Source organism: Xanthomonas indica, assembly GCF_040529045.1.
GTDB classification, from domain to species: Bacteria; Pseudomonadota; Gammaproteobacteria; order Xanthomonadales; family Xanthomonadaceae; genus Xanthomonas_A; species Xanthomonas_A indica.
This window is the reverse complement of record NZ_CP131914.1, coordinates 4305570-4362253: the sequence shown is the minus strand read 5'-3', so window position 1 is coordinate 4362253 and position 56684 is coordinate 4305570. Positions and strand designations below refer to the sequence as shown.

General features: G+C 69.4%; 50 protein-coding genes and 1 other RNA gene (2 of these 51 cut by a window edge). 26 read left to right on the top strand and 25 right to left on the bottom strand.

Annotated elements, in window-relative coordinates:
• Positions 1-376 carry the 5' end (the start) of a glutamate-1-semialdehyde 2,1-aminomutase gene (hemL, locus tag Q7W82_RS18755; RefSeq protein ID WP_242160553.1) on the bottom strand. Its footprint begins 917 nt before the window's first position, so the window shows 376 of its 1293 coding nt (coding positions 1-376); it begins with the start codon at positions 374-376; the stop codon falls past the left edge of the window.
• A 308-nt stretch (positions 377-684) separates the two neighbouring features.
• On the opposite strand from hemL, the gene Q7W82_RS18750 reads away from it, so the two are divergent.
• A complete protein-coding gene (locus Q7W82_RS18750) occupies positions 685-3849 on the top strand; it encodes a TonB-dependent receptor plug domain-containing protein (RefSeq protein ID WP_242160554.1) in 3165 nt (1054 codons plus the stop codon).
• Positions 3850-4093: 244 nt separating this feature from the next.
• Here Q7W82_RS18750 and thiE read toward each other — a convergent pair whose 3' ends face one another.
• Entirely contained in the window at positions 4094-4717 is a 624-nt protein-coding gene (thiE, locus tag Q7W82_RS18745) for a thiamine phosphate synthase (protein ID WP_242160555.1), read from the bottom strand.
• A gap of 72 nt (positions 4718-4789) precedes the next feature.
• Here thiE and Q7W82_RS18740 point away from each other — a divergent pair, with 72 nt between their 5' ends.
• Positions 4790-4981, top strand: coding sequence for a rubredoxin (locus tag Q7W82_RS18740; RefSeq protein WP_019798180.1), 192 nt, complete (start codon positions 4790-4792; stop codon positions 4979-4981).
• A gap of 181 nt (positions 4982-5162) precedes the next feature.
• On the opposite strand, the gene Q7W82_RS18735 is transcribed toward Q7W82_RS18740, so the two are convergent.
• From Q7W82_RS18735 to Q7W82_RS18690, 10 genes are all read right to left on the bottom strand, one after another.
• Positions 5163-6008 (bottom strand): SirB1 family protein, encoded by an 846-nt coding sequence (locus Q7W82_RS18735; protein ID WP_242160556.1) that lies wholly within the window; start codon positions 6006-6008, stop codon positions 5163-5165.
• A 118-nt stretch (positions 6009-6126) separates the two neighbouring features.
• Entirely contained in the window at positions 6127-6576 is a 450-nt protein-coding gene (locus Q7W82_RS18730) for a DUF192 domain-containing protein (RefSeq protein WP_242160557.1), read from the bottom strand.
• A 169-nt stretch (positions 6577-6745) separates the two neighbouring features.
• On the bottom strand, positions 6746-7393 hold the full coding sequence (rpiA, locus tag Q7W82_RS18725; protein ID WP_242160558.1) for a ribose-5-phosphate isomerase RpiA: 648 nt from the start codon (positions 7391-7393) through the stop codon (positions 6746-6748).
• Between the two features lie 100 nt (positions 7394-7493).
• The gene (locus tag Q7W82_RS18720; protein WP_017915860.1) at positions 7494-7964 is read right to left on the bottom strand and encodes an EVE domain-containing protein; all 471 of its coding nucleotides are present in this window, start codon (positions 7962-7964) and stop codon (positions 7494-7496) included.
• Entirely contained in the window at positions 7961-8554 is a 594-nt protein-coding gene (locus Q7W82_RS18715; RefSeq protein WP_242160559.1) for a 5-formyltetrahydrofolate cyclo-ligase, read from the bottom strand. The genes Q7W82_RS18720 and Q7W82_RS18715 overlap by 4 nt, the downstream gene beginning before the upstream one ends.
• An 81-nt stretch (positions 8555-8635) precedes the next feature.
• Positions 8636-9415, bottom strand: coding sequence for a thioesterase family protein (locus Q7W82_RS18710; RefSeq protein ID WP_242160560.1), 780 nt, complete (start codon positions 9413-9415; stop codon positions 8636-8638).
• A gap of 157 nt (positions 9416-9572) precedes the next feature.
• Positions 9573-9757: non-coding RNA, 6S RNA (ssrS, locus tag Q7W82_RS18705), on the bottom strand.
• 98 nt (positions 9758-9855) lie between these two features.
• Entirely contained in the window at positions 9856-10149 is a 294-nt protein-coding gene (locus Q7W82_RS18700; protein WP_242080491.1) for a cell division protein ZapA, read from the bottom strand.
• Positions 10146-10367, bottom strand: a complete 222-nt coding sequence (locus Q7W82_RS18695) for a TIGR02449 family protein (protein WP_017910437.1) — start codon at positions 10365-10367, stop codon at positions 10146-10148. Before Q7W82_RS18695 ends, Q7W82_RS18700 begins: the two co-directional genes overlap by 4 nt.
• Before the next feature lie 67 nt (positions 10368-10434).
• Positions 10435-12618, bottom strand: a complete 2184-nt coding sequence (locus tag Q7W82_RS18690; protein ID WP_242160561.1) for a GGDEF and EAL domain-containing protein — start codon at positions 12616-12618, stop codon at positions 10435-10437.
• A gap of 210 nt (positions 12619-12828) precedes the next feature.
• On the opposite strand from Q7W82_RS18690, the gene Q7W82_RS18685 reads away from it, so the two are divergent.
• A complete protein-coding gene (locus tag Q7W82_RS18685) occupies positions 12829-13374 on the top strand; it encodes a YecA family protein (RefSeq protein ID WP_242080493.1) in 546 nt (181 codons plus the stop codon).
• Positions 13374-14705: an aminopeptidase P N-terminal domain-containing protein gene (locus Q7W82_RS18680; RefSeq protein WP_242160562.1), complete on the top strand. Its 1332-nt coding sequence runs from the start codon at positions 13374-13376 to the stop codon at positions 14703-14705. The genes Q7W82_RS18685 and Q7W82_RS18680 overlap by 1 nt, the downstream gene beginning before the upstream one ends.
• Positions 14706-14817: 112 nt before the next feature.
• Here Q7W82_RS18680 and pepQ read toward each other — a convergent pair whose 3' ends face one another.
• The 7 genes from pepQ to rph all read right to left on the bottom strand — a co-directional run bounded on the left by pepQ (position 14818) and on the right by rph (position 22318).
• On the bottom strand, positions 14818-16140 hold the full coding sequence (gene pepQ / locus Q7W82_RS18675; RefSeq protein WP_242160563.1) for a Xaa-Pro dipeptidase: 1323 nt from the start codon (positions 16138-16140) through the stop codon (positions 14818-14820).
• A gap of 267 nt (positions 16141-16407) precedes the next feature.
• Positions 16408-16749 (bottom strand): PilZ domain-containing protein, encoded by a 342-nt coding sequence (locus tag Q7W82_RS18670; RefSeq protein ID WP_242160564.1) that lies wholly within the window; start codon positions 16747-16749, stop codon positions 16408-16410.
• A complete protein-coding gene (locus Q7W82_RS18665; protein ID WP_242160621.1) occupies positions 16746-19112 on the bottom strand; it encodes a DUF1631 domain-containing protein in 2367 nt (788 codons plus the stop codon). The genes Q7W82_RS18670 and Q7W82_RS18665 overlap by 4 nt, the downstream gene beginning before the upstream one ends.
• A gap of 105 nt (positions 19113-19217) precedes the next feature.
• Positions 19218-20447: a radical SAM family heme chaperone HemW gene (gene hemW, locus Q7W82_RS18660; RefSeq protein WP_242160565.1), complete on the bottom strand. Its 1230-nt coding sequence runs from the start codon at positions 20445-20447 to the stop codon at positions 19218-19220.
• Between the two features lie 151 nt (positions 20448-20598).
• Entirely contained in the window at positions 20599-21210 is a 612-nt protein-coding gene (gene rdgB, locus Q7W82_RS18655; protein ID WP_242160566.1) for an RdgB/HAM1 family non-canonical purine NTP pyrophosphatase, read from the bottom strand.
• Complete coding sequence (locus Q7W82_RS18650; RefSeq protein WP_242160567.1) at positions 21207-21596, bottom strand: VOC family protein; 390 nt, start codon at positions 21594-21596, stop codon at positions 21207-21209. The genes rdgB and Q7W82_RS18650 overlap by 4 nt, the downstream gene beginning before the upstream one ends.
• On the bottom strand, positions 21593-22318 hold the full coding sequence (rph, locus tag Q7W82_RS18645) for a ribonuclease PH (RefSeq protein ID WP_242160568.1): 726 nt from the start codon (positions 22316-22318) through the stop codon (positions 21593-21595). Before rph ends, Q7W82_RS18650 begins: the two co-directional genes overlap by 4 nt.
• Positions 22319-22425: 107 nt before the next feature.
• Between rph and Q7W82_RS18640 the strand changes: the two genes are divergently transcribed.
• From Q7W82_RS18640 to Q7W82_RS18600, 9 genes are all read left to right on the top strand, one after another.
• On the top strand, positions 22426-23286 hold the full coding sequence (locus Q7W82_RS18640; protein ID WP_242080501.1) for a YicC/YloC family endoribonuclease: 861 nt from the start codon (positions 22426-22428) through the stop codon (positions 23284-23286).
• A gap of 110 nt (positions 23287-23396) precedes the next feature.
• On the top strand, positions 23397-24023 hold the full coding sequence (gene gmk, locus Q7W82_RS18635; protein WP_242160569.1) for a guanylate kinase: 627 nt from the start codon (positions 23397-23399) through the stop codon (positions 24021-24023).
• Between the two features lie 112 nt (positions 24024-24135).
• Positions 24136-24435: a DNA-directed RNA polymerase subunit omega gene (gene rpoZ / locus Q7W82_RS18630; protein WP_010343101.1), complete on the top strand. Its 300-nt coding sequence runs from the start codon at positions 24136-24138 to the stop codon at positions 24433-24435.
• Between the two features lie 101 nt (positions 24436-24536).
• Positions 24537-26708: a bifunctional (p)ppGpp synthetase/guanosine-3',5'-bis(diphosphate) 3'-pyrophosphohydrolase gene (locus Q7W82_RS18625; protein WP_019797021.1), complete on the top strand. Its 2172-nt coding sequence runs from the start codon at positions 24537-24539 to the stop codon at positions 26706-26708.
• Positions 26709-26980: 272 nt separating this feature from the next.
• Entirely contained in the window at positions 26981-27364 is a 384-nt protein-coding gene (locus tag Q7W82_RS18620) for a RidA family protein (protein ID WP_010341827.1), read from the top strand.
• A gap of 9 nt (positions 27365-27373) precedes the next feature.
• On the top strand, positions 27374-29521 hold the full coding sequence (recG, locus tag Q7W82_RS18615; RefSeq protein WP_242160570.1) for an ATP-dependent DNA helicase RecG: 2148 nt from the start codon (positions 27374-27376) through the stop codon (positions 29519-29521).
• A 275-nt stretch (positions 29522-29796) separates the two neighbouring features.
• Positions 29797-30735, top strand: coding sequence for a nucleoside hydrolase (locus Q7W82_RS18610; protein WP_242160571.1), 939 nt, complete (start codon positions 29797-29799; stop codon positions 30733-30735).
• 154 nt (positions 30736-30889) lie between these two features.
• Positions 30890-31132: a type B 50S ribosomal protein L31 gene (locus Q7W82_RS18605; protein WP_010341537.1), complete on the top strand. Its 243-nt coding sequence runs from the start codon at positions 30890-30892 to the stop codon at positions 31130-31132.
• A 290-nt stretch (positions 31133-31422) separates the two neighbouring features.
• Positions 31423-32712 carry a citrate synthase gene (locus Q7W82_RS18600; protein ID WP_026143410.1) on the top strand — a complete coding sequence of 430 codons (1290 nt, stop codon included), beginning with the start codon at positions 31423-31425 and terminating at the stop codon, positions 32710-32712.
• A gap of 113 nt (positions 32713-32825) precedes the next feature.
• Here Q7W82_RS18600 and Q7W82_RS18595 read toward each other — a convergent pair whose 3' ends face one another.
• Together Q7W82_RS18595 and Q7W82_RS18590 are read right to left on the bottom strand one after the other, a co-directional pair.
• Positions 32826-33470: a hypothetical protein gene (locus tag Q7W82_RS18595; RefSeq protein ID WP_010341535.1), complete on the bottom strand. Its 645-nt coding sequence runs from the start codon at positions 33468-33470 to the stop codon at positions 32826-32828.
• Positions 33471-33622: 152 nt separating this feature from the next.
• Positions 33623-36055 (bottom strand): penicillin-binding protein 1A, encoded by a 2433-nt coding sequence (locus Q7W82_RS18590; RefSeq protein WP_242160572.1) that lies wholly within the window; start codon positions 36053-36055, stop codon positions 33623-33625.
• A gap of 218 nt (positions 36056-36273) precedes the next feature.
• On the opposite strand from Q7W82_RS18590, the gene Q7W82_RS18585 reads away from it, so the two are divergent.
• The 11 genes from Q7W82_RS18585 to Q7W82_RS18535 all read left to right on the top strand — a co-directional run bounded on the left by Q7W82_RS18585 (position 36274) and on the right by Q7W82_RS18535 (position 48580).
• Positions 36274-37332 carry a pilus assembly protein PilM gene (locus Q7W82_RS18585; protein ID WP_343242790.1) on the top strand — a complete coding sequence of 353 codons (1059 nt, stop codon included), beginning with the start codon at positions 36274-36276 and terminating at the stop codon, positions 37330-37332.
• Complete coding sequence (locus Q7W82_RS18580) at positions 37332-38123, top strand: PilN domain-containing protein (RefSeq protein ID WP_242160574.1); 792 nt, start codon at positions 37332-37334, stop codon at positions 38121-38123. The genes Q7W82_RS18585 and Q7W82_RS18580 overlap by 1 nt, the downstream gene beginning before the upstream one ends.
• Positions 38120-38785 (top strand): type 4a pilus biogenesis protein PilO, encoded by a 666-nt coding sequence (locus tag Q7W82_RS18575; protein WP_242160575.1) that lies wholly within the window; start codon positions 38120-38122, stop codon positions 38783-38785. The genes Q7W82_RS18580 and Q7W82_RS18575 overlap by 4 nt, the downstream gene beginning before the upstream one ends.
• Entirely contained in the window at positions 38782-39318 is a 537-nt protein-coding gene (locus tag Q7W82_RS18570; RefSeq protein WP_242160576.1) for a pilus assembly protein PilP, read from the top strand. The genes Q7W82_RS18575 and Q7W82_RS18570 overlap by 4 nt, the downstream gene beginning before the upstream one ends.
• A gap of 20 nt (positions 39319-39338) precedes the next feature.
• Positions 39339-41246: a type IV pilus secretin PilQ family protein gene (locus Q7W82_RS18565; RefSeq protein WP_242160577.1), complete on the top strand. Its 1908-nt coding sequence runs from the start codon at positions 39339-39341 to the stop codon at positions 41244-41246.
• 152 nt (positions 41247-41398) lie between these two features.
• A complete protein-coding gene (locus tag Q7W82_RS18560; protein ID WP_242160578.1) occupies positions 41399-42418 on the top strand; it encodes a MoxR family ATPase in 1020 nt (339 codons plus the stop codon).
• A 67-nt stretch (positions 42419-42485) separates the two neighbouring features.
• Complete coding sequence (locus tag Q7W82_RS18555; protein ID WP_242160579.1) at positions 42486-43424, top strand: DUF58 domain-containing protein; 939 nt, start codon at positions 42486-42488, stop codon at positions 43422-43424.
• Entirely contained in the window at positions 43421-43888 is a 468-nt protein-coding gene (locus Q7W82_RS18550; protein WP_242160580.1) for a DUF4381 family protein, read from the top strand. Before Q7W82_RS18555 ends, Q7W82_RS18550 begins: the two co-directional genes overlap by 4 nt.
• The gene (locus Q7W82_RS18545) at positions 43885-44907 is read left to right on the top strand and encodes a VWA domain-containing protein (protein WP_242160581.1); all 1023 of its coding nucleotides are present in this window, start codon (positions 43885-43887) and stop codon (positions 44905-44907) included. Before Q7W82_RS18550 ends, Q7W82_RS18545 begins: the two co-directional genes overlap by 4 nt.
• Positions 44904-46826 carry a tetratricopeptide repeat protein gene (locus Q7W82_RS18540; RefSeq protein ID WP_242160582.1) on the top strand — a complete coding sequence of 641 codons (1923 nt, stop codon included), beginning with the start codon at positions 44904-44906 and terminating at the stop codon, positions 46824-46826. The genes Q7W82_RS18545 and Q7W82_RS18540 overlap by 4 nt, the downstream gene beginning before the upstream one ends.
• A complete protein-coding gene (locus Q7W82_RS18535) occupies positions 46823-48580 on the top strand; it encodes a BatD family protein (RefSeq protein WP_242160583.1) in 1758 nt (585 codons plus the stop codon). The genes Q7W82_RS18540 and Q7W82_RS18535 overlap by 4 nt, the downstream gene beginning before the upstream one ends.
• Before the next feature lie 362 nt (positions 48581-48942).
• On the opposite strand, the gene Q7W82_RS18530 is transcribed toward Q7W82_RS18535, so the two are convergent.
• On the bottom strand, positions 48943-49932 hold the full coding sequence (locus Q7W82_RS18530; protein ID WP_242160584.1) for a hypothetical protein: 990 nt from the start codon (positions 49930-49932) through the stop codon (positions 48943-48945).
• 528 nt (positions 49933-50460) lie between these two features.
• On the opposite strand from Q7W82_RS18530, the gene Q7W82_RS18525 reads away from it, so the two are divergent.
• Both Q7W82_RS18525 and tkt read left to right on the top strand, forming a co-directional pair.
• A complete protein-coding gene (locus tag Q7W82_RS18525) occupies positions 50461-51750 on the top strand; it encodes a dicarboxylate/amino acid:cation symporter (protein ID WP_242160585.1) in 1290 nt (429 codons plus the stop codon).
• Positions 51751-51996: 246 nt separating this feature from the next.
• Positions 51997-53997: a transketolase gene (gene tkt, locus Q7W82_RS18520; RefSeq protein ID WP_242160586.1), complete on the top strand. Its 2001-nt coding sequence runs from the start codon at positions 51997-51999 to the stop codon at positions 53995-53997.
• Positions 53998-54179: 182 nt separating this feature from the next.
• Here tkt and Q7W82_RS18515 read toward each other — a convergent pair whose 3' ends face one another.
• The 3 genes in view from Q7W82_RS18515 to Q7W82_RS18505 are tightly spaced (each overlapping or abutting the next) and all read right to left on the bottom strand, a layout consistent with a single transcriptional unit that may run on beyond the window.
• Positions 54180-54953 carry a DUF2894 domain-containing protein gene (locus Q7W82_RS18515; protein WP_242160587.1) on the bottom strand — a complete coding sequence of 258 codons (774 nt, stop codon included), beginning with the start codon at positions 54951-54953 and terminating at the stop codon, positions 54180-54182.
• Positions 54943-55593, bottom strand: coding sequence for an OmpA family protein (locus Q7W82_RS18510; protein ID WP_242160588.1), 651 nt, complete (start codon positions 55591-55593; stop codon positions 54943-54945). Before Q7W82_RS18510 ends, Q7W82_RS18515 begins: the two co-directional genes overlap by 11 nt.
• Positions 55590-56684 carry the 3' end of a DUF802 domain-containing protein gene (locus Q7W82_RS18505; protein ID WP_242160589.1) on the bottom strand. The gene runs 1362 nt beyond the window's last position, so 1095 of the gene's 2457 nt are visible here — the last part of the coding sequence; the start codon falls outside the window, past its right edge; its stop codon occupies positions 55590-55592. Before Q7W82_RS18505 ends, Q7W82_RS18510 begins: the two co-directional genes overlap by 4 nt.

The following is a 56684-nucleotide window of genomic DNA, read 5'->3' as shown; positions in this document are numbered from 1 at the left end:
GCACCGCCGACAGCGTGGCTTCGGTGCCGGAATTGACCATGCGCACCATCTCGCAGGACGGCACCAGCCGGGTGATGGTCTGCGCCATCGTCACCTCGGCCGGACACGGCGCGCCGAAGGACAGCCCGTCGCCGATCGCGCGCTGCACCGCCTCGCGCACCGCTGGATGGTTGTGGCCGGCGATCATCGGCCCCCACGAGCCCACGTAGTCGATGTAGCGGTTGCCGTCGACGTCGTACAGATAAGGGCCATCGGCGCGTTGCACGAAGAACGGCTCGCCGCCCACCGACTTGAAGGCGCGCACCGGCGAATTGACGCCGCCGGGAATCAGCGACTGCGCTTGGCTGAACAGGGCGTGCGAGCGGGAATGGTTCATGAGCGGAAATCCTTGACGATGCTGGCCGGGCCGATCGGCCGGGCACGGAGCGAGGCCGTCTATTGTCGCGGCTGCCGCCGATGCGCGCCATGTCGCCTACCCGGTCCTGCGCCACCTACCCGTCGCCGCCGGCGCCGCGCCGCGATTCGCTGCCTAGGATCGGAACGTCCAGGGGCGCATGACCCGATTGCCGATGGGAATCGGGCATGCGATGGGCGGAGTGTCCACCGCGGGCGCGGGGATCGCCATCCGGCGTTGCGCCTGCACGTTCGTTGGCGTGCCAACGATGTTCGTCTTCGGGAGAGAGCATGCATCGTAAGATCCGCAGGAGCGCCCTGGCGCTCGCGCTGGCGCTTGCCGCCGGCAATGGCTATGCGCAGTCCACCACCGGCAGCATCGTCGGCAGCGTGCCGCCAGGCGCCGGCGAGAGCAGCGTGCTGATCACCAACACCAGCAGCGGCTTCAGCCGCGAGGTGAAGGTGGACGAACGCGGCCGCTACGCGCAGGGCAACCTGCCGCTGGGCACCTACACGGTCTCGCTCAAGCGCGACGGCAAGGTGGTGGAGACGCGCGAGAACATCAGCCTGGTGGTCGGTGCCGGGACCGAGGTCGGCTTCGGCGGCCCCGCGCAGACGCTGGATGCGGTCAATGTCGTGGCCGGCAACGTGGCGCGGATCGACGTCGCCAGCGTCGACAGCCGCACCGTGATCACCGCCGAGCAGTTGGCGGTGCTGCCGCTGGGCCGCAGCGCCGAGGCCATCGCCTTGCTCGCGCCCGGCGTGGTCAACAACAGCGGCGGCTACGACAACGGCCCGCTCGGCGGCTCGCTGGCCAGTTTCGGCGGCTCGGCGGCCAGCGAGAACGCCTATCACCTCAACGGCTTCAATACCACCGATCCCGCCAGCAGCCTGGGCGGACTGACCTTGCCCTACGGCGCGATCGACCAGCAGGAAATCTTCACCGGCGGCTATGGCGCGCAGTACGGCCGCTCCAACGGCGGCGTGATCAGCCAGGTCGGCAAGCGCGGCAGCAACGACTGGCACTTCGGCGCGGCGGTGATCTGGCAACCGGACAGCCTCAGCGCCAGGCAGCGCGACCTGTATTTCCGCAGGGACAGCGTGTACTGGAATCCCGCCAACGCCAAGTACACCGCCGGCAACTACCAGCCGCTGAGCGAGACCAGCGCCGACCAGACCACCTACAGCGCCTATGTCGGCGGCCCGCTGCTCCGCGACCGCCTGTTCTTCTTCCTGGCCCTGGAGCAGGTCGATTCCAGCGGCACCCGCGTCGCCGATGCCCGCGTCACCTCGGGCGGCATTTCCGGCTCGCCGTGGACCCGCTACGACTACAAGCAGACCCGCGCCTATGCCAAGATCGACTGGCAGATCAGCGACAACCACCTGCTGGAGTTCACCGGCGCGCAGGACGAGGCGCGCACCAACGGCAGCATCTACCGCTACGACTACGTCAACCGCGACGTGGGCAGCTACAAGGGGCGCGAAGCCAAGAACACCTTCGGCCCGACCCTGTTCCTGGGCAAGTACACCGGGTACTTCGGCGACAACGTCACCCTGACCGCGTTGTACGGCAAGGAACGACTGCCCAACAAGCTCACCGCGATCGGCTACGACGCCGGCAACGGCCCGTTCCTCAACAGCGTCGCCAACCAGAACCCGGCCTACACCGGCGGCACCCCGATCGGCAACGCGCAGACGGTCAGCTCGATCACCGATCCGGACCGCGAATACAAGAAGGACAACCTGCGCCTGAACCTCAACTGGCGCCTCGGCGAGCACAGCGTCGACGTCGGCATCGACAACCAGAAGAGCGAGGCGATCAATATCGGTTCGTACAGTTCCGGCCCCGGTTATGCCTGGACCTATGGCTACACCCCGGATCCCTTCGGCCGCAACAGCGGCGGCCTGGTCAGCGGCTCCGTCGCCGAGGACGGCAGCATCGGCGTGCCAAGCCCCGGCCTGGCCGATCCCACCTACGGCAGCACCGGTTACTACGTCACCAAGGACATCGCCACCAACCTGTATTCCTACGATGCCAAGCAGACCGCCTACTACATCGAGGACCACTGGCAGGCCACCGACACATTGCTGCTCTCGCTGGGCGTGCGCAACGACAGCTTCACCAACTACACCCCGTTCGGCCAGGCCTATATCGCGCTGAAGAACCAGTGGGCGCCGCGGCTGGGCTTCAGCTGGGACGTCAACGGCGATTCCAGCCTCAAGGTGTACGGCAACCTCGGCCGCTACTACCTCGGCCTGCCGCTGTCGCCCGCTGGCCTGTTTACCCCGGCCGTGTCCACCAGCACCTACTACACCTACAGCGGCATCAACGCCGACGGCACGCCGATCCTGGCCCGGCAACTCGCGCCGCCGGTCTCGGCCAACTCGCGTTTCGGCCGCCTCGCCGACGTGCGCACCGCGGTCGTGGAGGACATCAAGGGCGAGAACCAGGACGAGCTCATCCTCGGTTTCAGCAAGCTGCTGCCCAACGACTGGGTGCTCGGCGTGCGTGGCGTGCATCGCCGGCTCAACGACGGCATCGACGACACCAACCTCGACAACTCCAATGCCGGCCTGCTGGCCGCAGCCGCGGCGGCGGGCGTGGATATCGACTGGACCAAGAACGCCAGCGCCGCGCTGGTCAATCCGGGCAAGACCAACACCTACCGGGTGATCGGCACGGATGGCCAGATCCATGCCCTGACCGTGACCCGCGAGCAGGGCGGCTACCCCGAATTCAAGCGTCGCTATTCGGCGGTGGAATTCAACCTGGAACGGCCGTTCGACGGCCGCTGGTACACCAAGATGAGCTACGTGTGGTCGCACAGCTACGGCACCACCGAGGGCCAGCTGCGCTCGGACCTGTGGCGGACCGGCGGTGCGCTGGGCAGCTATCAGGGCCAGGCAGCGACCTCGACCACGCAGAGCTGGGACCATGCGGCGCTGATGGAGCACTTCAACGGCAACCAGTCCAACGACCGTCGTCACCAGTTCAAGGCCTACGGGTTCTACCAGCTGACGGAGGAGTGGGGCACCTCGGCCAACCTGAGCCTGATCTCCGGCGCGCCGCGGCCCTGCCTGGGCTACTACTACGGCGACAACTACGATCCCGGCGATCGCGATCCGGCCGGCTATGCCAATCCCAGCGTCACCGGCGGCCCCTACCACTTCTGCTTCAACCCCAGCACCGGCACCGGCGAGCCGTCGCCGCCGGGGTCGCACGGCACCCTGGGCTGGGTGGCGCAACTGGACCTGGGCGTGAGCTACAAGCCGAAGTTCGCCGACGGCAAGCTGGCGCTGAGCCTGGACGTGTTCAACGTCACCAACCGGCAGACGGCGGTCAACGTCTATCCGTTCTCCGAGTTGAACCCGGGCGAGGTCAACCCGCTGTGGAACCAGGCGGTGGCCTACCAGGCGCCGCGCTCGGCACGGGTGACGCTGAGCTACGACTTCTGAGCGGGCAGCGGGCTAGCCCTTCTCCCATCGGGATCGGGTTTGGGGGGAGGGGTCGGCGCGCAGCGTCTCGTGGTGTTTGGGGGCACGAGGCTGCGCCCGTACCCTCATCCGCCCCTGCGGGACACCTTCCCCCGAAAAGGGGGCCATGGTCCCGGAGGGAGAAGGGACCGCCTAGCCCCTCTCCCCTCGGGAGAGGGGTTGGGGTGAGGGTTCGGCGCGTAGCGACTCGTGACGCCTCCGCCCCTCAGTCGAAACAGGCGCGGTACGCGGCCAGCGCCGCGCGCGGATCGGGCGCATCGAACACGCCGCTGATCACCGCCAGCAGGTCGGCGCCGGCCGCGACCAGTGGGCGCGCGTTGTCCGGGGTGAGGCCGCCGATCGCCACGCGCGGCACGCCCAGTGCCGCTGCATCGCGCAACAGGTCGGGCGTGGCGCGGCGCGTGGTGACCTTGCTGCGGGTGGGGAAGAACGCGCCGAAGGCGACGTAGCTGGCGCCGGCTGCCACGGCGCTGCGGGCCAGCGCCGGGGCGTCGTAGCAGGACGCGCCGATCAGCGCCTGCGGCCCGAGCGCGGCGCGCGCGGCGGCCAGGTCGCCGTCGTCCTCGCCCAGGTGCACGCCGGCCGCGCCCACCGCCTGCGCCAGGGCGACGTCGTCGTTGATGATCAGCGGCACCCCGGCCTGCGCGCACAGTGCCTGCAGCGCTGCGGCCTGCTGCTGCCGTTGCGCGGCATCGGCGCGTTTGTTGCGGTACTGCAGCCAGGTCACGCCCTGGTCCAGCAGCGGTGCCACCCGCGCCAGCAGGCGCGCGCCGTCGGCTTCGTCGGGAGTGATCAGGTACACGCCGCGCGGCGCCGGGGATGCGTTCATGGCCAAGCCTTCCGATGCGTCGACGGCGATGGGACAATGCCGTTCCGTCCGACTGTGACCTGCGATTATCCAATGAGCGACGCCACCGCCACCACCTATCGCACCTGGATGTGCGTCGTCTGCGGGTTCATCTACAACGAGGCCGACGGCCTGCCGGAAGAAGGCATCGCCCCCGGCACCCGCTGGGAAGACGTGCCCGACACTTGGACCTGCCCGGACTGCGGCGTGACCAAGGACGATTTCGAGATGGTGGAGATGGAGTGAGGGCTGGGATTGGGGAGTCGGGATTGGGGATTCGCAAGAGCGGCGATCCGCAATCTGCAAGCCATCCTGAGCGCCTTCAGCCCGGAAGCCCTCAAGAAAAAGTGGCGTTGCTCAGCGACGCGTCAGATCACGCCGCAGCCGCCCTTGCGAATCCCCAATCCCGAATCCCCAATCCCCGCCGTCAATGCATCCGCTGCGCACGCGCGCTCAGTTCCACCAGGCGCTCGCGGATCGGCAGCGCGTCGGCGGCCTCGGGGTTCAGTTGCAGGTAGCGGCCCAGGTCGCGGCGCGCGCCGGGCACGTAGTCCATCTGCAGGTAGGCCATGCCGCGGTCGCGCAGGGCTTCGGGCTGGTCCGGCATCAGCTTGAGCACGCGGTCTGCGCTGCGCGCGGCGCGGTCCCACTCGTCGCGTTCGGCATAGACGCCGTGCAGGTTGCGCAGCACCCGGGTCAGGATCGCGCGGTGCGGTGCCGGGTCCAGGATCTGCAGCAGGGCGCGGTCGTCGGGGCTTTCGCCGCCCATGTGCGGCCGCGCGCGCTCGCGCAGTTCCTCCACCGCCAGCGGGCGCCCGCCGTTGAACGGGTCCATCACCAGCAGGCCGTCGTCCACCGGCAGGCGCACCAGGAAATGCCCCGGGAAGGACACGCCGTCGAGCGGGATGTCCAGGCGCCGCGCCACTTCCATCTGCACCAGCGCCAGCGAGATCGGGTTGCCCAGGCGCCGCTCGAACACCTGGTTCATGTAGCTGTTGCGCGGGTCGTAATACTCGTCGTGGTTGCCGGTATAGCCCAGCTCTTCGAACAGGTGGCGATTGATCGCCGCCATCTTCAGCGGCCACTGCTCGATCGTCGCCACCTCGTGCCGCAGGTGGTCGGCGTGGCTCTGCGCCAGGGTGTCGTAATGGGCGGCATCCAGCTCCGGATACTCGTCGCGGGCGATCAGCAGTGCGGTCGCCAGCAGCGGCAGGGCATCGTCATCCAGAGCGGCCAGGGTATTCCAGCTCGGCAATGTCAATGGGGCGGCCATGGCCCAAGACTGGCGGCAAAGCCGGGCCCGATCAAGTCCGGCCGTTCCCGACAGCGGTGTCGGGTTCAGCGCCGTGGTCGCGGGGCCTTTTCCCGACGCCGCCGGCACCGTTGACGGGTCAGTGGCCCTGTGGAATTCCCGGGCCGAAGCGCAGTTCGGTGCCGTCCTGCAGCTTCAATTGCTCGGCCTGGCCGGCGTTGAGTTCGAGCACGTAGCGCGCCGGCGCGTTGCTCGGGTAGGGCGGGCAGGCGTCGCCGGCCGAGCACGGCGGCACGTCGCGCTGTTGCGCCACCAGCTTGCGCTGGTTGTCGAAGTACAGGATGTCCAGCGGGATCTTGGTGTTCTTCATCCAGTAGGCCTGCGGTTCCTCGCGGTCGTGGATGAACAGCATGCCGTGGTCGGCGTCCATCTGGTCGCGGAACATCAGTCCGCGCGCGCGCGTCGCATCGTTCTGCGCCAGTTCCACTTCGTAGCGGTGTCCGCCCAGTTCCACCCAATGGTCGCCGGCGCTGGCGCAGCCACTGAGAGCGAGCAGAAGAAGGACGCCGAGCGCGCGGAAGAGGGACATGGGCAGGGCCAGGGCAAGAGGAAGACAGCGCGCACCTTGTTGCATGGTGCGCGTGGCGTCAAGAGCTGGGATTGGTGATTGGAGATTGGGGATTCGTAAAAGCCGGGATCCACGCTTTTACGAATCCCCAATCCCGACTCCCCAATCCCACGCGCGCGACAGCGCGCGTCTACAGGACGCGCGGCGGCTCGCCACCGACGATCACCACGTCGGCCGGGCGGCGTGCGAACAGGCCGACGCAGACCACGCCGGGGATCTGGTTCAGTTCGCGCTCCAGCGCCACCGGGTCGGTGATCGACAGGTGATGCACGTCCAGTACCACGTTGCCGTTGTCGGTGATGACGCCGTCGCGCCACACCGGCTGGCCGCCGGTGCGCTCCAGGATCTCGCGGGCGACCAGGCTGCGCGCCATCGGGATCACCTCGATCGGCAGCGGGAACGCGCCCAGGGTCTGCACCTGCTTGCTCGGGTCGACGATGCAGATGAAGCGCTCGCTGGCCTCGGCGATGATCTTCTCGCGGGTCAGCGCGGCGCCGCCGCCCTTGATCAGGCACTTGTTCGGATCGCACTCGTCGGCGCCGTCCACGTACAGCGACAGGTTGCCGGTGTGGTTCAGCTCCAGCACCTCGATGCCGTGCTGGCGCAGGCGCGCGGTGCTCTGCTCGGAACTGGACACCGCGCCCTTGATGCGGTGGCCGATGCGGCCGAGCGCGTCGATGAAATAGGCGACGGTGGAGCCGGTGCCGACGCCGACGATCATGCCGTCCTGGACGTAGTCGATGGCTTTCTCGGCGGCAAGGCGTTTGGCGTCTGACATTGGAAGAGCTCGGGAGTGGGGATTCGGGATTGGGGATTCGTTGAAGCGGCAGGCGGGTGGGCTGGGAGGCAAATCCCCAATCCCCGATCCCGAATCCCGGCTATTCGAGCGAAAGCAGCAGCTTCCACTGCGCGGCGCTGACCGGGAACACCGACAGGCGGTTGCCGCGGGCGACCAGGGGGAAGCCCTCGCCCAGCGCGTCGGCGTGCTGCTTGATCTCGTCCAGCGCGATGGTGCGCGCCAGCTTGCGCTCGAACGCCACGTCCACCAGGTACCAGCGCGGCTGCTCCGGGGTGGCCTTGGGGTCGTGGTAGTCGGAGGACGGATCGAACTGGGTGGCGTCGGGGTAGGCCTGGCTGGCCACGCGCGCCACGCCGACGATGCCCGGCACCTTGCAGTTGGAGTGGTAGAACAGGATGCCGTCGCCGACCTTCATGCCGTCGCGCATGAAGTTGCGCGCCTGGTAGTTGCGCACGCCGTTCCACGGTTCGGTGCCGACCCGCTGCAGGTCGTCGATCGAGAAGGCGTCCGGTTCGGACTTCATCAGCCAATAGCGGGTGCGTGCGGTCATGCGGGGAAATCGTGCGCGGTCGACAGGGTGAGGGATTCGGTGCAGACCGCGTCCAGCGCCACGTCCCAGGCGGCGAGCGGCAAGGCCGCGACCTGTTGCGCGTCGAAGGCGGCCCCGACCAGCCAGGGCGGCGGGGCCTGCCGCTGGCGGAAAGCGAAGCTGCGATCATACCAGCCGCCCCCCATGCCCAGGCGGCCGCCGGCGGTGTCGAAGCCGACCAGCGGCGCCACCACCAGCGCCATCTGCGCCGGGCCCAGGGTCGTGGCCGGGTCGACGTCGGGCTCGGGGATGCCGTAGCGGTTGGCGCGCAGCGGCTGCCCGGGACGCCACGGCGCGAAGCGCAGGGTGTCGCCGCTGAGTACCGGCAGGCAGTACTGCACCGCGTCCGGCAGCGACAGTTGCCAGCGGTGCAGCGCGATCTCGCCGTCCATGGCCCAGTAGCCGCCGACATGGCCGTGCTGCGGCGCGAACGGCAAGTCCAGCAACCGCTGCGCCAGCGCATCGGCGGCGGCCAGGCGCACGGGCGCGGTGAGCGCGCGGCGGCGCGCACGCAGGTCCTGGCGCAGGGAATCGCGGTCGTCGGCAGTCATCGGGCAGGCGTGGCGAGGATTGGCGCTATTGTCGGCGCCGGCGCACGCACTGACCAGCAGGCGCGGTCGCCGCCGCGGCGATCACGCGTAGAGCGCCACCGTCTGCCGGCCCCACAGCACCAGCCGCCCGGCCGTGTCCCAGATCTGCATGTCCTGCAGCGAGTAGCCGTCCTCGGCATGCAGGCTGGCCGAGCGCAGCAGGAACCAGTCGCTGGCGCTGGCCGGCTGCGGGAAGTCCAGGGTCCAGGTCATCGAGCTGACCGGCGCCGGTGCGCTGAAGCAGGTCATCGCGGCCGGCGGCAGGCAGTCGCCCAGCGCGACCAGGGCCACGCTCGGGTCCACGCCGTCGGCGTCGCGATGGCGCGCCCAGACCAGCAACTCCGGGTCGGCCGCGGCGGACAGCGGCAGCGCGCCGCCGGCCAGGCGCATGTCGAAGTTGGCGACGAAGGCCGGCGTCGCGGCGCTGTCGGCGATCGGCGTCGCCGCCTCGGGGCCGACCACCGCCGGCCGTGCCGGCAGGAAGTCGTGGGCGATGCGGCTGGGGCGCGGCTGCGCGAACAGCAATGCGGCACGCAGGGCGACCTGTCCGTCGGCCAGGCAATCGACCGCGACCGAGGTGGCGGACTTGCCCTGGCGCAACACCTGCGTATCGAAGCGCAGGGTGCCGTCGGCCGGGCCGATGAACCCGATATGCGCCGACTTCAGTGGCGGCAACGCGGACGGCGCCGTGCGCAGCGCCGCCTGCAGCGCCAGCGCCGCGGACAGTCCGCCGAAGGCGGTGCGGCCTTGTCGCCAGCTGGCGGGGACATCGAATCCCGCTGCGGGGTCGAAGCGGTCGAGGATCTGGGCGAGCGTCGGCAATCCGGGATCTCCGTGGTGGGGACACCAGTATCCCGGGTTTCGGCCGGCGCGAGAACGCGTCGCGCATGCGCTGCGCCGGCAACGATGTGGTGGACACGCAGGTTGCGGACGCACAAAAAGGAAACGGCGCCTTGCGGCGCCGCTTCCTGGAAGAATTGCATTCTCCGCCGTGACGATGCGTGCGAAACGACCTTGAACCCGGGGTTCAAGTGGGATGGCTGGAGAATCATCGGGCTTCCCGCTACGAGGCGGACTTGCACTCCCGATTCCGTCGCCACCCCGTGGTCGTCATTAAGGGACAAGGCGAATGTTTGCACACGCTGTCGTTCACAGCAGAGAACGCAAGTGGAGTATAGCGCCGTCGTCGCGCTTGGCTAGTCCGTTCGTCGGTGCTTCGGTGCGTTGCAATTCACGTTGATGATCGCCGCGCCACGAGCGGATCAGCGCGTCGTATCGACCACGCTGTCCAGGCGCCGATTGAGATCGGCGAGTGTGCGCGCCATCTCGCGGTCGCGCTGCGCGTGCTCGTCGCGCAGTTGCTGCAGCTCGTGCGCCAGATTCAGCGCCGCGAGAACGGCGACGCGATCCACCGCGGCCATGCGGTTGCTGCCGCGCACCTCGCGCATCTTCGCGTCGAGCAGGCGCGCGGCGGCGAGCAGGCCGTCGCGCTCCTCGGCCTCGACGCCGACGGTGTACTCGCGGTCGAGGATGCGGACGCTGACCGGCTCGCTCACGTGTGCTGCTCCAGGGACTTCAATCGGGCGATCATCGCTTCCACGCGCGAACGCGCCTGTTCGTTCTTGGTCAGCAACTGCGAGCGCTCGCCGATCAGGTGTTCCTGCTGCTGGCGCAAACTGCGGTTCTCGTCGGACAGGCGCTGGCAGCGCTCGACCAGCGTTTCCACGCGTGCGGCAAGGGCGCGAAGCTCGGCGAGGGCGTCAGGGCTGTCCATGGCGCTCACGATAGGCATGCGCCGGAGGGGCGGTCAAGACGCCGCGCGGCGGCGCCATGGCCGGCGCTCAGGCAGGCAGCCGCAGCGGTTGCTGCAACAGGCGCAGGCAGGCGTCCGGCTCCAGCGCCGGCGCCACCAGGTGGCCCTGGATCTCGTCGCAGCCGTGCGCGCGCAGGAACGCCAGCTGGCCGGCGTCTTCGACCCCTTCGGCCACCACCTTCAGCGCCAGCGAGTGGCCCATCGCGATGATGGTGCTGGTGATCGCCTCGTCGTCCGGGTCGCGGGTGAGATCGCCGATGAACTCCTGGTCGATCTTCAGGGTGTTGATCGGCAGGCGCTTCAGGTAGGCCAGCGACGAATAGCCGGTGCCGAAATCGTCGATGGCCAGGGTCAGCCCCAACGCGCGGCAGGCGCGCAGCAATTCGGCGTTCTTGCCGACCTGCGACATCACCACGCTCTCGGTCAGTTCCAGTTCGATGTTGGCGGCCGGCACGCCGGTCTCGGCGAGGATCTCGGCCATCAGCTCCGGCAGGTTGCCGCGCTCGAGCTGGATCGCCGACACGTTCACCGACATGCACAGGTCGGTCAGCCCCATCCGCCGCCAGTCGCGCAGCGCGCCGCAGGCCTGGCGCAGCACCCATTCGCCGATCTCCAGGATCAGCCCGGTCTCCTCGGCCAGCGGGATGAACTGGCTCGGCGAGACCGGTCCGAAATCGGCGCTGTGCCAGCGCAGCAGCGCTTCCACGCCGACCACCCGCTGCGTGCGCAGCGAGTAGCGCGGCTGGTAGACCAGCTTCAGTTCCTGGTCCAGCGGGATCTTGCGCAGCGTGCTGGCCAGGGTGGCGCGATGGCGGGTGGCCTCGTCCATGCGCGCCGAGTACACCTGCACGTTGCGGCGCCCGGCGGCCTTGGCCTGGTACATCGCGGTGTCGGCGTGCTTGAGCAGTTCGCTGGGCAGCAGCGCGTGCTGCGGGAACAGGGAGATGCCGATGGAGCTGGAGACCGCGACCTCGCGGCGTTCGTCCAGCCGCAGCGGCGCCTCGAAGGCGGCCAGCACGCGGGCGGCCACCGCCTCGGCCTCGCCCTGGCTGACGATGTCCTCGACCACCACGGTGAATTCGTCGCCGGCCAGGCGCGCCACCGTGTGCTGCGGCCCCACCGCCTGCTGCAGGCGTTCGGCCACGGCGCGCAGCACGCGGTCGCCGACCGCGTGGCCGAGCGAATCGTTGATGTCCTTGAAGCGGTCCAGGTCCAGGAACAGCACCGCGACCGAGCCGGCCTGGCGTCGCGCACGCACGATCGCCCGCGCCAGGCGCTCGGACAGCAGCGCACGGTTGGGAAGGCTGGTCAGCGTGTCGTAGTTGGCCAGGTAGCGCAGTTCCTGCTCGGCGCGCTTCTGGTCGGTGATGTCCTCCAGCACCACCACCTGGAAGCTCTGGCGGCCGTCGGCGTCGACCACGGTGTTGCGGCGCAGGTGGCAGAGGATCTCCTGGCCGTCCTTGCGCCGCTTCCAGGCCTCGCCGCGCCAGTGCCGGCCATGCTCGGCCACTGGCGCGGCCGGCGTTTCCGGCGTGTGGTCGATCAGCGTCATTGGCTGGCCCAGCACCTCGCGTTCGCTGTAGCCGGTGATGCGGGTGAAGGCTGGGTTGACCGAGATGAAGCGGCGCTCCTCGTCGAGCACGGCGACTGCTTCGCCCATGCTGCGCAGCACTTCGGCGGCGATGCGCCGCTCCAGGTCGGCCTGGCGGTGCGAGGTGATGTCGCGTGCGGTGCCGGCGAGCCGACGCGGTGCGCCGCTGGCGTCGTAGTCGACCACGCGGCCGCGCACCCGCGCCCAGTGCCAGACCCCATCCCCGGCCAGGTCCACCCGATACTCGGCGGTGTAGATCGCGGTGAGGCCCTGCAGGTGTTCCTGCAGCACCTGCCGCGCCTGTTCCATGTCGTCGGGATGGATCCGCAGCGGCTCGTTCTCGCGGATCACCAGGCCGATGTCCTGCGCGTGCGGCGTGGCCTCGTCGGCGCGCATCAGCCGCAGCGTGCGCTGTTGCAGGTCGTAATCCCAGAAGTGCTCGCCCGAGGCCCACAGCGCCAGTTTCAGGTGCTGGTCGCGTTGCTGCAGCTGTGCGTGCCGGTGCAACTGCTCGCGCAGGCGCCGGCGCGAGCGCAGTGCGAACAGCGCGGCCATCCCGCAGGCCGCCAGCGCGGCGAGCGCCACCAGCGGCCATGCGGCCAGCAAGGTCTCGCCGAACAAGGCAAGGCCGGTCCTTTCCGCAGCTCCTGCAGCAACGTGCTCCAATGGCATGGCGGAAAGTGACTTCTGTCAAAGAACGGGTGGTGGAGTGTAGGCGCGTGTCGGAAGCCTCCACAAGCGGCGGCGCACACGCGATTGCTACACTGCGCAGTCCCGATTCCGCTGCAGGCCGCCACAGGCCCGTGGCCAGCGCCCGACAGGCTTCGCTCCATGACCGAACTTCCCACTGCCGACCAGATCGCCGATGCCAGCCGGACGCTTGGCCTGGCTGCGTCGGCGGCCGAACTGCACGGCGCCCTGTGCGGCTGGCTGGCCGGCGGCGGCGCCGAACTGCCGGCGTGGCCGGCTGCCGTGCTGGCCGATGCCAGCATCGCCGCGCCGCGCAGCGGCGACGCGCTGGATCGCCTGCGCGAGGCCACGACTGCGCAACTGAACGACCGCGATTTCGGTTTCGACCTGGTGCTGGCCGATGCCGGCGCGCCGCTGCCCGAGCGCGCCGACGCGCTGTTCGACTGGTGCCGCGGCTTCCTCGGCGGCTTCGGCCTGGCCGCAGGGGCGGCACCGCCGCTGTCCGAGGAGGGCCAGGAAGCGCTGCAGGACCTCGCACGGCTGGCCCAGGCCAGTGCCGACGACTTCGACAGCGGCGACGAGGACGAGGACGCGCTGGCCGAGATCGAGGAGTTCGTGCGCGTGGCGGCGCTGTTGCTGCACAGCGACTGCGTGCTCGGCCCGCGCCACCGGCAGCGCCTGAACTGATGAAGCGGCTCACCGGGATTTCCTCCGGCGAGTACGCGCGCCGCCGTCGGCAGCTGATGGACATGGCCGGCGAGCAGGCCATCCTGGTGCTGCCCAGCGCGCCGGAGCGGGTGCGCAGCCACGACACGCACTACCCGTACCGGCAGGATTCGGACTTCTGGTACCTGTGCGGCTTCCCCGAGCCGGATGCGGTGCTGGTACTGGTGCCCGGGCGCCGCCACGGCGAAGCGCTGCTGTTTTGCCGCGAGCGCGACCCCGAGCGCGAAGCCTGGGACGGCCCGCGGGCGGGCCAGGAAGGCGCGGTCGAGCGCTACGGCATGGACGATGCCTATCCGATCGACGACCTCGACGAGATCCTGCCGGGGCTGCTGGAAGGCCGCTCGCGGGTGTACTACCACTTCGGCCGCGACGTCGATTTCGACCTGAAGCTGATCGGCTGGGTCAAGCGCGTGCGCGAGCAGGTGCGGCACGGCGCGCAGCCACCGCACGAATTTTTGGAACTGGGCCATCTGCTGCACGAGCAGCGCCTGTTCAAATCGCGCGACGAAGTCGCGCTGATGCAGGTGGCGGCCGACCTGAGCGTGGCCGGGCACCGCGCGGCGATGCGGCTGGCGCGCCCGGGCGTGCACGAATACCAACTGCAGGCCGAGATCGAGCGCGAATTCCGCGCCGGCGATGCCTGGCCGGCCTACGGCAGCATCGTCGGCAGCGGCCACAACGCCTGCGTGCTGCACTACCGCGCTAACGCCGCGCGCCTACGCGACGGCGAGCTGGTGCTGGTCGATGCCGGTGCCGAGTACCGCGGCTATGCCGCCGACATCACCCGCACGTTTCCGGCCAACGGCCGCTTCAGCGCCGAACAGCGCGCGCTGCACGACCTGGTCGGCGCTGCCCACGCCGCCGCGCTGGCGCAGGCGCGGCCGGGCGTGGCCTACGAGGCCGGGCACCTGGCCGCGGTGCAGACCCTGACCGAAGGTCTGCTGCGGCTGGGCCTGCTCAAGGGCAGCCTGGAGCAGAACCTGGCCAGCGGCGACTACCGGCGCTTCTACCGGCACAAGACCGGGCACTGGCTGGGCCTGGACGTGCACGACGTCGGCGACTACCGGCTGGCCGGCGAATCGCGCCTGCTCGAGCCGGGCATGGTGTTCACCATCGAACCCGGCCTGTACGTGTCGCCGGACGACAAGGACGTGGATGCGAAGTGGCGCGGCATCGGCATCCGCACCGAGGACGACGTGCTGATCACCGACGACGGCCACCGCGTGCTCACCGAGGCCCTGGCGCGCAGCGCCGAGGAGATCGAGGCCTTGATGGCTGGGAATGGGGAATAGGGACTAGGGAATGGAAAAAGCGGCGACCGCGCGCAGAAAGGTCAGCTAGCGGACCCGGCGCTTTTGCTGTTGCGATTCCCCAATCCCGATTCTCCAATCCCGGCGGCGGCCCTCAGGCCGCCGCGAATACCGGACGCGTCAGGTTCTCGGGCGCGTCCTCGGTGCACACCACCTCGTCCTCGATGCGGATGCCGCCGTAGGGCTTGAACTGTTCCACGCGCGCCCAGTCGACGCTGTCGCCGTGGCCGGCCTGCTTGAGGTCGTCGAGCAGCATGTCGATGAAGTACAGGCCCGGCTCGATCGTCACCACCATGCCCGGCTCCAGGGTGCGGGTCATGCGCAGGTAGGGGTGGCCATCGGGGCGTTCGATGCGGCCGCCGCGGTCGCTGGCGGCGAAGCCAGCGACGTCGTGCACCTGCAGGCCGATCGGGTGGCCCAGGCCGTGCGGGAAGAACGCGGCGCTGACGCCGGTGGCCACCGCGGTTTCCGGCGACACGGTGAGCACGCCGGCATCCTTCAGCACCCCCATCAGCGCCAGGTGCGCCTCCAGGTGCAGTTGCCGGTAGTCGACGCCGGCGCGCACGTTCTGGCCCATGCGCTGCTGCGCGGCGTCCACCGCGTCGATCAGCGCCTGGAACTCGCTGCCGGGATCGGCGGCATAGGTGCGGGTGATGTCGCTGGCGTAGCCGTGCGCGGAGGCGCCTGCGTCGATCAGGAAGCTGCGCAGCGGCGTCGGCGCCTGCCGCTGCAGTTCGGTGTAGTGCAGCACGGCGCCGTGTTCGTTCAGCGCCACGATGTTGCCGTACGGCAGTTCGTTCGCGTCCTGCCCGACCGCGGCGCAGTAGGCCATGTGGATCTCGAATTCGCTGCGGCCGTCGCGGAACGCGGCCTCGGCGGCGCGATGGCCGCGCACCGCCGAGTGCTGCGCCTGGCGCATCAGCGCCAGCTCGTAGGGCGTCTTGTAGGCGCGGTGGTACTCCAGGTACTGCAGCACCTGCGCCGGGTTGTTCGGCACGTAGCCGCCCAGTGCGCTCTGCGGCTCGCCCAGGATCGCGCTGCGCGCGGCATCCGGCAGCAGCGCCAGCGCCTCGTCCGGGGTGCGGATCAGGTGGACGTCGCAGTGCTCCACCCACCAGCCGCTGGGTGCGTCCGGCACCACGTGCCAGTAGTCGCGCGGCTGGTGGAAGATCACCTGCGGCCTGCGCCCGGGCGTGTATACCAGCCAGCTGTTGGGCACCCGGGTCAGCGGCAGCCAGGCCTTGAACTGCGGGTTCACCGCGAACGGATAGTCGCGATCGTCGAACACCTGGTAGTGCAGGCTGCCGCTGGGGACCACCAGGTGGTCGAAGCCGCCGCGCGCCAGCGCCTCGTCGGCGCGTCGGGTCAGGGTGCGCAGGTGGTCGGCGTACAGGGCGCTGGGGTCGTGCTGGGGCATGGCAGTGGCTCGTTCGGCGATGCGGAAACGGGGGCGCCAAGTGTGCCGGAAACGGTGTAGGTGTGCGGACGTGAGCGGGCGGCGTGCGCATAGCGTACGTTGCCGAAGCTGCGCCGGCGACGCGGGGCTTTGTCGATCCGCTGGATCTTTTTGAGTCGGAGCGCGCAACGGACTCGGATGGCTGTCGTAGGAGCGGCTTCAGCCGCGACCGAGGCGTTCCCGCGAATGCCGGTCGCGGCCAAAGCCGCTCCTACGAGATCGGCGGCGTTAGCCGCCGGATGCGGCGTTGATCCATTGCCGCAGCAGGTCGCGGTGCGCGGGGGCAATGGTCAGGAAGCGGAAGCCGGCCCAGGCCTGGCCCGGTGCGTGCGAGGCTTCGCTCCACAGCAGGTGCGCGCCGACGTCGATCTGCACCTCGCGGTCGGCGTGTGGCATCGCGAAGCGCAGCTGGTACAGGGCGTCCTCGTGCAGCGGCGCCGAGGCCAGCAGCAGCATGCCGTGTTCGGACACGTTGCCGAGGCGGCCGACCACCGCGTCTTCCATCAGGTCCAGCACCGGCACCATCTCCGGGACCTGGCGGCGCGGCGAGCGGCGGGCCTCGACGCTCATGCGCCCTCCATCGCGTCGTCGGCCGCGGGCGCGCCTGCCAGGGTGCGCAGCGCGCGTACCGCGGCCTGCCAGGCGCGGTCGATCAGGCGGGCGCGGTCTTCGCTGACGATGCGGGCCTGGCCCTGCGCCAACAGCCGCGCCAGCCCGTCCAGGGTGTGCTCGGCGGCCTTCTGGCCGCGCTGGTTGACGAACAGCGCGCGATCGGTGATCGGGCTGTACCAGGACAGGCGCTGCCGTTTCAGGTCGCCCTGCTGGTTGACCACGAACTCGAACCAGGTGCCGAACGGCAGCGTGCGCAGCCGCGCATACGCGGCCTGTTCGGTCTCGGTGCGTGGCGGCAGCGACGGCCGTTCGCCGTCCTCGCCCTGGTCGCCCAGGCGGGTGCGCGCCTTCAGCCGCACGCTGAGTTCGGTACGCGAGGTGGTGGCATCGGTGCCGCCGGGCGTGGACAGGCGGCGGGCGATCGCCTCGGCTTCCTGCTGGTGGTAGCCCACCTGCAGCAGCGCCTGGCACACGCGCTCGGCCAGGGCGGCATCGGAAGCGCCGTCGCTTTGGCAGGTGACCTCGGCGATGCGCTCGGCCAGGCCGATGCGTTCGCGCCAGGTCTCCGAGTCCTCGCCCTGGCGCAGCAGGGTCAGCACCAGTACGTCGGACCAGGCCTGCTGCAGCAGGGTCTGCACGAAGCCGGGCGGTTGCCGGGCAGTGCACAGCGCCTCCAGGGTGGCGGTCGCGGTCTGCTTGGCCAGCTCCAGCCGTTCCTTGCCGCGCGCGGCCTCGACGTGGCGGCGTTCGGCGATCTCGGCCTTGTGCGCCAGGCTGCGCTGCTGCGCCAGGATGTCCTGGTGGGCCTGTTCGAAGACGACCTCGTCGCCTTCGTACTCCTCGACCACGCGGTCCACCGCGTGGTTGAGCTTGAGCAGCAGCGTCGGATCGCTGTCGTCTTCGCCCAGCCAGGTCGCGCCCGATTCGGCGACGGCGTTGAGCAGTTCCCGCGCCGGGTGGCGGCTGTGCGCGAAGAACGCCGGATCCTGCAGCGCCGCGCGCACCAGCGGCACCTGCAGGCGTTCCAGCAGCCCCGCAGCCGGTGCGTCGGGACGTACCTCGCGCTCGATCTCGCCGTACAGCAGGCCGAGCAGGTCGAAGGTGTCGGCCTGCTGCGGTGCCAGTATCGCCTGTGCGCCGTGGGTGGCGCGCAGCGCCTGCAGCAGGGCGGCGCGCACGTCGCGCAGGTGGCGGCGTCCGCGCAGCCCGCCCAGGGTGCTGTGGGCCGGCGGCTGCGCCTGCAGTTCGCCCAGGGCCTCCAGCAGGCTGGCGGTCGGCACCGGCGCCGCGCCGACGGCGCTCGCCGGCAGCGACGGGAGGGGGGCGGCACCGGTGGCCATGGCCGCCGGCGCCGCGGCAGCGGGCGTGGCATGCGCGCGTGCGGCCGCCAGCAGCTGGCGCAGCGTGGCCAGATCGGGACCGCCAGCGGCTGGCTCGCCGGCACCGGCCGCCGGCCCCGCTGGCGGCAGCGGCGGTGGGGCGGCGGGCCCTGGCGACACGCTCGCGGCAGGCGCGGCCTGGCCGGGAGCGCTGCCGCTCCCCCTGGGGCCGTTGGCGGCAGCGGCTGGCTCGGTGCCTGCGGGCATGCGCGCGACGCGGCGCGCGCCCGGCTCGACGTTGGTGCTGCGCGCCACGTAGGGCAGGTAGATCAGGCCCGGCAGCACCCCGGCCCGGGTGAGCATGACGTTGGCCCGTTCCACCATCTCGCCGTAGCGCGCCAGCGCCTGGCGTTCGAAGGCGCGGTACAGCGCCAATTGCGTGTCCAGGCCCAGGCCCAGCGCGTCGCCGGCATCGCGCAGCAGCCGGCACAGCGCGTGCGGCCCCAGCGGCAACTGCTCGATCTCGAAGGCGGGCCGCGCCGCCAGCACGCCGAAGCGCTGGCCGAGCAACTGCAGCGGGATGTTGCAGCGGGTGGCCTCGCGGCGGGCGATCTCGTGCAGCACGATGTCGCGGTCGATATCCACATCGGCGACCAGGGTCATCATCTGCGCGGTGGCGCCGGCCTTGGCCGCGCGCGGCGTGGCGGCCATCGCCAACGGGCTGCGGATGCCGGCCAATCCGGCTTCCAGGTGCCCCCGATAGAACGGCGCAACGCCCGCGCGCTGCGCGCGCAAGCGCTGCACTTCCTGGTAGATGTCCTGCTGCACCTGGCCGTTGCGGGCGCGCTGGGCCTGCTCGAACAGGGTCTGCTCCAGGTCGTCCAGGGTCGCCTGCAACGGCGTGTCCAGGGCCTGCCACAGCTGGGCGTGCAAGGTCTGCAGGAGGTCGCGCACGCGCGCCGGCAGGGCGGCGCTGGCAAGCGTCGCCGGCGGGGCCGACATGGTCGCAGACACGGGCATCCTGTGATCGCCGTTGTACTTTTCTGCGCGGTATGTAGCACGATCCGCCGCCGCAACCAAGGCGGGCGGCGTCGCCAGGACACCGTCCTAGGGCAGAAACAGGGCGACCACGTCGTTGGTGAAGCGCCGCCCCAGCTCGGTCGGCACGGCGTGGCCGGCGTCCACCCGCAGCCAGTCGCGGGCCTGCGCGGTGGCCAGGGCGGGAGCGATCGCCTGCAGCGGCAGGCCGGTACGGGCGCTGAAGTCGCGCAGCGCGAAGCCGTCGTTGAGGCGCAGCGCGTTGAGCATGTACTCGAACGGGCGCCGCTCCGGCGCGATCCATTCGTCGCCGCCGATCGCCGCCGGGGTCCCGGCCGCGTCCAGGAACGCCTGCGGATGCTTGTGCTTCCAGCGCCGCAGGATGCTCTGCTCGGCGCCGGAGCTGATCTTGCCGTGGGCGCCGGCGCCGATGCCGAGATAGTCGCCGAAGGTCCAGTAGTTGAGGTTGTGCGCGCAGCGGTAGCCGGCGCGGGCGTAGGCGCTGACCTCGTATTGCGCGTAGCCGGCCTCGGCCAGCAGCGCCTGGCAGCGCTCCTGCATGTCCCAGGCGTCGTCGTCCTCGGGAATGCCCTGCGGCGGCCGCGCGGCGAACAGCGTGTTCGGTTCCAGGGTGAGCTGGTAGTGGCTGAGGTGGGTCGGCTGCAGCGCCAGCGCCTGCGCGATGTCGCGCTCGGCCTCGGCCAGGGTCTGCTGCGGCAGCGCGTACATCAGGTCCAGGTTGAGATTGGCGTAGCCGGCGTCCTGCGCCAGCTTCACCGCGCGCTCGGCCTCGGCGCCGTCGTGGATGCGGCCCAGCCGCTGCAGGGCCGCATCGTCGAAGCTCTGGATGCCGAAGCTGAGGCGATTCACCCCGGCCGCCAGATAGCGGTCGAAGCGGCCGTGCTCGGCGGTGCCGGGATTGGTCTCCAGGGTGATCTCCAGGCCGGGCGCGAAGCGCAGCCGGGCGCTGGCGGCCTGCAGGAAGCGGTCGATCGCCTCCGGCGGGAACAGGCTGGGCGTGCCGCCGCCGAAGAACACGCTGTTGACCACCCGGCCCCAGACCAGCGGCAGATCCTGGTCCAGGTCGCGGATCAGCGCCTCCACGTAGGCGTCGAACGGCAGCGCGCCCTTGGCCGCGTGCGAATTGAAGTCGCAGTACGGGCATTTGCGCACGCACCATGGCAGGTGCACGTAGAGCGACAGCGGCGGCGGTACCAGCGGCGGGCTGCCGGCGTGCGCGGACGGGTCCGGGCAGGCGGCGCCGGGCGGATGCTGGCAAGGGTCGTGGGCGTGCGGCATGGCGGCGAGGGCGGGAAAGCGGGGAAAGCGGGGAAAGCGGAGAGGCGGGCGGCGCGGGTGCTGGGTGGTGGTCAGGGCCTGGCGGTGTGGCGCGACACGGGCCGCGCGCGCCATGGCGCATGTCCTGGCCTGGCGCCCGCGCGCGGCGCGTTCACCCGGCGGGTTGCGCCGCCAGCAGGTCGGCCAGGCGCTGCCTGAGCTGCTGCAGCGCAATGGCGCGATGGCTGATGCGGTTCTTCAGCGCCAGCGGCATCTCGGCCGCGGTCTGGCCGTGGTCCGGGTCCAGGAACACCGGGTCGTAGCCGTGCCCGCCGGTGCCGGCACGGGCCCGCGCGATGCGGCCACGCCAGCGGCCTTCCACCAGCAGCGGTTGCGGATCCTCGGCATGCCGCAGCAGCACCAGCACGCAGTAGAAGTGCGCACCGCGCTGCGCGTCCGGGACATCGCGCAGTGCGTCCAGCAGCTTGTCGATGTTGGCCTGCGCATTGCCGTGTTCGCCGGCGTAGCGCGCCGAATACAGGCCCGGCGCGCCGTGCAGCGCGTCCACGCAGATGCCGGAGTCGTCGGCCAGTGCCGGCAGGCCGGTGACGCGGGCGGCGTGGCGCGCCTTGAGCAGCGCGTTCTCGACGAAGGTCAGGCCGGTCTCGTCGGCATCGCTGACGCCGAGCGTGGATTGCGCGATCAGGTCGACGCCGACGTCGTCGAGCAGGGCATGCAGTTCTTCGAGTTTGCCGGCGTTGCTGCTGGCCAGGACCAGTTTCATGCGGTGGGCTCCAGCAGATCCCAGGTGTTGCCGTAGAGATCGCGGAACACCGCGACCGTGGCGTAGGGTTCGTGACGCGGGGCTTCCAGGAATTCCACGCCGGCGGCGCGCATCGCCGCATGGTCGCGCTGGAAGTCGTCGGTGTGCAGGAAGAAGCCGACCCGGCCGCCGGTCTGGTCGCCGATGCGGCTGCGCTGCGCCTCGTCGCTGGCGCGCGCCAGCAGCAGCGCCGCGCCGCGCGTATCGCCAGGCCCGACCACGACCCAGCGCTTGTGGCCCTGGTCCACGTCTTCCAGCAACCGGAACCCCAGCTTGCCGGTGTACCAGGCGATGGCCTCGTCGTAGTCGGCCACCACCAGGGTGACCAGGGCCAGGCGCCGGTTCATTGCGCCAGGGCCGCGCGCTGCGCCGCCAGCAGCGCGCCGATGCCGCGCTCGGCCAGGCCGAGCAGCGCGTCCAGTTCGTCGCGGCGGAAGGCGTGGCCCTCGGCAGTGCCCTGCAGCTCGATGAAGCCGCCGCCGTCGTTCATCACCACGTTCATGTCGGTATCGCAGTCGCTGTCCTCGGCATAGTCCAGGTCCAGCACCGGCACGCCGCGGTAGACCCCGACCGAGACCGCCGCGACCGCGCCCAGCACCACCGGCTTCTTCAGGTCGCCGCGCTTCTGCAGCCAGTTCACTGCATCCACCAGGGCCACGTAGGCGCCGGTGATGGCGGCGGTGCGGGTGCCGCCGTCGGCCTGCAGCACGTCGCAGTCCAGGGTGATGGTGCGCTCGCCCAGCGCGGTGCGGTCGACGCAGGCGCGCAACGCGCGGCCGATCAGGCGCTGGATCTCCAGCGTGCGTCCGCCCTGCTTGCCGCGCGCGGCTTCGCGATCGGAGCGCGAATGGGTGGCGCGCGGCAGCATGCCGTATTCGGCGGTGACCCAGCCTTCGCCCTTGCCGCGCAGGAAGCCCGGCACGCGGTTCTCGACGCTGGCGTTGCACAGCACGCGGGTGTCGCCGAAGCTGACCAGGACCGAGCCTTCGGCATGGCGGGTGAAGGCGCGTTCGATGCGGACCGGGCGCAACTGATCGGCCGTACGGCCGCTGGGACGGGAGAAGGACATGCAGGATTCCGGGAAGGGCGGGGCCATGCGCGGCATGTGACCGCGTTCGGCAAGGCAGGAAAGGGCGCTAGGTTAACATCCGCCCCTTGTCCGCATTGGAACACCGCATGATCCGCAGCATGACCGCCTACGCCGGCGCCGAGCGCATCACTCCCTGGGGCACGCTGGGGTGCGAGCTGCGCTCGGTCAACCACCGTTTCCTGGAGGTGGGCGTGCGCCTGCCGGAGGAACTGCGCGCGCTGGAGCCGCAACTGCGCGAACGCGTGGCCGCGCGGATCAGCCGCGGCAAGCTCGACCTGATGCTGCGCCTGCGCGCGCCGGACGCGGCGCAGACCCTGGCGGTGAACGAGGCCCTGGTCGAGCAGTTGGGCGTGCTGGCGCAACGGCTGGGCGCGCGCTTTGCGCAGATGCAGGTGCAGTTCGTCGACCTGCTGCAGTTGCCCGGCGTGCTGCAGGGGCAGAGCGTCGATCCGGCGGCGCTGCAGGCGCAGGCGCTGGAGCTGCTGGACGAGGTGCTGGCCGAGTTCGTCGCCGCGCGCGAGCGCGAGGGCGGCAAGCTGGCCGCGGCCATCGTCGAGCGGGTCGATGCGGTGGAACGCATCGCCGGCGAGGTGCGCACGCTGATCCCGGCCATCCGCGACGGCCAGCGCGCCAAGCTGGCGGCGCGCCTGGCCGACCTGCCGCATCCGGTCGACCCCGGCCGCGCCGAGCAGGAGCTGGTGCTGTGGCTGCAAAAGCTCGACGTGGACGAGGAACTGGACCGGCTCGGCAGCCACATCAAGGAACTGCGCCGGGTGCTGCGCCAGCCGGAACCGGCCGGCCGGCGCCTGGACTTCCTGCTGCAGGAGTTCAATCGCGAGGCCAATACCCTGGGCTCGAAGTCGGTGGACAGCCGCACCTCCAACGCCGCGGTGGAACTGAAGGTGCTGATCGACCAGATCCGCGAGCAGGTGCAGAACCTGGAGTAGCCGAGAATGGGCGATCGGGAATGGGGAATCGTCAAAGCGGGTACGATTCACCCCCAGCCCGGCTCGGTGCTGTTCCCATTCCCCATTCCCGACTCCCCATTCCCAAGAAAATGCGCGGCACTCTCTACATCGTGGCGGCCCCCTCCGGCGCCGGCAAGAGCAGCATCGTCAACGCGACCCTGGCGCGCGATCCGCAGATCGCGCTGTCGATCTCGTTCACCTCGCGTGCGCCGCGCCCGGGCGAACGCCATGCCGAGCACTACCATTTCGTTTCCGCCGACGAGTTCCAGCGGATGATCGATGCCGGCGACTTCTTCGAGTACGCCCGCGTGCACGGCGACTGGAAGGGCACCGCGCGGCAGTCGGTGGAGCCGCAGCTGGCCGCCGGCCACGACGTGCTGCTGGAGATCGACTGGCAGGGCGCCCGCCAGGTCCGGGCCAAGGTGCCGGACGCGGTCAGCGTGTTCATCCTGCCGCCCTCGCGCGAGGCGCTGGAGCAGCGCATGCGCAAGCGCGGCCAGGACAGCGAGGCGGTGATCGCGCAGCGGCTGGCTGCCGCGCGGGAAGAGATGTCGCACTACGCCGACTTCGACTACGTGATCGTCAACGAGCACTTCGACACCGCCGTGGACGAGATGTGCGCGATCTTCGTCGCCAGCCGCCTGCGCCGGCTGCCGCAGCAGCAGCGCCATGCCGCGCTGATCGCCACCCTCCTGCAGGAACAGCCAACTGGCTGATTCCAAAGGGAACGCAAGGGGGTGGGGTTGATCTTGGGCGGCGTTCGCCCTACAATCCCCGCCCTTTCCCTCATTCGAACGCGTGGCCGTTGCCGGCCCGCCGGGAGCCCGCATGGCCCGCATCACCGTAGAAGATTGCCTGGAAGTCGTTAACAACCGTTTCGAACTGGTCATGATGGCGTCCAAGCGCGCCCGCCAGCTCGCCAACGGCGTGCAGGCCACCCTCGACAACACCGAATCGGCCGACAAGCCGACCGTGCTGGCGCTGCGCGAAATCGCCGCGCGCAAGATCGACAACGCGTTGATCGACGAGGTCGAGAAGGCCGAGCGCGAGCGCGCCGAGCGCGAAGCCCTGGAATGGGCCGCGGCCGAGGTGGTGGCCGACGAGGACATGTCCAAGAACGACGACTGATCGCGTCCCCGCGTCGCGATCGTCCTGCGAACAGCCCGCATCCGCGGGCTGTTTCGTTTTGCGGGTTTGCCGTCCACGCGCCGCTGGCATAGTCTTTCCGCATGAACCCAGGCCCTTCTGCCCAGGTCGCCAGTGCCGCGCCGCCGTCGGCCGACGAGGCGGTCCCCGACTACGTCCTGCAGCTCGAACGCAGCGCCAGCTATCTGCCTGCCGAGCAGATCCCGCTGCTGCGCCGCGCGTGGGAGGTCGGCGCGGCCGCGCACGCGGGGCAGACCCGCAAGTCCGGCGAGCCCTACATCACCCATCCGGTGGCGGTGGCCGGCGTGCTGGCCGAGCTCGGCCTGGACGTGGAGGCGCTGATCGCGGCGATCCTGCACGACACCATCGAGGACACGCCGCTGACCCGCGCCGAACTGGCCGCCGAGTTTGGCGAGGCGGTGGCGGAACTGGTCGACGGCGTCACCAAGCTGGACAAGCTCAAGTTCCGCGACCGCCAGGAAGCGGCGGCCGAGAGCTTCCGCAAGATGCTGCTGGCGATGTCGCGCGACCTGCGCGTGATCATGATCAAGCTCGCCGACCGCCTGCACAACATGCGCACGCTGGGCGCGCAGAGCGCCGAGGCGCGCAGCCGCATCGCCCGCGAGACCCTGGAGATCTACGCGCCGATCGCCCAGCGCCTGGGCATGAGCCTGATGAAGTCCGAGCTGCAGAACCTCGGCTTCCGCGCGCTGCATCCCTGGCGCCACGCGATCATCGAAAAGCATATCCGCAGCCAGCCGGTGGTGCGCCGCGAGTCGATGGCGCAGGTGGAGGTGCAACTGTCGCAGCGCCTGGCCAAGGAAGGGCTGGAACACCGGCTGGTGAGCCGGATCAAGACCCCGTGGAGCATCTACAACAAGATGCGCGACGAGAACAAATCCTTCGACCAGGTGATGGACGTGTTCGGCTTCCGCCTGGTGGTGCGTGGCGTGCCCGACTGCTACCACGCCCTCGGCGCGGTGCACGCCACCTTCAAGCCGCTGGATGCGCGCTTCCGCGACTTCATCGCCATTCCCAAGGCCAACGGCTACCAGTCGCTGCACACGGTGCTGTTCGGGCCCTACGGCTCGCCGATCGAAGTGCAGATCCGCACCGAGGAGATGGACCTGATCGCCGAGCGCGGCGTCGCCGCGCACTGGACCTACAAGTTCGGCGGCGATTCGCCCAACAGCGCGCAGAGCCGCGCGCATGCGTGGATCGTCGAACTGATCGAATCGCAGCGCGCCGCCGGCTCGTCGCTGGAGTTCCTGGACAACGTCAAGGTCGACCTGTTCCCGGACGAGGTCTACCTGTTCACGCCCAAGGGCAAGATCCTGGCGTTGCCGCGCAACTCCACCGCGCTGGACTTCGCCTATGCGGTGCACACCGACGTGGGCAACCGCGCGGTGGCCTCGCGCGTGGACAAGAAGCTGGTGCCGCTGCGCACCAAGCTGGTCAGCGGACAGACGGTGGAAGTGATCACCGCGCGCTCGGCCACGCCCAAGCCGCAGTGGCTGGAGTTCGTGGTCAGCAGCAAGGCGCGCACCGCGATCCGCCACCAGCTCAAGCAGCTCGAGCACGAGGACGCGGTGCAGCTCGGCCACCGCATGCTCGACCGCGCGCTGGAGGCGATGGACAGTTCGCTGGAACGGCTGCCGAAGGGGCGCCTGGATTCGTTCCTCAGCGAGCACCGCTACCCGCGCCTGGAAGCGCTGCTGGCCGACGTCGCGCTGGGCAACTGGATGCCCAACCAGGCGGCGCAGGCGTTGATGGCGTACGCCGAACTGCGCGGCGGCGGCCATTCCAAGCACTCGCAGGAAAAGATCCTGATCAACGGCACCGAGCGCGGCGTGGTCAGCTTCGCCAACTGCTGCCAGCCGATTCCCGGCGACGAGATCATGGGCTACCACACCGCCGGCAAGGGCATCGTGGTGCATCGGCTGGACTGCCCGAACTTGGCCGAACTGCGCAAGTCGCCCGAGCGCTGGGTGCCGATCGGCTGGGATACCAGCGTCATCGGCGACTACGACACCGCGTTGGTGGTGGACGTGGAGAACCGCACCGGCGTGCTGGCGCAGCTGGCCGCGGCGATCGCGCAGAGCCAGTCCAACATCGAGCGCGTCGACTACCTGGACCGCGACTTCAACGCCGCGGTGCTGCGCTTCAACATCCAGGTGCGCGACCGCAACCACCTGGCCGAGGTGATGCGCCGGCTGCGGCGCTTGAATGCGGTGCAGAGCGTGCGGCGCCAGTGAGGCGTCGGGATTGGGGATTGGGGATTCGGGATTCGGGATTCGGGATTCGGGATTCGGGAGCAGCATGAGGGCGGGACACGCCGCGGCGCCCGCTTTCAGGAGATTTTAGTAGGAGCGGCTTCAGCCGCGACGCTTCATCGATAAGGCGTCGCGGCTAAAGCCGCTCCTACGACGCCAGGACCAGACCAGTTCCGAATCCCCAATCCCCAATCCCCAATCCCCAACCGCGCACGCCAGCTAAACTAGGCGGACATTCTTCCAACGGAGTCGCCATGTCCCGCCAGATCATCCATACCGACCGTGCACCGGCCGCGATCGGTCCGTATTCGCAGGCCGTGCGCGCCGGCAACACCGTGTACTTCTCCGGGCAGATCCCGCTGGATCCGGCCACCGGCGAGATCGTCGCCGGCGACATCGCCGCGCAAGCGCGCCGCGCCTTCGACAACCTGCAGGCGGTGGCCGAGGCGGCCGGCGGCTCGCTGGATCGCATCGTGCGCCTGGGGCTGTACCTCACCGATCTGGCGCAGTTCGCGCAGGTCAACGCGGTGATGCAGGACTACTTCCAGGCGCCGTTCCCCGCGCGTTCCACCATCGAAGTCTCGGCGCTGCCCAAGGGCGCGGGCTTCGAAGTGGACGCGGTGATGGTGCTGGACTGATCCCCCGCCGTGCCGCGCGTGCAGGTTCCGGCGCCGGCGCTGTCGGCGGCAGGCGAGGTGCCGCTGACCACGCTGCCCGGCGTCGGTCCCAAGCTGGCGGAGAAATTCGCCGCGCGCGGCCTGTCCACGCTGCAGGACCTGTGGCTGCACCTGCCGCTGCGCTATGAGGACCGCACCCGCCTGACCACCGTGGCGGCGCTGCAACCCAGCGTGCCCGCGCAGATCGAGGGGCGGGTGCAGGCGGTGGACCGTGGCTTCCGCTACCGGCCGATGCTGCGCGTGGCGGTGGCCGACGACTCGCGCGGCACCGTGGTGCTGCGCTTCTTCCAGTTCCGTGCGGCGCAGGCGGCACAGTTCGCGGTCGGTGCGCGCTTGCGCGCCTTCGGCACGCCCAAGCCGGGCCAGCACGGGCTGGAGTTCGTGCATCCCAGCTATCAGATCCTCGGCGAGGACGACGACGCGGCGCTGGGTGATCGCCTGGATCCGGTGTACCCGGCGGTGGAGGGCGTCGGCCCGGCGACCGTGCGCCGGCTGGTCGGGCAGGCGCTGGACCGGCTGCCCGAGGAGGCAGCGCTGGAGCTCCTGCCGGCGTCGTTGCTGGCCGAACTCGGGCTGCCGTCGCTGCGCAGCGCGCTGCTGGTCGCGCATCGGCCGCCGCCGCAGGCCGACCTGGGCGCGCTCGCCGCCGGGCTGCATCCGGCGCAGCAGCGCCTGGCGCTGGAGGAGTTGCTCGCGCATCACCTGAGCCTGCGGCGTCAGCGCATCGCCCTGCAGTGCCAGCCGGCGCCGTCGCTACGCGGTCGCGGGCTGCTGGCCAAGCGCCTGCAGCAATCGCTGCCGTTCCAACTGACTGGCGCGCAGCAGCGTGTGTTCGCACAGATCCGCGCCGACCTGGAACGGCCGGCGCCGATGCTGCGGCTGGTGCAGGGCGACGTCGGCAGCGGCAAGACCGTGGTCGCCGCGCTGGCGGCGATGCTGGCGGTGGACAAGCGCAAGCAGGCGGCGCTGGCGGCGCCCACCGAACTGCTCGCCGAACAGCATCTGGCCAACCTGCGCGGCTGGCTGGAGCCGCTGGGCGTGCGCGTGGCCTGGCTGGCCGGCAAGGTCACCGGCAAGGCGCGCAGCGCGACCCTGGCGCAGATCGCCTCCGGCGAGGCGCAGGTGGTGGTCGGCACGCATGCGCTGATGCAGGAGGCGGTGCGCTTCCACGACCTGGCCCTGGCCATCGTCGACGAGCAGCACCGCTTCGGCGTGCACCAGCGCCTGGCGTTGCGCGACAAGGGTGCCTCGGGTGCAGGCGTGCCGCACCAACTGGTGATGACCGCCACGCCGATCCCGCGCACGCTGGCGATGGCCGCGTATGCCGACCTGGATGTTTCCTCGATCGACGAACTGCCGCCGGGGCGCACCCCGGTGCAGACCATCGTGCTCAACGCCGAGCGCCGTCCCGAACTGGTGCAGCGCATCCGCGTGGCCTGTGCCGAAGGCCGCCAGGCCTATTGGGTCTGCACGCTGATCGAAGAGGCCGAGGACAGCGAGAAATCCGCGCAGGCCGGCGCCGGCAACCGGCTCGAGGCCAGCGCCGCGCAGGCCACCTTCGAGGCGCTGTCGGCGCAGTTGCCGGAGCTGCGCGTGGGCCTGGTGCACGGGCGCATGAAGCCGGCGGAGAAGCAGGCGGCGATGCGCGCGTTCAAGCAGGGCGAGATCGACCTGCTGGTCGCCACCACCGTCATCGAGGTCGGCGTGGACGTACCCAACGCCTCGCTGATGATCATCGAGAACGCCGAACGCCTGGGCCTGGCGCAGTTGCACCAGTTGCGCGGCCGGGTCGGGCGCGGTGCGGCGGCGTCGAGCTGCGTGCTGATGTACCAGGCGCCGCTGTCGGCGATGGCGCGGCAGCGCCTGGAAACCATGCGCCAGACCAACGACGGCTTCGTCATCGCCGAAAAGGACCTGGAACTGCGCGGCCCCGGCGAACTGCTCGGCACCCGCCAGACCGGCCTGGCCGCGTTCCGCGTGGCCGACCTGGCCCGCGACGCCGGCCTGCTGCCGCGCGTGCACGCCCTGGCCGACCGGCTGCTGGAGGAGGCGCCGGTCCTGGCCGACCGCATCGTCGCGCGCTGGGTCGGTGGCGCGGTGCGGTTTGCCGGGGCGTGAGGGGGCCGGGATTCGGCATTGGGGATTGGGGATTCGCAAACGCGGCATCGCCACGGCTTCCTCGTAGGAGCGGCTTCAGCCGCGATGGGGCTGTCCTGGTAACGCCCGGTCGCGGCTGAAGCCGTTCCTACGACGAACGGCGGTGGCGCCGCCTCTGCGAATCCCCGTTTTCAACAGCCGAATGGCTGGTCATCCCGACTCCCCAATCCCCGCGCCTTCCCATGCCCGCGCCGCGGTGCCAGACTCGGCGGCCGAATGGACGAGCGAAGCGACGCATGAGCGACAAGATTCCCCTGTTGATCGATACCGACCCCGGCGTGGACGATGCGCTGGCGCTGCTGATGGCGTTCGCCGATCCGCGCCACGAGGTGGTCGGGCTGACCATCGCCGCCGGCAACGTCGGCCTGCGCCACACCGTGCGCAATGCGCTGAAGCTGTGCGAAGTGGCCGGGCGCGAGGATGTGCCGGTGTTCGCCGGCTGCGCCGATCCGCTGCTGCATCCCTCGGTGGACGCCGGGCACGTGCATGGCCAGGACGGCTTCGGCGACGTCGACCTGCCGGCGGCCGCGCGCGGCGCCGAGGCCGAGCATGCCGCGCTGGCGATCCTGCGCCTGTCGCACCAGTACGCCGGGCGCCTGCTGCTGGTCGCGCTGGGACCGCTGACCAACATCGCGCTGGCGCTGAAGCTGGACCCGACCCTGCCGCAGCGCGTCGGCCGCTTCCTGGTGATGGGCGGGGCGATCACCTGCCATGGCAACATCACCCCGGCCGCCGAGTTCAACATCGCCTTCGATCCGGAGGCGGCGCACATCGTGTTCAAGGCGTTCCCGCACATCGAAGTGGCGGATTGGGAGGCGACCGTGGCGCATGGCCTGCCGCACCGCGAGGTCGAGCAGTGGCTGGCGGTGGATGCGCCGAAGGCGCGCTTCTACGAGCTGATCTCGCGCAAGACCCGGCTGTGGTCGGAAGACGCGCGCGGCGAACACTGGTATGCCGCCGACGCACTGGCGATGGCCTGGGCGCTGCAGCCCGACGGTGCCCAGGAGGTGCAGGCGCGCCCGATGCAGATCGAGCTGTCCGGGGTGCATACCCGCGGCGCCACCCTGGTCGACTGGAACCGCCAGCTGGGCCTGCCGGACAACGCGACCATGCTGATCCGCTACGACCACGCCCGCTTCCTGGGCCTGGCGCGGGCCGCAGTCGGCGCCGGCTGAGCCTGCCGATCCCGCCCGCATCCGGGCGGGATCTCCCGGGGCGGGGCGCCCATGGGCGTTGCCACCGCATCTGCCGCGACGTAAACGTTGCGTGGGGGGCGGCAGGGCTGTTATAGTTTCCCTCTTGTCCAGCAGCCACCTACGGTGCGAGCCCATGAAGGCCGACATCCATCCCCAGTACCGCGACGTCGTGTTCCACGATGTCACCTCCGATTTCAAGATCCTGACCCGTTCGACCATGTCCTCGAAAGAGACGGTCAAGTGGGAGGACGGCGAAGAGTATCCGCTGATCAAGGTCGAAATTTCCTCGGCTTCGCACCCGTTCTACACGGGCAAGCACAAGGTCATCGACACCAGCGGCCGCATCGACAAGTTCCAGAAGCGCTACGCGCGCTGACCGGAACCGTCGAACGGATGTAAAGCGACGGCCGCTTGCGCGGCCGTTTTGCTATCCGCTGCATGGTCCCTTCCCGGCGTGGGCGCGCCGGTGTCATCCTTCCGTGAAAGTGCGGCGAGGATGCAACGCTGTGTCGCTTTCCTGCCGCCATCGTGCCGCAGGAGGGGTGAGCGACGACGCAAATGCTGCTGTGCGATAATGGCGCGATCCGTGGCGATTGCCGTGGACTTCCTTCACGCGTCTGTTCGCAACGTAATCGGACAGGCGCCTTCCATCGAGGAGCGCACACTGTGTCCGATCTTGATCAGGTCACGTTGAACGCCGGCGACAAGTCGGTCGTTCTTCCGGTACTCAAGCCCACCCTGGGCAACGATTGCGTCGACATTTCCAAGTTGACCAAGGAGACCGGTCTCTTCACCTACGACTCGGGCTTCACCGCGACCGCCAGCTGCAAGTCGGCGATCACCTACATCGACGGCGACAACGGCGTGCTGCTGTACCGCGGCTACCCGATCGAGCAGCTGGCCGAGAAGTCCAACTTCCTCGAAGTGGCCTACCTGCTGATGAACGGCGAGCTGCCCACCGCCGACGAATTCAAGAAGTTCGACCACGAAGTGACGCATCACACGATGATGCACGAGTCGCTGAAGAACTTCCTCGGCGGCTTCCGTCACGACGCGCACCCGATGGCGATGATGGCCGGTACCGTGGCCTCGCTGTCGGCGTTCTACCACGACACCCTCGACCTCAACGATCCGGAGCAGCGCCGCCTGGCCGCGATCCGCCTGATCGCCAAGGTGCCGACCATCGCCGCCGCCGCCTACCGCTACTCGATCGGCTGGCCGATCCGCTATCCGCGCAACAACCTCGGCTATGTCGAGCGCTTCCTGCACATGATGTTCGAGGTGCCGAGCGAGCAGCTGCAGATGAACCCGGTCGTGGCCAAGGCCCTGGACCTGCTGTTCATCCTGCACGCCGACCACGAGCAGAACGCCTCGACCTCGACCGTGCGCCTGGTCGGTTCCACTGGCGCCAACCCGTACGCTTCGGTCGCCGCGGGCATCACCGCGCTGTGGGGTCCGGCGCACGGCGGCGCCAACGAAGCCGTGCTGAAGATGCTGGAAGAGATCGGCACCGCCGACAACGTCGAGAGCGCCGTGGCCAAGGCCAAGGACAAGAACTCGAGCTTCCGCCTGATGGGCTTCGGCCACCGCGTGTACAAGAACTTCGACCCGCGCGCGAAGATCATCCGCGAGATGACCCACAAGGTGCTGGGCGAGCTGGGCGTCAACGACCCGCTGCTGGAAGTGGCCCTGAAGCTGGAAGAGGCCGCGCTGAAGGACGACTACTTCGTGCAGCGCAAGCTGTACCCGAACGTCGACTTCTACTCGGGCATCATCTACAAGGCGCTGAACATTCCGGTGGAGATGTTCACCGTGATGTTTGCCATCGCCCGCACCGCCGGCTGGGTCTCGCACTGGCTGGAGCAGCAGGTCGACCCGGAAATGAAGATCGGCCGTCCGCGCCAGATCTACACCGGCTACGACAAGCGCGACTACACCAGCGCCGACAAGCGCTGATCGATCGCCCTCAAGGCTGTCCGGAACGCCCCGCTTTGCGGGGCGTTTTTCGTTGTGGCGGCGATGAAGCGGGGAGGAGGGCAGGCAGGTGTCACGTCGCGCCGCGGCCGGGCTCAGCCGTATTGGTAGTCGGCGATGTCCTGCTCGGTCAGCAGCTGCCGCAGTTGCGGCATCGAGGCGCGCCGCATCGGCTTTTCGTCCACCTGCGACAACGGCGCCTGGCGCAGCGCGTCGTAGGGCAGCACGGTCAGGTCGAAGGTCAGTTCCTCGGCGGTGAACAGCCACACCGGGAAGTCCTCGCTGCGCTCGCGGTCCAGGCGCAGGCGACGGCTGCGCAACTCGGCCGGGATGCGGTGCTCTTCGAGGAAGCGCGCCACCGCCTCGGCATCGTCGCTATGCAGGTGCAGTTGCACCGGGCTGTTGGCGTCGGCGGTGCCGTCGTGCACCGGGCCGGCCAGGCGCGGCGCGAACGCGTGCAGGAAGTCCATCGCGCGCAGCGCGGCTTCGCGCCGTCGCCGCAGCTCGCCGGCATGGTCCGGACCGGCGAACAGCCGCTGGTATTCGCGCAGCGCGTCCTCGATCTCGCTGTTGCGCGGCAGCGAGGCATCGTCGTGGATGCCGAGCCGGTCGGCGGCCTTGAGCTTGGCCTGATGGAAGTCGCGGATGCCGCCCTCGGCCATCAGGCGGGCGGCTTCGTGCGCCAGCCGGCGCCGGCGTTCGTGCGTGCGGGTCCTGGCATGTTGCCGAGCGTGGTGCATGGAGCGCCTCCCCTCAAAGCCTGCCCCGACTGTACCGCAGCCTTGCGAAATTCGGGTGTAGCCGGCTGCGCTGCCTGCTGCGGCGTCCGCCGGGCGAGGCGCGCCCGGCGGCATCTGCCCCGGCCAGCGCCGGGGCTAGGAGAGTGGCGCGATCAGAAGATGTCGAATGCCGCGTCGTCGGTCTTCTGGTCCTGCAGGCTTTCGTCGAACTGCTGGATGCGGTCCATGTCCTCGGTCTTGACCCACTCGGTGGCGCCGTTGAGGGTGACCTGGACCATGCCGGCCGGCGGGTCGTTGCGGGCGATCGGCTGGTCCTTCAGCGCCACCCGCATGTAGTCGATCCAGATCGGCAGCGCCGCCTTGCCGCCGTACTCGCGGTAGCCGAGCGAGCGGTAGTCGTCGCGGCCGACCCACACCGTGGTCACGTACGGGCCGCCGAAGCCGGAGAACCAGGCGTCGCGATGGTCGTTGGTGGAGCCGGTCTTGCCGCCGACGTCCTCGCGGCCGAGCACCTTGGCCGGCGTGCCGGTGCCGCGCTGGACCACGTCGCGCATCATCGACACTAATTGATAGGCGGTGCGCTCGTCGATGGCGCGCGGCGCGACCTTGGCCTCCGGGTCGGTGGCCGGGGTCTTTTCGTCCGCGGCCGGCGTGGCGGCGGTCGCGGCCGGCTTGGCCGCCGGCGGCGGCGTGGCCGCGCCGAAGTTGAAGCCGTCCACCACCTGGCTGACCGGCGCGGCATTGCCGCCGACGCTGCCGCAACTGCGGCAGGCGGTCAGCGGATGCTCCTGGAACAGCACCTTGCCGTCGCGGTCGGTGACCTTGTCGATGATCCAGGTGTTGACCAGCGAGCCGCCGTTGGCGAACACGGTATAGCCACGTGCCACCGACAGCGGGGTCAGCGAGGCGGTGCCCAGCGACATCGACAGGTTCGGCGGCAGCTCGGCTTCCTGGAAGCCGAACTGGCTGATGTACTTGCGCGCGAAGTCCACGCCGATGGCGTCCAGCAGGCGCACCGAGACCAGGTTGCGCGACTGCACCAGCGCCTCCCGCAGGCGCATCGGGCCGCGGAAGCCGCCGCCGTCGTTCTGCGGCGACCAGGTCTTGCCGCGGCGGTCGCGGAACACCACCGGCGCGTCGAGCACGATCGAGGCCGGGTTGAAGCCTTTCTCGAACGAGGCTGCGTACAGGAACGGCTTGAAGCTGGAGCCGGGCTGGCGGCGCGCCTGGGTGGCGCGGTTGAACTTGTTGCCGGCATAGCTGAAGCCGCCGACCATGGCGCGCAGCGCGCCGTTGTTGGCGTCCAGCGAGACCAGGGCGGCCTGGCCGCGCGGGATCTGGGTGATCTCCCATTCGCCCGGCTTGTCGCCGGCCTGGATGCGCACCAGGTCGCCGCGCTTGAGCAGGGTGGCCGGGCTGCGCCCGGTCCAGCGGCTGGCGGCCACCGGCAGCACCAGCTCGGTCTTGTTGGCGAGCACCACGGTGGCGCTGCCGTCGCTGCCGGTGCTGGCGACGATGCTCGGCAGCATCCCGCCCTGCACGTAGACGCCGCTCAGGTGGCTGGCCAGCGCCGCCGCATCGGCATTGGCGGGAACGTCGAAGTGCTTCTCGACGCCATGCCAGCCATGTCGACGATCGTAGACGATCAGGCCCTCGCGCACGGCGTGGTTGGCCGCGGTCTGCAGGGTCGAGTCGATGCTGGTATAGACGTGGTAGCCCTTGTCCAGCACGTCGCCGCCGAACCGCGCGATCATCTCCTGGCGCACCAGCTCGGCCACGTACGGCGCCTCGACCTCGACCGGGCGCTCATGGGGCGCGGCGTGCATCGGCACCGCCTTGGCCGCCTCGGCCTCGGCCGGGGTGATGAAGCCCAGCGCGGCCATGCGGCTGAGCACATAGTTGTCGCGGCGCTGCTTGGCGCGCTCGGGATTGCTGATCGGGTTGCCGCTGGAGGGGAACTTGGGGATGCCGGCCAGCGAGGCCATCTCGTCCAGGCTCAGCTCGTTGAGCTTCTTGCCGTAGTAGTACTCGGCGGCGGCGGCGATGCCGTAGGCGCGGTTGCCGAAGAAACTCTTGTTGAGATACAGCTCGAAGATCTCGTCCTTGCTCAGCTCGGCCTCGATCTTGCGCGCCAGCAGGATCTCCGCCAGCTTGCGGGTGTAGCTGTACTCCGAGCTCAGGAAGAACTGGCGGGCCACCTGCTGGGTGATGGTGGAGCCGCCCGGCACGCGCTTGTCGTTGGTGGTGGCCAGCAGCCACACCGCGCGGGCGATGCCCTTGTAGTCGACGCCGCCGTGCTCGTAGAAACGGGCGTCCTCGGTGGCCAGGAAGGCCTGCTTCAGCCGCTCCGGCACGTCCTTCATGGTGATGGGGTAGCGCCGGGTCTCGCCGAACAGCGCCATCAGCTTGCCGTCGCTGGAATAGACGTACATGGGCTCCTGCAGTTCGACCTTGCGCAGGGTCTGCACGTCCGGGAGCTTGGAGGAAACGACGTAGTACAGCCCGCCTGCCACGGCGGCGCCGACCAGGCCAAGGAGGACGAACGTGACCAGCGCCCAGCGCAGCCAACGACGAAAACGGGGCATCGCGAGAGATTCCGATTGCAGATTTCTTGGGCGCAGAGTATAGAGTACGCCGGGGAACGGCTGGGGCCGGTTCCGGGGATGCGACGGGTTTGCTGCCGCAGGTCATGCCGTGACACGGATCGCGGTATGCAACCGGGCGGTTGCCAATTGCAAAAAATTTGTTATTAATGCGCTGGCGCAACATTGGCGTCCAAGTGCCCGCCGGCAGGGGAAAATCCGTGGGGCTTATCCCAAAGAGTCAGCAACCGCTGATCGGCATCGATATCAGCTCGACCGCGGTCAAGCTGCTGCAGCTTTCGCGTAACGGCAACCGGTTCCGCGTCGAGCATTACGCCGTGGAACCCTTGCCGCCCAATGCCGTGGTCGAAAAGAACATCGTCGAGGTCGAGGCGGTGGGCGAGGCGATCCGCCGCGCCGTCACCCGTTCCGGCACCCGCGCCAAGCACGCCGCGGCCGCCGTGGCCGGTTCGGCGGTGATCACCAAGGTGATCCCGATGCCGGCCGACCTGGACGAGAGCGAACTGGAAGCCCAGGTCGAGCTGGAGGCGGTGAACTACATCCCGTACCCGATCGACGAAGTGAACCTGGATTTCGAGGTGCTGGGCGTCATCCCCAACAACCCCGAGATGGTGCAGGTGCTGCTGGCGGCCTCGCGCTCGGAGAACGTGGAACTGCGCCAGTCGGCCCTGGAACTGGGCGGCCTGGTGGCCAAGGTGATGGACGTGGAGGCCTTCGCGGTCGAGAACGCCTTCGCGCTGGTGGCCAGCGAGCTGCCGGTGGCCGCCGACGGCATCGTCGCCCTGGTCGACATCGGTGCCACCATGACCACCCTCAACGTCCTGCGCGGCGGGCGCAGCCTGTACAGCCGCGAGCAGGTGTTCGGCGGCAAGCAGCTGACCGACGAAGTGATGCGCCGCTACGGCCTGACCTACGAGGAAGCCGGCATGGCCAAGCGCCAGGGCGGGCTGCCGGAGAGCTACGAGGTCGAGGTGCTGGAACCGTTCAAGGAAGCCACGGTGCAGCAGATCAGCCGCCTGCTGCAGTTCTTCTACGCCGGCAGCGAATTCAACCGGGTCGACCACATCGTCCTGGCCGGCGGTTGCGCCGCCCTGGCCGGGCTGCCGGAGATGGTGGAGGAGCAACTGGGCGTGGCCACGGTGGTCGCCAACCCGTTGGCGCAGATGACCTTGGGGCCGAAGGTCCAGGCGCATGCGCTGGCCCAGGATGCGCCGGCGCTGATGATCGCCACCGGCCTGGCGCTGAGGAGCTTCGACTGATGGCGAAGATCAATCTGCTGCCCTGGCGGGCGGAACGGCGCAAGCAGCGCGAACGCGAGTTCTATTCGATGCTTGGCCTGGCCGCATTCGCCGGGGTGCTGCTGGCGGGGCTGATCTGGTTCTACTACGACCTGCAGATCAGCGGCCAGAACGAACGCAACGCCTATCTGCAGACCGAGATCGAGAAGGTCCAGGCGCAGAACAAGGAAATCGACACCCTCGACGAGAAGAAGCGCCGGCTGCTGGCGCGCAAGCAGGTCATCGAGGAACTGCAGGCCAAGCGCTCGCAGATGGTGCATCTGTTCGACTCGCTGGTGCGGACCATTCCCGATGGCGTGGTGCTGACCTCGGTGAAGCAGGAAGGCGACATGCTGACCCTGGAAGGCCGCTCGCAGTCCAACGCGCGGGTCAGTACCTACATGCGCAACCTCGAAGGCTCTGGCTGGATGACCAATCCGGAACTGACCGTGATCGAGGCCAAGGCCCAGGAGAAGGACGCCAAGGGGCCGATCGTCGACACCAAGGCGCTGCCGTACGTGTTCACGCTGCGGGTCAAGCTGCCGGTGCCGGGTGAGAGCACCGACCCGGCGGCCGACGCGACCGTGCCGGCCGGCTCCGCCGCGCCCGCGACCCCAGGCGCCGCGCCCGCGGGTGGCGCGCCTGGCACGCCGCCCGCGCAGACGCCGGGTGCGCCGGCGCCTGCACCTGCCGCGGGCAGTTCCGCCGCACCGGCACCGGCCGCCGCGCCGACGCCCGCCGCCACGCCAGCGCAACAGGGACCGGCGTCATGAGCAAGAAATTCAACATCAAAGAGCTGGATTTCAACAACATCGGCAACTGGCCGCAGCAGGCCAAGATCGTGTTCTGCGTGCTGGTGACGCTGTTCATCCTGGCCATGTCGTGGTTCCTGCTGATCAGCAGCAAGAGCGACGAGCTGGAAGGGCTGGAACAGAAGGAAACCGAGCTGCGCGCCACCTTCGAGAAGGAACAGAGCCGCGCGGTGAACCTGCAGCCGCTCAAGCAGCAGTTGGTGCAGATGGAGCAGGTGCTGCAGCAGATGCTGCGGCAGCTGCCGAGCAAGACCGAGATGCCCGACCTGATCATCGACATCTCGCAGACCGCGCTGTCCAGCGGCCTGACCAACGAGTTGTTCCAGCCGGGTCCGGAATCGCCGAAGGAGTTCTACGCGGAGAAGCCGATCGCCTTGCGCATGGTCGGCAGCTACCACCAGTTCGGTGCCTTCGTCAGCGGCGTGGCGTCGCTGCCGCGGGTGGTGATCCTGACCATGCACGACATCAACCTGAAGCCGCGCGACAAGAGCAACGGCATCACCGCGCGCGGCGAGCTGGAACTGTCCGGGACGGTCAAGACCTATCGCTACCTGGACGACAAGGAAATGGAAGAACAGGAGCAGGCCGCGAAGAAGGCGGGCAAGCAAGGCGGTGGCGCATGAGTCGGCAGCGGATTGTCAGGATGCTCGCCGCGGGCGCGCTGGCGCTCGCGCTCGGCGCGTGCGGCCGCAGCATCACCAGCACGCCTGGCGATGCGCCGAACCTGGAGAACTGGGTGAAGGAAGTGCGCGCGCGGCCGGCGCAGCCGCTGGAGCCGCTGCCGGTGATGCAGCAGTTCGAAACCTTCGAGTATGCGGCGCAGGGCCTGCGCGATCCGTTCAGCGACGCCTGGGCCAGCCCCGACGGCAGCAGCGGCCTGCGCCCGGACCCGAACCGCCGCAAGGAGCCGCTGGAGCAGTTCCCGCTGGACAGCCTCAACATGGTCGGCACGCTGGGGAGTGGCGCGGGCCAGGTCGCGCTGGTGATGGCGCCGGACAAGGTGACCTACCGCGTGCGTCCCGGCGTGTACATGGGGCAGAGCGATGGCCGCGTGACCGGGGTGCACGAGGATCGCATCGATTTGATTGAACTGGTGCCGGATGGCGCCGGCGGCTGGTTGGAACGTCCCGCCTCCGTCGCGCTGGACGATCAATGATTGATTATGGGGATAGCACGATGACTTTTTCCAAAGCCCTGAGCCTGCGCCCCATCCGGCGCCACGCGACGATGCGGCTATGCGCGTTGGGGTTGGCGGCGATGCTCGGGAACGCGGTCGTCGCCAGCGCGGCGCCGGCCACTGCGCCTGCGGCCACGCCTGCCGCGGCGGCGGCGACGCCGGCCAAGCTCACCGTGTCGAAGGTCGACTTCAAGCGCGGCGATGGCGGTGCGGGGCGGCTGATCCTGTCCTTCAACGGCGCCGGCGCCAGCCCGGACCTGCGCACGCAGGGCAACAACGTGGTGGTCGACGTCGGCAATGCCATGCTGCCGCCGGAGCTGCAGCGGCCGCTCAACGTCACCGACTTCGCCACCCCGGTGCAGCGCATCGATGCCAAGCCCTATGCGGGCGGCGCGCAGCTGACGCTGAGCACCAACGGCCCGTTCGAGTCGCTGGCCTACCAGTCGGGCAACGAGTACGTGGTCGAGATCACCCCGCGCGCCGCTGCGCCGGCCGTCGGCGCGGTCACCGCGGCCACGGTCAGCCAGGCCGCCGCGCAGGTGGCCGAGCGCGGCTACAGCGGCAAGCCGGTGACCTTCAACTTCCAGGACGTGCCGGTGCGCACGGTGCTGCAGCTGATCGCCGAGGAATCCAATCTCAACATCGTCGCGTCCGACACCGTGCAGGGCAGCGTCACCCTGCGCCTGGTCAACGTGCCGTGGGACCAGGCGCTGGACATCGTGCTGCGCGCCAAGGGCCTGGACAAGCGCCGCGACGGCAAGGTGATCTGGGTCGCGCCGCAGCAGGAACTGGCCAAGTTCGAACAGGACAAGGAAGACGCGCGCATCGCGATCGAGAACCGCGAGGACCTGATCACCGACTACGTGCAGATCAACTATCACAGCGCCACGGCGATCTTCAAGGCGCTGACCGAGGCCAAGGGCATCGGTGGTGGCGGCGGTGGTGGCGGTGGTGGCAACGGTGGTGGTAGTCAGAACGACAACGGCTTCCTGTCGCCACGCGGGCGGCTCGTCGCCGACGAGCGCACCAACACGCTGATGATCAGCGACATCCCGAAGAAGGTCGCGCAGATGCGCGAACTGATCAACGTGATCGATCGGCCGGTCGACCAGGTGCTGATCGAGGGTCGTATCGTCATCGCCACCGATACTTTCGCCCGCGACCTGGGTGCACGTTTCGGTGTGGCCGGCCGCCGGCAGTACGGCGGCAATACCGGCGTGGTCAGCGGCAACCTGGCCAACAACACCTCGATCATCAACGACAGCGTGCACAACATTCCCAGCGGGCTGAACTTCAATATGCCTGCCGGTACCTTCACCAATGGAACCCCCGGCTCCATTGCTTATACTTTGCTGGGTGCCAATTTTTCGCTGGATATGGAACTGTCGGCGTTGCAGGAAGAGGGACGTGGCGAAGTGATCTCCAACCCGCGCATCGTGACCTCCAATCAGCGCGAGGCGGTGATCAAACAGGGTAAGGAAATCGGCTACGTCACCATCACCGGTGGTACCGGCGGCACTGCTGCCACGCCGAACGTGCAGTTCAAGGAAGTGCTGCTGGAACTGAAGGTGACCCCGACCATCACCGACGACAACCGCATCTTCTTGAACATGAACGTCAAGAAGGACGAGGTGGAACGCTACGTCACCCTGCAGAACTACGGCACGGTGCCGGAAATCAATCGCCGTGAAATCAACACCGCGGTGCTGGTCGACGACGGGCAGACCGTGGTGATCGGCGGCGTGTACGAGTTCACCGATCGCAGCAGCGTCTCCAAGGTGCCGTTCCTGGGCGACATCCCGTTCCTGGGCAATCTGTTCAAGCAACGCGGCCGCAGCAAGAGCAAGGCCGAACTGCTGATCTTCGTGACCCCGAAGGTGATGCGCGTGGCCAAGCGCGCCGGATGACCGGTGCGGACAGGCGGGATCCTCCGACGGGAGAGGCGCAGGCCTCTCCCGTCGTCGTTTACGCCGCATGGATGAGGAAATCCTGAATTCACAGCACGCGGCGGCGGCGGCGCGCGGAACCATTTTCACCGGTGATCGGTCAGACTGCGCAAATGAACACGTCCTCCTCGCCCCTCGATTCCCCGCCGGCCGCGCCCGAGCAGCAGCGCCTGCACGCCGCGTTCGTCGCCCTGCGCGACGGCCTGTCCCAGACCATCGTCGGCCAATCGGCGCTGGTGGAACGCTTGCTGATCGCGCTGCTCGCCGACGGCCATCTATTGGTCGAAGGCGCGCCCGGTCTGGCCAAGACCACGGCGATTCGCGCCCTGGCCTCGCGCCTGGAAGCGGACTTCGCCCGCGTGCAGTTCACGCCGGACCTGCTCCCGGCCGACCTCACCGGTACCGAGGTGTGGCGTCCGCAGGAAAGCCGCTTCGAGTTCCTGCCCGGGCCGATCTTCCATCCGATCCTGCTTGCCGACGAGATCAACCGAGCGCCAGCCAAAGTGCAATCGGCGCTGCTCGAAGCGATGGGCGAGCGCCAGGTCACCGTCGGCCGGCATACCTATGCGCTGCCGAAGCTGTTCCTGGTCATGGCGACGCAGAACCCGATCGAGCAGGAAGGGACCTTCCCGTTGCCGGAGGCGCAGTTGGACCGCTTCCTGATGCATGTGCGGATCGGTTATCCGGAAGCAGCGGCGGAAGCGGAGATCCTGCGCTTGGCGCGCGAGCGCGCGCGCGAGACGCTGGAGGCGGGGGAGGCGCCGCCGTCGCGCATGCCGCTGGAAGATGTGTTCGCCGCACGCCGTGCGGTGCTGGCGCTGCACATGGCGCCGCCGCTGGAGCGTTATTTGATCGAACTGGTGCTGGCCTCGCGCGACGCCAGCGGTTACGACGCCGCGTTGGCGCGGCGCATCGCCTGGGGCGCGAGTCCGCGCGGCTCGATCGCGCTGGAGCGTTGCGCGCGCGCCCGGGCCTGGCTGGCCGGACGCGATTTCGTCACGCCCGACGATGTGCGCGCGGTCGCCGCCGACGTGCTGCGCCACCGCGTGTTGCCCAGCTACGAGGCCACCGCCGAAGGCTGGGACGGCGATCGCCTGGTCGCCGCGCTGCTGGACAAGGTGCCGCCGCCGTGACCGGGTGCAGGTGCGCCCGCCCTGATGCAGGGCTGACGGTCGTCCGCCTTCGCACGGAGTAACGACGATGGCACCGCAGCCGACCGCGCCGGGCATACCGCAGGCCGCCGCGCCGGCCGAGGCGGGCGTCCGCCCCAGCCTGACCGAACTGGTGGCGCTGCGCGCGGCCGTCGCGCGGGTGCCAGCGCCGCGCCGCGGCCGTCACGGCCTCAGCGGCGCCGCGCCGTCGCCGATGCGCGGGCGTGGCATGGAGTACGCCGAATCGCGCGAATACGTGGTGGGCGACGACGTCCGCCACATCGACTGGCGGCTGACCGCGCGCAGCGGCCGTACCCACACCAAATTGTTCCAGGCCGAGCGCGAGCGGCTCAGCCTGATCGTGGCCGATACCGCGCCGTCGCTCTATTTCGGTACGCGCGTCCGCTTCAAGTCGGTGCAGGCGGCGCGTGCCGGGGCAGTGGCCGCATGGGCGGCGCAGCGCCAGGGCGATCGCCTGGCCGCCCTGCGCGGCAGCCGCAGCGAAGCGCCGGTGCCGCCCGCCTCCGGACCGCGCGGGGTGCTGCGTGTGCTCGATGCGCTGGCGCGCTGGTATGCGCAGCCGCCGCAGGATGACGCCGGCCTGGGCATGGCCCTGGATCACGCGGCCAAGTTGCTGCGCCCAGGATCGCGCCTGACCGTGCTGGCCGATCCGGCCAGCGCCCAGGCGGTACCCGCCGCGCGCTGGGCCGGACTGGCGCTGCACAACGACGTCGAGTTGTTGCTGCTCGCCGATCCGCTGGAAGTGCAGCCGCCGCGCGCAGCCCTGCCGTTCTGGGCCGGCGGCCGCCGCGTGGAAGTGGATCTGCTGGCGAGCACCGCGCAGCAGCGCTGGCGCGCGCAGTTCGTGCAGCCGCTGGAAACCCTGGCTGCGGAACTGCCGGGCCGTGGCGTGCAGGTGCGGGTGCTGCTGAGCGACGCGCCCAGCGAATCGTGGTTGCTGCCGGTGTCGCAGGGGGCGATGGCATGAGTCCGCAGCAACTGCCCCTGCGCGATGTGCATCTGCCGCCGGCGCCAGCCTGGTGGCCGCCCGCACCGGGCTGGTGGATGCTGGCGGCAGTGCTGCTGCTGGCGATCGCCGCGGTGCTGTTCGTGTGGATACGCCGGCGCCAGCGCGTGCAGCGCTGGCAGCGCCAGTTCGACGCGGCAACGCGCGCGGGTGAACCGCCGGCGCAGGTGGCCGCGGTGTCGGAGTTGCTGCGGCGCGCGGCGCAACGTCGCGATCCCGCCGCGGCGACATTGCAGGGCGAAGACTGGCTGCGGTTCCTGGACGGGGGCGACAAGCGCCAGGCGTTCTCGGCCGGCCCGGGCCGTGTGCTGCTCGATGGCGGTTATCGGCCCAGCGTGGACCCGGCACAGGTGCAGGCGTTGCTGCCGCTGGCGCGGCGCCGGTTCCTGGTGCTGATGGCGACGCGACGTGGAGGACGGCGATGAGCCTGTTGCCGTCGTCGTGGCAGAGCCTCAGCGATCTGGTGGCCGGCTTCGCCTGGCCCTGGATGTGGCTGGCGATGCCGCTGCCCTTGCTGGCCAACCTGCTGCTGCCGGCACGCCGCGGCAATGCGCCGGCCTTGCGCGTGCCCTATGGCGAGCGCCTGCAGGCCGTGGCCGCCGCCCCGGTGCGCGGTGGGCTGTGGCGCGCCAGCGTGTGGCTGGCATGGCTGGCCTGGTTCTGCCTGTGCGCGGCGGCGGCGCGGCCGCTGCAACTGGGCGAGCCCATCGCGCCGCCGCAGCAGGCCCGACAACTGATGCTGGCGGTGGATCTGTCCGGCAGCATGAGCGAGCCGGACATGACGCTGGGCGGGCGTGTGGTCGATCGTTTGACCGCGGCCAAGGCGGTGCTGGCCGATTTCCTCGACCGCCGCGACGGCGACCGCATCGGCCTGCTGGTGTTCGGCCAGCAGGCGTATGCGCTGACTCCGCTGACCGCGGACCTGGCCACGGTGCGCGACCAGTTGCGCGACAGCGTGGTCGGCCTGGCCGGTCGCGAGACCGCGCTGGGCGATGCGATCGCGCTGGCGGTCAAGCGCCTGCGCGAGCAGAAGCAGGGCGAGCGCGTGCTGATCGTGCTCACCGACGGCGTCAACACCGCCGGCGTGCTCGACCCGCTGAAGGCCGCCGAACTGGCCAAGGCCGAACACGTGCGCGTCTATACCATCGCCTTCGGTGGCGACGGCGGCATGTCCCTGTTCGGCCTGCCGATCCCCGGGAGCGGCGGCGACGATCAGGTCGACGAGGACACGCTGCGCAAGATCGCGCAGGACACCGGTGGGCGCTTCTTCCGCGCCCGCGACACTGCCGAGCTGGCCTCGATCTACGCCGAGCTGGATCGGCTCGAGCCGGTACGGTCTGCCGGCCCGGCGGTGCGGCCGCGGATCGAACGCTACGCCTGGCCGCTGGGCGCGGCCTTGGCCCTGGCGTTGCTGTCCTTCATCTGGCCCTGGAGGCGGCAATGACCCGCGTGATGGAGTTCCTCCAGGCCCTGCACCTGTTGCGTCCGGAGTGGCTGTGGGCGTTGCTGTTGCTGCCGTTGCTGGGTTGGAGCTGGTGGCGTCGGCGCCGGCGCCGCGACATCTGGCGGCGCACGGTGGACCCGCACCTGCTGCCGCACCTGCTGGCGCGCGGCGATGCCAAGGGCCGCGCCGGCCTGTTGCTGGGTGCACTGGGCTATGCGCTCGCCGTGCTGGCGCTGTCCGGGCCGAGTTGGCGCCAGGAACAGCAGCCGTTGTGGCAGGCGCGCACGCCGTTGGTGATCGCGCTGGATCTGTCCGCGCGGATCGATGCGCGCGACCTGCCGCCGTCGCGGCTGTTGCAGGCGCGGGCCAAGCTGGCGCGGCTGCTGCACGAGCGCGCCGGCGGCGAAGTGGCGCTACTGGCGTATGCCGGCGAGCCGTACACGGTGGCGCCGCTGACCGACGACGCGGCGAACGTGGGCCTGTTCCTCGACGCGCTGTCGCCGCAGGTGATGCCGGTGGCGGGGCAGCGGACCGACCTGGCGATCGACTGGGCAGCGCAGTTGCTGCGCCAGGCCGGTTTCTCCCGTGGCGACATCCTGGTGCTCAGCGATCAGGCCGATGCGCAGGCGCAGCAGGCGGCGGCGCGTGCGGCCGGGCAGGGCTATCACGTGTCCGCGCTGGGATTGGGCACCGCGCAGGGCGCTGCCTACCGCGACGACCAGGGCCGGCTGGCGCACGCGCAACTGGATGCCGGCTCGCTGCGTGCGCTGGCCACGGCCGGCGCGGGGCGCTATGCCGCGTTGACGCCCGACGATAGCGACCTGCGCGCGCTGGGCGTGTTGCGGCCGCAGGAAGCGGACGCCACGGCCGCCGACGAAAGCCATGGCCGCGTGTGGCTCGATCAAGGCTATTGGTTGCTGCCGCCACTGATGCTGCTGGCATTGCTCGCGTTCCGCCGCCGTGGTGGCGCCGCGGTGCTGCTGCTGGTGCTGGCGCCGCTGGCGATGCCGATACCGGTCCATGCGCAGGCGCAGGCGTCGAAGGCGCCACAGGCACAGACGCAGGCGTCCGGTCCTGTTGCAGGTGGATGGTGGGAGCGTGCCGACCAGGTCCGCCAGCAGCGGCTGGACGCCGGCGTGCAGGCGTATCGCAAGGGCGATTTCGCCGCCGCCCAACAGCAGTTCGAAGGCATCGACAACGATGCAGGTTGGTACAACCTCGGCAATGCGCTGGCGCGCCAGGGCCGTTACGACGAGGCGATCGACGCGTACGACAAGGCGCTGAAGCTGCATCCGCAGATGGCCGATGCGATCGCCAACCGCGCCGCGGTGGAGGCCGCGCGCAAGCGTCAGTCGTCGCAGAACTCCAAGTCCGGCCAGCAGGGCAAGGACGGCCAGCAGCAGAAGAGCGGTCAGCAACAGAACGGTCAGCAACAGAACGGACAGCAACAGAACGGACAGCAACAGAACGGACAGCAGCAGAACGGTCAGCAGCAGAACGGACAGCAGCAGAACGGACAGCAGCAGAACGGTCAGCAGCAGTCGGGCCAGCAGCAGAAGGACCAGCAGCAAGCGCAGGGCGGCCAGCAACAGAATGGCAAGCAGCGCGACGGCCAGCGGGGGCGCGAAGGCGCCAAGGACGCACAACAGGCGCCACCGAAGCCTGGCGATGCGCAGACGCAACAGCAGGCCGATGCGGCGCAGCGCCAGCAGATGCAGCAGGCGATGGCGCAGCAGGGCGGCACCGACAAGCAGGCCGCCGAACGCGCGGCTGCCGCCGCGAACGAGACGCCGCAGCAGCGCGAGCAGCGCCAGGCGGTGGAGGCGTGGTTGCGGCGGGTGCCGGACGATCCGGGCAATCTGCTGCGCGCCAAATTCAGGCTGGAACACGAACGCAGGCAGCGGGAACAGGAACCATGATCCACTTCAAGCGAGTCGGCCAGCGGGGGCGCGTCGGCGCGGTGCTGATGGCGTTGGCCGCGCTGCTGCTGGCGCTGCCGGCGGGTGCCGCCACGCGTGCGTGGCTGGATCGCGACAACGTCGGCGCCGGCGAGGGCGTGACCCTCAACATCGAGACCGATCAAGCCACGGCGACCCCGGACTACACGCCGCTGCGCGCGGATTTCGCGCTCAGCAACGAGGTCAAGAGCCGGCAGATGCAGATCGTCAATGGTGCGGTCTCGGCGAAGTCCCTGTTCGGCGTGATCCTGACCCCGCGCAGCACCGGTACGCTGGAGATCCCGTCGCTGCAGGTCGGCAACGAGCGCACCGCGCCATTGCGGTTGGAGGTGGGCGCAGCCAGCGCCGCGGCGCCCGCCACCGCCAACGCCGATGTGCCCGCGCAAGTGGGTAACGCCGATGTGTTCGTGCAGACCGTCGTCGACGACGCGCAGCCCTATGTGCAGCAGAGCGTGGGCGTGGTGGTGCGGCTGTATCTCGGCGTGCCGCTGAGTTCCGGCGAACTGGACCTGGACGCGCCGGCGGGCGCGTCGTTGCAGCGCGTCGGCGACGACATCCAGAACCGCCGCCAGATCGACGGACGCATGTACACCGTGGTCGAGCGGCATTACCTGCTGGTCCCCGAACGCAGCGGACCGCTGCTGTTGCCAGGCGCGCGTTTCAGCGGGCGTGGCCCCACCGGCTTCTTTGACGACTACTTCGGTCGCGGCGGCGAACTCAATGCGCGCGGTACCGCGCAGACCCTGCAGGTGCGCGCGCAGCCGGCCAATGCGCCGCAGCCATGGCTGCCGCTGCATGAATTGCGCCTGCGCTATACCGCCACGCCGCAGCGCGCCAAGGCCGGCGAGGCGGCCGACATCGTGGTCGAGGCCACCGCACGCGGCGCCACCCAGGCCCAGTTCCCCGAACTGCCCACGCCCAGCGTCGATGGCGCGCAGGTGTTCGCCGAGCCGCCGCAGGTGCAGGAACGCTTCGTCGACGGCGGCCCGCAGGTGACCGTCACCCGCCGCTACTCGATCGTGCCGCAGGCGGCGGGCCCGTTGCTGGTGCGCGGCCTGCGCATGCCCTGGTGGGATGTCGGCGCCGGGGCCGCGCGCGAGGCCAGCCTGCCGGACCTGACCCTGCAGGTGCAGCCTGGGCAAGGCGTGCCCGCGCCGGCCCCGGCGCCGGTCAGTCCGACGGCGCCGACGCTGAGCGTGGTGCCGCCGGACAACGCGGTGGCGCCGACGCACACGCTGCGCGGACGGCTCGCTTCGTTGCCGCTGTGGATGGCATTGGCCGCGGGTTTCGCGGTGCTATGGCTGGCGACCCTGGTCTGGGCCTGGCGTCCCGCGCGTCGCCCGCGCGGCGCGGCCGCGCTGCCGTCGACGGCGCCCAACGCTGCGCCTGGCACGCCATCGGCGCCTGCAAGCGCCCGCGCCGCGCTGCCGGCGTTGCGCAAGGCCCTGGACAGCGGCGGACTGGACGAGGTCGCGGCGATCCTGTGCGCACAGGCGGGCGTCGCCGACCTGGATACGGTCGTGCAGCGTCTGGACGATCCGGCACAGCGCGAGGCGGTGCTGCGCATGCAGCACGCGCGCTGGGGCGGTGGCGGCGATGTGAGCGGTGCGCGCGCCGCGTTGCGCCAGGCGTTCTGGGCCGGGCCGCGTTGGCGCGCTGCGCCGCGCAAGCAGGACAAGGACGATTTGCCGCCGTTGTATCCGCGCGACGCGTGAAGCGGCCCTCGCCAGCCAGAACCCACGGCGCGGCGTAGCGCCGCGCGGCAACGAGTTGCCGCAAGTTGGCGCGTGCGACGGGGCGGTGCTTGCGCAGAAGTGCGCCGCGCGGCGGCAATATGTCGACGCGAGACTGCAACCGATGCCAATGCCGCGCATCGCTCCTTCAATGGGTCGCGCGGGGTTCGGATCACGCAGACATTGGCAGCGAGCGGGATGATCCCGCTCGCTGCGCAGCGGCATCCATGGGCAACGACAATCGCGGTTTCCGGGTGGCCAGCCACGTCCGCTGCGCCCGTAACGAACGATCGTTAAGGACACAAGCCCCACTCATCGGATCTGGCCGGGCGACACGCCGGCGGTCAGTACCGGGTGATGACCGAGTGGTCCCACCACAGAACGCCCACTTTCATCATGCCTTCCTGTCTGACTGGCCCCAGTACCCAATTGTTGGGGTGATCGCCAGCGACGACGTGCCGCAGATCCATGGCTTCGGTCTGGACGAACACCCCGTCCACCCGATAGTCGTTCAAATCCCAACTGGCCTTCTGCGCTTCCGGCAGCCCTTCGTTGTATGCCTGCACCATGTTCGCAAGGTTCTGACGGGTGATGCACGTGTGGTAGAAGCGCTCTTCATTCAGGGGGACGCGGCCGATGACCGATTCGTCCGAACCAGGCGCCTTCGTCGTGAACAGGGCATTCTCCCTGGCCAACGAGTACATGTAGCGTCCTACTTCGGCATTGCCCGCACCTTCGCCCGTGTCTTCAGGCCGATTAGCCCAGAGCTTGATGGTCAGGTTGATGCTTTTGCCCAGCCGGGTGTCGTAAATGAAAACCGAAAAATAGCTTTGCACCTTAGGCACTGGCTCCGAGGAGAAATACGTCACTTTGTGCCGCGTCGCAAAGCACACCCGACTATTCGGTCCATATGACCAGTTGTGGATCTGATTGTTTTCGAGCTCGCCGCCGAATGCGCCGTCCATCTTGTAGTCGAGCGCGCCGTCATGTCCGTAGGTATTCAAGAACACGCCGGCCTTGCCGCCTCCCATGTTGAAGCTGGTGCTGCCATAACGCGTCGCGTTGAAACTGGCTTGATGCGCGGCTTGCACAGGCGCGCCCGCCTGGGTGAAGGCATTCACGTCCCAAAGCTCGTGGAGCGGAAAGTCCACTGCACTGCCATAGCCCTCATTGAACAGATAGTAGCCCTTTGGTTGATGCGCCTTACCTGCGAGGCCACCTGCCCATTCGGTGCCGGATGCGCGTTGCCAGATCTGATTTTCGGCCTTCGCTGGCGTGACTGCGCCAGCTAGCGTTGCGGTCGTCAGCGTCAGGGCAAACAGAGTCCTTTTCATGTGCGTCCTTTTTTGCGTATCGGATGGGTACCCGGGGGCGTGCGTTCGGTCGTGCCCCCCGCGCAACAATCTAGCGGTCGTGCCATTCCGTAAATCAGATCTGCAGCCCAATAAAACGACGTGTCTTCCAACTCCTTCTCTCTGGTTTCAACGGCACTACATCCGATCCGGAGGCCGTTGTGGCGTTTCGATAGACGTGTATCTGCCTCATAGCCACTGTTCGACATCGGTGCGTCAGGACGTGCGTGGCTAAGGCGTCCATGTCTGCATCAGATATGCGCTCTGGTTACGATGCATGTTCGGCGTGAGGCCGGCCGGTCTTGAGCGCCTGAGCACCCAGGCCGCGGCGGCGAGCAGGAGAGGAAAAAGATGGGGGCCGGCCAGGGCGGCGGATGCGGCGCAATGGGCGACAGGGCCATCGGCCGGATGTGGGCCGATGTCTGCGCGGCGCATGGACTGCCCCCACAGGCTTGCGGCCTCCCAGTAGGGGTTTGTTAAGCTCGGGGTTCTCTCTCGCAAGGTGCACTCATGACCGACACCCCCGTGAAGGCCGAAACCGGCATGCCGTTGCACTGGAAAATGGCGATCGGCTTCGTCCTCGGGCTGGTGCTGGGCCTGGCGGTGCATATGAGCGTGGGAGGCGATGCGGCGTGGGTGCAGGCGCTGACCAAGTACCTCACCACGCCGTTCTCGAAGTTGTTCCTCAACCTGATCTTCATGCTGATCGTGCCGCTGCTGTTCTCGGCGCTGGTGATGGGCATTTCGGAGATGGGCGACATCCGCGCGCTCGGCCGGATCGGCTGGAAGACGCTGGGTTACACCGTGGTGCTGTCCGGCGTGGCGGTGCTGCTGGGACTGGTGCTGGTCAACGTGCTCAAGCCCGGCATCGGCGTGGATCGCGAGCTGGCGCAGCAGTTGCTGCAGCAGAACGTGGAGCGTACCGCGCAGATCGTCGACCAGAGCAAGCATCAGCCGCACGGCATGGACATGCTGTTGTCGATCGTGCCCGACAACGTGATCGAAGCCGCGTCCAGCAACGGCGCGATCCTGTCGCTGATGTTCTTCGCGGTGATGTTCGGTGTGGGCATGGTGCTCAGCGAGGACGCCAAGGTGGCGACGCTGCGCCGCGGCATCGAGGGCGTGTTCGAGATCTCGATGACCCTGATCGGGCTGGTGATCCGCCTGGCGCCGTATGCGGTGGCCTGCTTCATGTTCAACCTGGCGGCACTGTTCGGCTTCGAGCTGCTGGTGCGGCTGGGCGCCTATGTGGGCGTGGTGGTGCTGGCGCTGGGCCTGCACATGGTGGTGAGCTACGGCGTGGCGGTGCGCCTGGCCGGACGCTCGCCGCTGTGGTTCTTCCGCTCTACCCGCGAAGCGACGGTGATGGCGTTCTCCACCGCGTCCAGCAACGCCACCCTGCCGACCGCGCTGCGCGTGGCCGACCAGATGGGGCTGCCGCACAAGGTCTCGCGTTTCGTGCTGACCGTTGGCGCCACCGCCAACCAGAACGGCACCGCGCTGTTCGAGGGGGTGACGGTGATCTTCCTGGCGCAGTTCTTCGGCGTGGAACTGAGCATCGCGCAGCAATGCATGGTGATGCTGGTGTGCATCCTCGGCGGCATCGGCACTGCCGGCGTGCCATCCGGCTCGCTGCCGGTGGTGGCGCTGATCTGCGCGATGGTCGGCGTCGACCCGGTCGGCATCGGCATGATCCTGGGCGTCAACCATTTCCTGGACATGTGCCGCACCGCGCTGAACGTGACCGGCGACCTGGCCCTGACCACGCTGGTGGCCAAGGGCGAGGATGGCCGGGATTAGGGAGTCGGGATTCGGGATTGGGGAAGGTGGCGGCGTCGCCGCCTGACAGGCCACGCGTCGGAGCGGCCTCAGCCGCGATGGACCATCCCCGGAAAACGCCCGTTGCGGTTGAAGCCGCTTCTACGCCATCCGGGGCCTACAGCCGGTGACACTACGAATCCCGAATCCCCAATCCCCAATCCCCAATCCCAGCCTGTGGGACAATAGTGGGCCCGACGCCACGCGCCCGCTTCCGACAGATCCCTCATGACGACGCCTACCCGCCGCGAACTCGCCAACGCGATCCGTTTCCTTGCCGCCGATGCGGTCGAGGCCGCCAATTCCGGCCACCCCGGCATGCCGATGGGCATGGCCGACATCGCCGAAGTGCTGTGGAACGACTTCCTCAGCCACAACCCGAACAACCCGCACTGGTTCAACCGCGACCGCTTCGTGCTGTCCAACGGCCATGGCTCGATGCTGCAGTACGCGCTGCTGCACCTGTCCGGCTACGACCTGCCGATCGAGGAGCTCAAGCGCTTCCGCCAGCTGCACAGCAAGACCGCCGGCCATCCCGAGCGCAGCGAGACCCCGGGGGTGGAGACCACCACCGGTCCGCTGGGCCAGGGCTTTGCCAACGCGGTCGGTTTCGCGCTGGCCGAGAAGTTGCTGGCGCAGCGCTACAACCGCCCCGAGCACCAGATCGTCGACCATCGCACCTGGGTGTTCATGGGCGACGGCTGCATGATGGAAGGCGTGTCCCACGAAGCCGCGTCGCTGGCCGGCACCTGGGGCCTGGGCAAGCTGGTGGCGTTCTGGGACAACAACCATATCTCCATCGACGGCAACACCGCCGGCTGGTTCAGCGACAACACCCCGGCCCGGTTCGAGGCCTATAACTGGCACGTGATCCGCGATGTCGACGGCCAGGATGCCGACGCGGTCAAGGCCGCGATCGAGGCCGCGATCGCCGAGAGCGAGAAGCCGACCCTGATCTGCTGCCGCACCACCATCGGCTTCGGTGCGCCGACCAAGGCCGGCAAGGAATCCTCGCACGGCGCCGCGCTGGGCAAGGAAGAGCTGGAAGGCGCGCGCAAGGCGCTGAACTGGCCGTATGCGCCGTTCGAGATCCCGCAGGCGATCTACGACGGCTGGCGCGCCGGTGGTGCGGGCACGCTGCGCCAGGCCGAGTGGGAGCAGGCCTTCGACAAGTACGCCAAGCAGTACCCGGCCGAAGCCGCGGAACTGACCCGCCGCTCGCATGGCGAGCTGCCGGAAGACTTCCTCGCCCAGGCCGACGCCTATATCGCCAAGCAGGCCGCCGAAGGCCAGACCATCGCCTCGCGCAAGGCTTCGCAGATGGCGATCGAGGCGTTCGCCCCGCTGCTGCCGGAGCTGGTCGGCGGTTCGGCCGACCTGGCGCATTCCAACCTGACCCTGTGGAAGGCCAGCAAGTCGGTCGCCACCGACGATCCGAACGCCAACTACGTGTACTACGGCGTGCGCGAGTTCGGCATGACCGCCATCGCCAACGGCCTGGCGCTGCACGGCGGGTTCATTCCGTTCGACGCCACCTTCCTGGTGTTCAGCGACTACGCGCGCAACGGCGTGCGCATGAGCGCGCTGATCCCAGCGCACGCGATCCACGTCTACACCCACGATTCGATCGGTCTGGGCGAGGATGGCCCGACCCATCAGCCGGTGGAACACCTGGCGTCGCTGCGCTACATCCCCAACAACGACGTGTGGCGCCCCTGCGACACGGTGGAGTCGGCGGTGAGCTGGAAGGCCGCGATCACCCGCAAGGACGGCCCGAGCTGCCTGGTGTTCAGCCGCCAGAACCTGCCGCACCAGCCGCGCAGCGCCGAGCAGATCAAGCAGATCGAGCGCGGCGGCTACGTGCTGGCCGATGCCGAGGGCGGCACGCCCGACGTGATCCTGATCGGCACCGGCTCGGAAGTCGGCCTGGCGGTGGAAGCCAAGCAGGCGCTGGATGCTGCGGGCCTGAAGACCCGCGTGGTGTCGATGCCGTGCACCGACGTGTTCGATCGCCAGGACGCCGCCTACCGGGAGTCGGTGCTGCCGTCGTCCGTGCGCAAGCGCGTGGCGGTGGAAGCCGGTGTCACCGCCTTCTGGCGCGCCTACGTGGGCCTAGACGGCGCCGTGGTCGGCATCGACAGCTTCGGCGCCTCGGCGCCGGCGAACGTGCTGTACAAGCACTTCCAGATCACCGCCGAACACGTGGTGGCGGCGGCGAAGGCGCTGTAAGCCGATCCCGCGATGGAAGACGGAAAAGGCCGGCGTATGCCGGCCTTTTTCTTGTCTGTGCGGATGTGTCGGATGAGGGAAAGTGGATCTCGTAGGAGCGGCTTCAGCCGCGACCGCCGTTTCCTGTAACGCCCGTCGCAGCTAAAGCCGCTCCTGCCACGACACGTGCATTGGCGAGGTGCTCAACCGCGCTTGCGCGGCCTGCTGCGCGGCGTCGCAGATTTGCCGGCGGTGCTGCCGGATTTTTGCGGCGTCGCCAGTGCGCCAGCCTCCTGCAGTTGCTGCAGCCAGGACAGCGCGTCGACGTAGGACAGGAAGTGCTGCAGATAGCCGGGCGAGAGCGTGCGCATCAGCGTCAGTGCGCGATGCACCAGCACGCCGGAGTTCAGCGGACCGGCGTCGGCGGGTGCCGGTTGCAGCGACTGCCGCAACTGGCTGCGGCTGCGCAGCTCGGTCCACAGCCGGCGCGCGTCTTCGACCGCGGGCAACTGTGGCGCGACGATGCGCGCTGGCGCCGCTGCGGACGACGGCGCTGCGTCAGCTGGCGACGCTGCCGCTGTGAGCGGCTCGGTGGTGGTCCCGGTGCCGGTGTTGGCACCCAGGCCGGGCGCGGCGTCGGATTCGGTGGCAACGTTGCTGGTGCTGGTGCTGGTGCTGGTGCTGGCAGCCGAACGATGTTCCGCCAGCAGTGCGCCCAGCGGACTCGGCTGGGCCGAGCGCGCCGCGGCGTCGGCGGTATCGCCAGTGTCCGGCGGCGCTGCGGCCAGCGCGGCCGCGTAGGCGTCGAGCAGAGCGGACAGCTTCTGCTCCAGCATTTCCCGCGCCTTGCCCTGCTGCGCCTCGGTGCGGCGTACCAGCGCCTCAAGGAAGCGGAAACGCAGCGGGTCCAGCCGCTCGGCATGCTGTGCGCGCCAGGCGGCAAGACGGTCGGCGGCGGCGATTGGATCAGGGCGCATGCGGTGTCGCGGCGCGCTTGCGCATGCGCGGCAATGGTGCCATCTCCACGCGGCGGTTGCTGGCGCGTCCGGCCTCGTCCACGTTCGGCGCCACTGGCTGCTGCGCGCCGAAGGCCGCGGCGAAGACCGCATCGGCCGGTACGCCGGCCTCGATCAGCGCGCGGGTCACGGTCAGCGCACGCTCGGCTGACAGTTCCCAGTTGTCGGCGAACTGGCGGTTGCTCTCGCGCACCTGGCGGTCGTCAGTGAAGCCGCTGACCATCAGGATCTCGTCGCGGGCCTTGAGGTAGCCGGCCAGCGGTGCGGCCAGGCTCTTCAGCAGGTCGCGGCCCTCCGGCTGCAACTGGTCCGAGTTCAACGCGAACAGCACGTTGCCGCGGATGCCGATGCGGCCGTCGACCAGAGTCACCCGGCCCGCCGCCAGCGGGACCGACAGCGCCTGTTCCAGGGTCTTGCGCTGTTGCGCTTCGCGCTGGTGCTCACGCATTTCCGCGTCCAGCTTGTTCGCCAGCTGCAGCTGCACGCCGATCACCCCGATCAGGATCAGCACGAAGGCGCCGAGCAGCACCGACATCAGGTCGCCGAACACCGCCCAGACCGGCGCGCCGCTGTCGGCGTCGAGTTCCAGCTCGTCGCTCATGCCGCGTCGGCCTGGTCGGGCGCCTGGCGCGCGGCGAGCTGGCGCAGTTCCTCGGTGATCTGCTGCTGCGAGAGCATGCTCAGGTCGATCACTTCGCGCGCCTGCGCCACGTAGTACGCCAATTGCTCATCGCTGCGCGCCAGCGACTTGTCCAGCGCCTGTTCGATGCCCTGCAGGCGTTCCAGCAGCGCCGTATTCGATTCGCCGAAGGCCTGCACCGCACCGGCGAAGGCGTCGCCCAGGCTGGCCACTTCGGTGGCGCCGGCGACGACCTGTGCGGCGGCGTCGCCGAGCTTGCCGGTCTCGGCTTCGATCCGGTCGGTGAAGCGGCTGCCGACGCGCTCCAGCAGGTCGGCCGAGGTGGCGACCAGGGCATCCACCGCGCTGCGCTGTTCGGTGGATGCGTGGTTGACCGCCTCCAGCAGGGTCTGAAGCGTGGCCAGCAGGCGGTTGCGTTCGTCCAGCATCGCGGTGTCGCGGACCATGCTGTCGGAGAGCTTCTGGCGCAGTTCGGCGACCACGTCGGCCGCCGCCTTCGGCGCTTCCGAGGCGACCTGCACCAGCCGCTCGATCTCGGCGATGGTGTCGCGCGCCTGCGCCTGGCTCTGTTCCGACATCGCCGCGGCGGTCTCCTGCAGGGTGCTGCAGATCTCCTGCTGGCGCTGCGCGATGCGCTCGCCGTGATGCTCCCACTGCCCGCCGAGGGTCGCGGCCATGCTGGCGAAGCTGTCGGTCCAGGCGCGCAGGCGCGCCTGGTCGCGCGCTTCCAGCGCCTGCTGCAGGTCGGCATGGGCCTGCTGCAGCGTCTCGGCCAGCGTGGCGGCGCGCTGTTCCAGGGTGGCCGCGGCCGTGTCCAGCGCCTGCGCGTTGCGCACGGCGAGGGCCTCGTTGACCTCGCGTTGCTGCGCCAGCGCCGAGCTCCAGGCCTGTTGCGCGGCTTCGGCAGTGCTGTCCAGGCGCGTCGCCACGGTCTCCAGCGCCTGCGCATTGCGCATGGCGAGGGCCTCGTTGACGTCGCGTTGCTGCGCCAGCGCGGCGCTCCAGGCCTGCTGCGCGGCCTCGGCGGTGGCGTCCAGACGGGTCGCCACGGT

Bases quoted from the DNA above. Each gene is read 5' to 3' on its own strand.
- Q7W82_RS18750 (WP_242160554.1), top strand. From the start codon at position 685: ATGCATCGTAAGATCCGCAGGAGCGCCCTGGCGCTCGCGCTGGCGCTT.
- thiE (WP_242160555.1), bottom strand. From the start codon at position 4,717: ATGAACGCATCCCCGGCGCCGCGCGGCGTGTACCTGATCACTCCCGAC.
- Q7W82_RS18740 (WP_019798180.1), top strand. From the start codon at position 4,790: ATGAGCGACGCCACCGCCACCACCTATCGCACCTGGATGTGCGTCGTC.
- Q7W82_RS18735 (WP_242160556.1), bottom strand. From the start codon at position 6,008: ATGGCCGCCCCATTGACATTGCCGAGCTGGAATACCCTGGCCGCTCTG.
- Q7W82_RS18730 (WP_242160557.1), bottom strand. From the start codon at position 6,576: ATGTCCCTCTTCCGCGCGCTCGGCGTCCTTCTTCTGCTCGCTCTCAGT.
- rpiA (WP_242160558.1), bottom strand. From the start codon at position 7,393: ATGTCAGACGCCAAACGCCTTGCCGCCGAGAAAGCCATCGACTACGTC.
- Q7W82_RS18720 (WP_017915860.1), bottom strand. From the start codon at position 7,964: ATGACCGCACGCACCCGCTATTGGCTGATGAAGTCCGAACCGGACGCC.
- Q7W82_RS18715 (WP_242160559.1), bottom strand. From the start codon at position 8,554: ATGACTGCCGACGACCGCGATTCCCTGCGCCAGGACCTGCGTGCGCGC.
- Q7W82_RS18695 (WP_017910437.1), bottom strand. From the start codon at position 10,367: ATGGACAGCCCTGACGCCCTCGCCGAGCTTCGCGCCCTTGCCGCACGC.
- Q7W82_RS18685 (WP_242080493.1), top strand. From the start codon at position 12,829: ATGACCGAACTTCCCACTGCCGACCAGATCGCCGATGCCAGCCGGACG.
- Q7W82_RS18680 (WP_242160562.1), top strand. From the start codon at position 13,374: ATGAAGCGGCTCACCGGGATTTCCTCCGGCGAGTACGCGCGCCGCCGT.
- pepQ (WP_242160563.1), bottom strand. From the start codon at position 16,140: ATGCCCCAGCACGACCCCAGCGCCCTGTACGCCGACCACCTGCGCACC.
- Q7W82_RS18670 (WP_242160564.1), bottom strand. From the start codon at position 16,749: ATGAGCGTCGAGGCCCGCCGCTCGCCGCGCCGCCAGGTCCCGGAGATG.
- Q7W82_RS18665 (WP_242160621.1), bottom strand. From the start codon at position 19,112: ATGTCGGCCCCGCCGGCGACGCTTGCCAGCGCCGCCCTGCCGGCGCGC.
- hemW (WP_242160565.1), bottom strand. From the start codon at position 20,447: ATGCCGCACGCCCACGACCCTTGCCAGCATCCGCCCGGCGCCGCCTGC.
- rdgB (WP_242160566.1), bottom strand. From the start codon at position 21,210: ATGAAACTGGTCCTGGCCAGCAGCAACGCCGGCAAACTCGAAGAACTG.
- Q7W82_RS18650 (WP_242160567.1), bottom strand. From the start codon at position 21,596: ATGAACCGGCGCCTGGCCCTGGTCACCCTGGTGGTGGCCGACTACGAC.
- rph (WP_242160568.1), bottom strand. From the start codon at position 22,318: ATGTCCTTCTCCCGTCCCAGCGGCCGTACGGCCGATCAGTTGCGCCCG.
- Q7W82_RS18640 (WP_242080501.1), top strand. From the start codon at position 22,426: ATGATCCGCAGCATGACCGCCTACGCCGGCGCCGAGCGCATCACTCCC.
- gmk (WP_242160569.1), top strand. From the start codon at position 23,397: ATGCGCGGCACTCTCTACATCGTGGCGGCCCCCTCCGGCGCCGGCAAG.
- rpoZ (WP_010343101.1), top strand. From the start codon at position 24,136: ATGGCCCGCATCACCGTAGAAGATTGCCTGGAAGTCGTTAACAACCGT.
- Q7W82_RS18625 (WP_019797021.1), top strand. From the start codon at position 24,537: ATGAACCCAGGCCCTTCTGCCCAGGTCGCCAGTGCCGCGCCGCCGTCG.
- Q7W82_RS18620 (WP_010341827.1), top strand. From the start codon at position 26,981: ATGTCCCGCCAGATCATCCATACCGACCGTGCACCGGCCGCGATCGGT.
- Q7W82_RS18610 (WP_242160571.1), top strand. From the start codon at position 29,797: ATGAGCGACAAGATTCCCCTGTTGATCGATACCGACCCCGGCGTGGAC.
- Q7W82_RS18605 (WP_010341537.1), top strand. From the start codon at position 30,890: ATGAAGGCCGACATCCATCCCCAGTACCGCGACGTCGTGTTCCACGAT.
- Q7W82_RS18595 (WP_010341535.1), bottom strand. From the start codon at position 33,470: ATGCACCACGCTCGGCAACATGCCAGGACCCGCACGCACGAACGCCGG.
- Q7W82_RS18590 (WP_242160572.1), bottom strand. From the start codon at position 36,055: ATGCCCCGTTTTCGTCGTTGGCTGCGCTGGGCGCTGGTCACGTTCGTC.
- Q7W82_RS18580 (WP_242160574.1), top strand. From the start codon at position 37,332: ATGGCGAAGATCAATCTGCTGCCCTGGCGGGCGGAACGGCGCAAGCAG.
- Q7W82_RS18575 (WP_242160575.1), top strand. From the start codon at position 38,120: ATGAGCAAGAAATTCAACATCAAAGAGCTGGATTTCAACAACATCGGC.
- Q7W82_RS18570 (WP_242160576.1), top strand. From the start codon at position 38,782: ATGAGTCGGCAGCGGATTGTCAGGATGCTCGCCGCGGGCGCGCTGGCG.
- Q7W82_RS18565 (WP_242160577.1), top strand. From the start codon at position 39,339: ATGACTTTTTCCAAAGCCCTGAGCCTGCGCCCCATCCGGCGCCACGCG.
- Q7W82_RS18560 (WP_242160578.1), top strand. From the start codon at position 41,399: ATGAACACGTCCTCCTCGCCCCTCGATTCCCCGCCGGCCGCGCCCGAG.
- Q7W82_RS18555 (WP_242160579.1), top strand. From the start codon at position 42,486: ATGGCACCGCAGCCGACCGCGCCGGGCATACCGCAGGCCGCCGCGCCG.
- Q7W82_RS18550 (WP_242160580.1), top strand. From the start codon at position 43,421: ATGAGTCCGCAGCAACTGCCCCTGCGCGATGTGCATCTGCCGCCGGCG.
- Q7W82_RS18545 (WP_242160581.1), top strand. From the start codon at position 43,885: ATGAGCCTGTTGCCGTCGTCGTGGCAGAGCCTCAGCGATCTGGTGGCC.
- Q7W82_RS18540 (WP_242160582.1), top strand. From the start codon at position 44,904: ATGACCCGCGTGATGGAGTTCCTCCAGGCCCTGCACCTGTTGCGTCCG.
- Q7W82_RS18535 (WP_242160583.1), top strand. From the start codon at position 46,823: ATGATCCACTTCAAGCGAGTCGGCCAGCGGGGGCGCGTCGGCGCGGTG.
- Q7W82_RS18530 (WP_242160584.1), bottom strand. From the start codon at position 49,932: ATGAAAAGGACTCTGTTTGCCCTGACGCTGACGACCGCAACGCTAGCT.
- Q7W82_RS18525 (WP_242160585.1), top strand. From the start codon at position 50,461: ATGACCGACACCCCCGTGAAGGCCGAAACCGGCATGCCGTTGCACTGG.
- tkt (WP_242160586.1), top strand. From the start codon at position 51,997: ATGACGACGCCTACCCGCCGCGAACTCGCCAACGCGATCCGTTTCCTT.
- Q7W82_RS18515 (WP_242160587.1), bottom strand. From the start codon at position 54,953: ATGCGCCCTGATCCAATCGCCGCCGCCGACCGTCTTGCCGCCTGGCGC.
- Q7W82_RS18510 (WP_242160588.1), bottom strand. From the start codon at position 55,593: ATGAGCGACGAGCTGGAACTCGACGCCGACAGCGGCGCGCCGGTCTGG.